Annotated in this window: 59 protein-coding genes and 1 pseudogene; 30 read left to right on the forward strand and 30 right to left on the reverse strand. The window is 51.8% G+C overall.

All coding sequences use genetic code 11. The features are described 5' to 3' along the window. A partial coding sequence (mgtE, locus tag P3X23_RS02165; RefSeq protein ID WP_300872710.1) for a magnesium transporter occupies positions 1–1,173 on the forward strand: 1,173 nt, incomplete at its 5' end. Between the two features lie 3 nt (positions 1,174–1,176). Next, entirely contained in the window at positions 1,177–1,878 is a 702-nt protein-coding gene (locus tag P3X23_RS02170; protein ID WP_367186476.1) for an MgtC/SapB family protein, read from the forward strand. A gap of 6 nt (positions 1,879–1,884) precedes the next feature. Here P3X23_RS02170 and P3X23_RS02175 read toward each other — a convergent pair whose 3' ends face one another. Then, positions 1,885–2,313 carry a hypothetical protein gene (locus P3X23_RS02175; RefSeq protein WP_300872712.1) on the reverse strand — a complete coding sequence of 143 codons (429 nt, stop codon included), beginning with the start codon at positions 2,311–2,313 and terminating at the stop codon, positions 1,885–1,887. Between the two features lie 88 nt (positions 2,314–2,401). Further along, positions 2,402–3,805 carry a 3-isopropylmalate dehydratase large subunit gene (gene leuC / locus P3X23_RS02180; RefSeq protein ID WP_300872713.1) on the reverse strand — a complete coding sequence of 468 codons (1,404 nt, stop codon included), beginning with the start codon at positions 3,803–3,805 and terminating at the stop codon, positions 2,402–2,404. Positions 3,806–4,075: 270 nt separating this feature from the next. On the opposite strand from leuC, the gene P3X23_RS11895 reads away from it, so the two are divergent. Beyond that, positions 4,076–4,285 (forward strand): transposase, encoded by a 210-nt coding sequence (locus P3X23_RS11895; protein ID WP_367186487.1) that lies wholly within the window; start codon positions 4,076–4,078, stop codon positions 4,283–4,285. A gap of 206 nt (positions 4,286–4,491) precedes the next feature. Here P3X23_RS11895 and der read toward each other — a convergent pair whose 3' ends face one another. The 3 genes and pseudogenes from der to petG all read right to left on the reverse strand — a co-directional run bounded on the left by der (position 4,492) and on the right by petG (position 6,226). Then, on the reverse strand, positions 4,492–5,841 hold the full coding sequence (gene der, locus P3X23_RS02185) for a ribosome biogenesis GTPase Der (RefSeq protein WP_300872715.1): 1,350 nt from the start codon (positions 5,839–5,841) through the stop codon (positions 4,492–4,494). Between the two features lie 106 nt (positions 5,842–5,947). Beyond that, positions 5,948–6,034: pseudogene (locus P3X23_RS11900) on the reverse strand (RNA-guided endonuclease TnpB family protein); the annotation flags it as partial. Between the two features lie 78 nt (positions 6,035–6,112). Beyond that, a complete protein-coding gene (gene petG, locus P3X23_RS02190) occupies positions 6,113–6,226 on the reverse strand; it encodes a cytochrome b6-f complex subunit V (RefSeq protein ID WP_297048780.1) in 114 nt (37 codons plus the stop codon). A 115-nt stretch (positions 6,227–6,341) separates the two neighbouring features. Here petG and P3X23_RS02195 point away from each other — a divergent pair, with 115 nt between their 5' ends. The 3 genes from P3X23_RS02195 to grxD all read left to right on the forward strand — a co-directional run bounded on the left by P3X23_RS02195 (position 6,342) and on the right by grxD (position 10,182). Further along, a complete protein-coding gene (locus P3X23_RS02195) occupies positions 6,342–9,482 on the forward strand; it encodes a PAS domain-containing hybrid sensor histidine kinase/response regulator (protein ID WP_300872718.1) in 3,141 nt (1,046 codons plus the stop codon). Between the two features lie 70 nt (positions 9,483–9,552). Further along, entirely contained in the window at positions 9,553–9,804 is a 252-nt protein-coding gene (locus P3X23_RS02200; RefSeq protein ID WP_300872720.1) for a BolA family protein, read from the forward strand. Between the two features lie 54 nt (positions 9,805–9,858). Then, positions 9,859–10,182: a Grx4 family monothiol glutaredoxin gene (grxD, locus tag P3X23_RS02205; RefSeq protein ID WP_181496364.1), complete on the forward strand. Its 324-nt coding sequence runs from the start codon at positions 9,859–9,861 to the stop codon at positions 10,180–10,182. A gap of 95 nt (positions 10,183–10,277) precedes the next feature. On the opposite strand, the gene P3X23_RS02210 is transcribed toward grxD, so the two are convergent. Then, complete coding sequence (locus P3X23_RS02210) at positions 10,278–10,715, reverse strand: Hsp20/alpha crystallin family protein (protein ID WP_300872722.1); 438 nt, start codon at positions 10,713–10,715, stop codon at positions 10,278–10,280. Between the two features lie 230 nt (positions 10,716–10,945). Beyond that, the gene (locus tag P3X23_RS02215) at positions 10,946–11,620 is read right to left on the reverse strand and encodes an MBL fold metallo-hydrolase (RefSeq protein WP_300872724.1); all 675 of its coding nucleotides are present in this window, start codon (positions 11,618–11,620) and stop codon (positions 10,946–10,948) included. On the opposite strand from P3X23_RS02215, the gene P3X23_RS02220 reads away from it, so the two are divergent. Then, positions 11,619–13,082, forward strand: coding sequence for a site-2 protease family protein (locus tag P3X23_RS02220; protein WP_300872726.1), 1,464 nt, complete (start codon positions 11,619–11,621; stop codon positions 13,080–13,082). The genes P3X23_RS02215 and P3X23_RS02220 overlap by 2 nt on opposite strands. Here P3X23_RS02220 and P3X23_RS02225 read toward each other — a convergent pair. Then, positions 13,056–13,460, reverse strand: coding sequence for a hypothetical protein (locus P3X23_RS02225; protein WP_300872728.1), 405 nt, complete (start codon positions 13,458–13,460; stop codon positions 13,056–13,058). The genes P3X23_RS02220 and P3X23_RS02225 overlap by 27 nt on opposite strands. 154 nt (positions 13,461–13,614) lie before the next feature. Here P3X23_RS02225 and P3X23_RS02230 point away from each other — a divergent pair, with 154 nt between their 5' ends. Genes P3X23_RS02230 through P3X23_RS02250 form a run of 5 tightly spaced genes read left to right on the forward strand, consistent with a single transcriptional unit; the run spans position 13,615 to position 17,188 of the window. Beyond that, positions 13,615–14,577: a DUF362 domain-containing protein gene (locus P3X23_RS02230; protein ID WP_300872730.1), complete on the forward strand. Its 963-nt coding sequence runs from the start codon at positions 13,615–13,617 to the stop codon at positions 14,575–14,577. Between the two features lie 58 nt (positions 14,578–14,635). Then, a complete protein-coding gene (lpdA, locus tag P3X23_RS02235; protein ID WP_300872732.1) occupies positions 14,636–16,072 on the forward strand; it encodes a dihydrolipoyl dehydrogenase in 1,437 nt (478 codons plus the stop codon). 40 nt (positions 16,073–16,112) lie between these two features. Next, positions 16,113–16,466, forward strand: a complete 354-nt coding sequence (locus tag P3X23_RS02240) for an iron-sulfur cluster assembly accessory protein (protein ID WP_300872734.1) — start codon at positions 16,113–16,115, stop codon at positions 16,464–16,466. 12 nt (positions 16,467–16,478) lie between these two features. Continuing rightward, positions 16,479–16,916 (forward strand): tetratricopeptide repeat protein, encoded by a 438-nt coding sequence (locus P3X23_RS02245; protein WP_300872736.1) that lies wholly within the window; start codon positions 16,479–16,481, stop codon positions 16,914–16,916. A 2-nt stretch (positions 16,917–16,918) separates the two neighbouring features. Beyond that, on the forward strand, positions 16,919–17,188 hold the full coding sequence (locus tag P3X23_RS02250) for a hypothetical protein (RefSeq protein WP_300872738.1): 270 nt from the start codon (positions 16,919–16,921) through the stop codon (positions 17,186–17,188). Between the two features lie 3 nt (positions 17,189–17,191). On the opposite strand, the gene P3X23_RS02255 is transcribed toward P3X23_RS02250, so the two are convergent. From P3X23_RS02255 to P3X23_RS02270, 4 genes are all read right to left on the reverse strand, one after another. Next, on the reverse strand, positions 17,192–17,452 hold the full coding sequence (locus tag P3X23_RS02255) for a YkvA family protein (RefSeq protein WP_300872740.1): 261 nt from the start codon (positions 17,450–17,452) through the stop codon (positions 17,192–17,194). A gap of 75 nt (positions 17,453–17,527) precedes the next feature. Beyond that, positions 17,528–18,046, reverse strand: coding sequence for a DNA recombination-mediator protein A (locus P3X23_RS02260; RefSeq protein ID WP_300872742.1), 519 nt, complete (start codon positions 18,044–18,046; stop codon positions 17,528–17,530). Positions 18,047–18,256: 210 nt separating this feature from the next. Next, complete coding sequence (gene cpdA / locus P3X23_RS02265) at positions 18,257–19,042, reverse strand: 3',5'-cyclic-AMP phosphodiesterase (RefSeq protein ID WP_300872744.1); 786 nt, start codon at positions 19,040–19,042, stop codon at positions 18,257–18,259. A gap of 43 nt (positions 19,043–19,085) precedes the next feature. Next, positions 19,086–20,072, reverse strand: a complete 987-nt coding sequence (locus P3X23_RS02270) for a DMT family transporter (RefSeq protein ID WP_300872746.1) — start codon at positions 20,070–20,072, stop codon at positions 19,086–19,088. Between the two features lie 161 nt (positions 20,073–20,233). Here P3X23_RS02270 and P3X23_RS02275 point away from each other — a divergent pair, with 161 nt between their 5' ends. The 4 genes from P3X23_RS02275 to P3X23_RS02290 are packed head-to-tail and all read left to right on the forward strand — an operon-like array spanning position 20,234 to position 25,166. Beyond that, the gene (locus tag P3X23_RS02275) at positions 20,234–22,129 is read left to right on the forward strand and encodes a hypothetical protein (RefSeq protein ID WP_300872748.1); all 1,896 of its coding nucleotides are present in this window, start codon (positions 20,234–20,236) and stop codon (positions 22,127–22,129) included. 60 nt (positions 22,130–22,189) lie between these two features. Continuing rightward, a complete protein-coding gene (locus P3X23_RS02280) occupies positions 22,190–23,998 on the forward strand; it encodes a proline--tRNA ligase (protein WP_300872750.1) in 1,809 nt (602 codons plus the stop codon). After that, a complete protein-coding gene (locus P3X23_RS02285) occupies positions 23,995–24,624 on the forward strand; it encodes a methyltransferase domain-containing protein (RefSeq protein WP_300872751.1) in 630 nt (209 codons plus the stop codon). The genes P3X23_RS02280 and P3X23_RS02285 overlap by 4 nt, the downstream gene beginning before the upstream one ends. Beyond that, positions 24,621–25,166 carry a hypothetical protein gene (locus P3X23_RS02290; protein WP_300872753.1) on the forward strand — a complete coding sequence of 182 codons (546 nt, stop codon included), beginning with the start codon at positions 24,621–24,623 and terminating at the stop codon, positions 25,164–25,166. The genes P3X23_RS02285 and P3X23_RS02290 overlap by 4 nt, the downstream gene beginning before the upstream one ends. Before the next feature lie 399 nt (positions 25,167–25,565). Here the strand turns inward: P3X23_RS02290 and murA are convergent, their stop codons facing one another. Beyond that, positions 25,566–26,885 carry a UDP-N-acetylglucosamine 1-carboxyvinyltransferase gene (gene murA, locus P3X23_RS02295; protein ID WP_300872755.1) on the reverse strand — a complete coding sequence of 440 codons (1,320 nt, stop codon included), beginning with the start codon at positions 26,883–26,885 and terminating at the stop codon, positions 25,566–25,568. A gap of 95 nt (positions 26,886–26,980) precedes the next feature. Between murA and P3X23_RS02300 the strand changes: the two genes are divergently transcribed. The 4 genes from P3X23_RS02300 (at position 26,981) to aroB (ending at position 32,641) form a co-directional block, all read left to right on the forward strand. Continuing rightward, positions 26,981–27,412 (forward strand): hypothetical protein, encoded by a 432-nt coding sequence (locus P3X23_RS02300; RefSeq protein ID WP_300872757.1) that lies wholly within the window; start codon positions 26,981–26,983, stop codon positions 27,410–27,412. A 163-nt stretch (positions 27,413–27,575) separates the two neighbouring features. Beyond that, positions 27,576–30,176, forward strand: a complete 2,601-nt coding sequence (locus tag P3X23_RS02305) for a glycogen/starch/alpha-glucan phosphorylase (protein WP_300872759.1) — start codon at positions 27,576–27,578, stop codon at positions 30,174–30,176. 56 nt (positions 30,177–30,232) lie between these two features. Continuing rightward, a complete protein-coding gene (locus tag P3X23_RS02310; RefSeq protein ID WP_300872761.1) occupies positions 30,233–31,498 on the forward strand; it encodes an AmpG family muropeptide MFS transporter in 1,266 nt (421 codons plus the stop codon). Between the two features lie 36 nt (positions 31,499–31,534). Beyond that, a complete protein-coding gene (aroB, locus tag P3X23_RS02315; RefSeq protein ID WP_300872763.1) occupies positions 31,535–32,641 on the forward strand; it encodes a 3-dehydroquinate synthase in 1,107 nt (368 codons plus the stop codon). Here aroB and P3X23_RS02320 read toward each other — a convergent pair. Beyond that, positions 32,638–32,871: a hypothetical protein gene (locus P3X23_RS02320; RefSeq protein WP_300872765.1), complete on the reverse strand. Its 234-nt coding sequence runs from the start codon at positions 32,869–32,871 to the stop codon at positions 32,638–32,640. The two genes, aroB and P3X23_RS02320, sit on opposite strands and share 4 nt — an antisense overlap. Before the next feature lie 259 nt (positions 32,872–33,130). On the opposite strand from P3X23_RS02320, the gene P3X23_RS02325 reads away from it, so the two are divergent. Then, complete coding sequence (locus P3X23_RS02325; protein ID WP_300872767.1) at positions 33,131–33,565, forward strand: hypothetical protein; 435 nt, start codon at positions 33,131–33,133, stop codon at positions 33,563–33,565. Here P3X23_RS02325 and nusB read toward each other — a convergent pair. From nusB to P3X23_RS02370, 9 genes are all read right to left on the reverse strand, one after another. Continuing rightward, positions 33,544–34,182, reverse strand: a complete 639-nt coding sequence (nusB, locus tag P3X23_RS02330) for a transcription antitermination factor NusB (RefSeq protein WP_300872769.1) — start codon at positions 34,180–34,182, stop codon at positions 33,544–33,546. The genes P3X23_RS02325 and nusB overlap by 22 nt on opposite strands. Positions 34,183–34,206: 24 nt before the next feature. Further along, on the reverse strand, positions 34,207–34,866 hold the full coding sequence (locus P3X23_RS02335) for a DUF502 domain-containing protein (RefSeq protein ID WP_300872771.1): 660 nt from the start codon (positions 34,864–34,866) through the stop codon (positions 34,207–34,209). Between the two features lie 33 nt (positions 34,867–34,899). Further along, complete coding sequence (locus tag P3X23_RS02340; RefSeq protein ID WP_300872773.1) at positions 34,900–36,009, reverse strand: tetratricopeptide repeat protein; 1,110 nt, start codon at positions 36,007–36,009, stop codon at positions 34,900–34,902. 31 nt (positions 36,010–36,040) lie between these two features. Beyond that, positions 36,041–37,162, reverse strand: a complete 1,122-nt coding sequence (gene dnaJ, locus P3X23_RS02345) for a molecular chaperone DnaJ (RefSeq protein WP_300872775.1) — start codon at positions 37,160–37,162, stop codon at positions 36,041–36,043. 17 nt (positions 37,163–37,179) lie between these two features. After that, positions 37,180–39,135 carry a molecular chaperone DnaK gene (dnaK, locus tag P3X23_RS02350; protein WP_300872777.1) on the reverse strand — a complete coding sequence of 652 codons (1,956 nt, stop codon included), beginning with the start codon at positions 39,133–39,135 and terminating at the stop codon, positions 37,180–37,182. A 168-nt stretch (positions 39,136–39,303) separates the two neighbouring features. Further along, positions 39,304–39,843, reverse strand: coding sequence for a DUF2854 domain-containing protein (locus P3X23_RS02355; protein ID WP_300872779.1), 540 nt, complete (start codon positions 39,841–39,843; stop codon positions 39,304–39,306). 13 nt (positions 39,844–39,856) lie between these two features. After that, entirely contained in the window at positions 39,857–40,348 is a 492-nt protein-coding gene (locus tag P3X23_RS02360) for a YajQ family cyclic di-GMP-binding protein (protein ID WP_300872781.1), read from the reverse strand. Positions 40,349–40,350: 2 nt separating this feature from the next. After that, positions 40,351–41,637 carry an ABC transporter substrate-binding protein gene (locus tag P3X23_RS02365; RefSeq protein WP_300872783.1) on the reverse strand — a complete coding sequence of 429 codons (1,287 nt, stop codon included), beginning with the start codon at positions 41,635–41,637 and terminating at the stop codon, positions 40,351–40,353. A 164-nt stretch (positions 41,638–41,801) separates the two neighbouring features. Beyond that, complete coding sequence (locus P3X23_RS02370; RefSeq protein WP_300872785.1) at positions 41,802–42,140, reverse strand: hypothetical protein; 339 nt, start codon at positions 42,138–42,140, stop codon at positions 41,802–41,804. 300 nt (positions 42,141–42,440) lie between these two features. Here P3X23_RS02370 and petB point away from each other — a divergent pair, with 300 nt between their 5' ends. Continuing rightward, positions 42,441–43,088 (forward strand): cytochrome b6, encoded by a 648-nt coding sequence (gene petB / locus P3X23_RS02375; RefSeq protein WP_300872787.1) that lies wholly within the window; start codon positions 42,441–42,443, stop codon positions 43,086–43,088. 105 nt (positions 43,089–43,193) lie between these two features. Beyond that, positions 43,194–43,679, forward strand: a complete 486-nt coding sequence (petD, locus tag P3X23_RS02380) for a cytochrome b6-f complex subunit IV (protein WP_300872789.1) — start codon at positions 43,194–43,196, stop codon at positions 43,677–43,679. Positions 43,680–43,736: 57 nt separating this feature from the next. On the opposite strand, the gene P3X23_RS02385 is transcribed toward petD, so the two are convergent. Continuing rightward, entirely contained in the window at positions 43,737–44,267 is a 531-nt protein-coding gene (locus P3X23_RS02385) for an NYN domain-containing protein (protein ID WP_300872791.1), read from the reverse strand. 382 nt (positions 44,268–44,649) lie between these two features. Next, positions 44,650–45,129 carry a hypothetical protein gene (locus tag P3X23_RS02390; RefSeq protein ID WP_300872793.1) on the reverse strand — a complete coding sequence of 160 codons (480 nt, stop codon included), beginning with the start codon at positions 45,127–45,129 and terminating at the stop codon, positions 44,650–44,652. A 185-nt stretch (positions 45,130–45,314) separates the two neighbouring features. Between P3X23_RS02390 and P3X23_RS02395 the strand changes: the two genes are divergently transcribed. The 6 genes from P3X23_RS02395 (at position 45,315) to P3X23_RS02420 (ending at position 50,246) form a co-directional block, all read left to right on the forward strand. After that, positions 45,315–46,766: an ATP-dependent DNA helicase RecQ gene (locus P3X23_RS02395; protein ID WP_300872795.1), complete on the forward strand. Its 1,452-nt coding sequence runs from the start codon at positions 45,315–45,317 to the stop codon at positions 46,764–46,766. Positions 46,767–46,871: 105 nt separating this feature from the next. Further along, on the forward strand, positions 46,872–47,570 hold the full coding sequence (locus P3X23_RS02400; protein WP_300872797.1) for an FxLYD domain-containing protein: 699 nt from the start codon (positions 46,872–46,874) through the stop codon (positions 47,568–47,570). Positions 47,571–47,603: 33 nt separating this feature from the next. Further along, positions 47,604–48,389 carry an HAD family hydrolase gene (locus P3X23_RS02405; protein ID WP_300872799.1) on the forward strand — a complete coding sequence of 262 codons (786 nt, stop codon included), beginning with the start codon at positions 47,604–47,606 and terminating at the stop codon, positions 48,387–48,389. A 62-nt stretch (positions 48,390–48,451) separates the two neighbouring features. Further along, on the forward strand, positions 48,452–48,733 hold the full coding sequence (locus P3X23_RS02410) for a hypothetical protein (protein WP_300872801.1): 282 nt from the start codon (positions 48,452–48,454) through the stop codon (positions 48,731–48,733). Positions 48,734–48,882: 149 nt separating this feature from the next. Further along, on the forward strand, positions 48,883–49,449 hold the full coding sequence (locus P3X23_RS02415; RefSeq protein WP_300872803.1) for a DUF2808 domain-containing protein: 567 nt from the start codon (positions 48,883–48,885) through the stop codon (positions 49,447–49,449). Between the two features lie 110 nt (positions 49,450–49,559). Further along, positions 49,560–50,246, forward strand: coding sequence for a 1-acyl-sn-glycerol-3-phosphate acyltransferase (locus P3X23_RS02420; protein WP_300872805.1), 687 nt, complete (start codon positions 49,560–49,562; stop codon positions 50,244–50,246). A 4-nt stretch (positions 50,247–50,250) separates the two neighbouring features. Here the strand turns inward: P3X23_RS02420 and P3X23_RS02425 are convergent, their stop codons facing one another. After that, complete coding sequence (locus P3X23_RS02425) at positions 50,251–51,639, reverse strand: 1-acyl-sn-glycerol-3-phosphate acyltransferase (protein ID WP_300872807.1); 1,389 nt, start codon at positions 51,637–51,639, stop codon at positions 50,251–50,253. A gap of 25 nt (positions 51,640–51,664) precedes the next feature. Further along, positions 51,665–52,564: an Hsp33 family molecular chaperone HslO gene (hslO, locus tag P3X23_RS02430; RefSeq protein WP_300872809.1), complete on the reverse strand. Its 900-nt coding sequence runs from the start codon at positions 52,562–52,564 to the stop codon at positions 51,665–51,667. Positions 52,565–52,718: 154 nt separating this feature from the next. Between hslO and mazG the strand changes: the two genes are divergently transcribed. Next, positions 52,719–53,813, forward strand: a complete 1,095-nt coding sequence (gene mazG / locus P3X23_RS02435; protein WP_367186480.1) for a nucleoside triphosphate pyrophosphohydrolase — start codon at positions 52,719–52,721, stop codon at positions 53,811–53,813. Here the strand turns inward: mazG and P3X23_RS02440 are convergent. Genes P3X23_RS02440 through trxA form a run of 3 tightly spaced genes read right to left on the reverse strand, consistent with a single transcriptional unit; the run spans position 53,810 to position 56,121 of the window. Beyond that, positions 53,810–55,555, reverse strand: coding sequence for an ABC transporter substrate-binding protein (locus tag P3X23_RS02440; protein ID WP_300872811.1), 1,746 nt, complete (start codon positions 55,553–55,555; stop codon positions 53,810–53,812). The genes mazG and P3X23_RS02440 overlap by 4 nt on opposite strands. Beyond that, entirely contained in the window at positions 55,555–55,776 is a 222-nt protein-coding gene (gene thiS / locus P3X23_RS02445; RefSeq protein ID WP_300872813.1) for a sulfur carrier protein ThiS, read from the reverse strand. The genes P3X23_RS02440 and thiS overlap by 1 nt, the downstream gene beginning before the upstream one ends. A gap of 21 nt (positions 55,777–55,797) precedes the next feature. Then, positions 55,798–56,121, reverse strand: a complete 324-nt coding sequence (gene trxA / locus P3X23_RS02450; protein ID WP_300872815.1) for a thioredoxin — start codon at positions 56,119–56,121, stop codon at positions 55,798–55,800. Between the last annotated feature and the right edge of the window lie 132 nt (positions 56,122–56,253).

The raw sequence follows: 56,253 nt of genomic DNA on the forward strand, positions 1-56,253 counted from the left end.
ACCCTGACTGAAGGGATGACCGATCCAGAGATTCTCCATTTTCTAGAAGCTCTTGAAGCAGATCAACGGGTGCGCCTCTTCGAGGAGTTGCCCGCCAAGGTCACCAAACGCCTGCTGAGTCAGTTGAGTCCACAATCCCGCGATGCAGTGAACTTATTGTTGGGCTACCCTGAGGGCACGATTGGTCGGCGGATGAATTTGCGCTATTTGGCGCTGCGGCAACAGTTGACCGTGGGGGAGGCGATCGCCAGTATTCGCGAAAGCTCCCTAGATACCGATGACCTAAGCATTATTTTCGTGATTGATGAACAGCGCTTTTATCGCGGCTTTGTCCAGCCAATTCAGTTGATGAAAGCAAATCCCGACCAACCGCTTCAAGATTTGGTTCAAGGACAGGAACTGGCGATTGCTGTTACCGCGCCGGAACTCGCCGCAGCCAAACTCCTCAAGGAATACGATGTCCCGGCTATTCCTGTGGTGGATCAGGAGGGGCGACTGGTGGGCGATATCACCTTTGATGACGTGATTGACCTGATCGAAGAAGAAGCCACAGGCACAATTCTGGCGCAAGCGGGCGTGGGTAACTTGCTCAACCGTGATCAGGTTTGGAGTGAGCGCCTAGTGCGCGGCCCTATTCGCTACGCGGTGCAACTGCGGATTATCTGCCTGATCATTACCCTCATTGGCGGCATGATTGTTGGCGGCGTCATTCAGTACTTTGAGGAAGTTCTCGAAGCCGTGGTTGCCGTGGCCATTTTTATTCCTGTGGTCATGGACATGGGAGGCAATGTCGGTACCCAATCCACAACCGTCTTTGCCCGTGGCCTTGCCTGGCAGCACATTGATATTCGTCACTATGGAGGTTATCTCTTTCGCGAGTTTCGCATTGGTGCCATCATGGGTCTCATCTTGGGAACCGCTGGCGGCTTGATTGCCCTTGTTTGGCAGGGACTACCCAACGGAATTCCTCAACTGGGGTTGGCTGTCGGACTTTCCCTTTTTGTGGTGATCACTTTTGCTGCGGTTCTCGGCGCTCTGCTCCCTTGGATCTTGCTGAAGCTGGGCTTTGATCACGGTCCGGCGGCAGCTCCTTTTATCACAACCATTCAGGACTTTACAGGGCTGTTGCTCTACTTCTATCTGGTAAGTGCTTTCCTAGGGCTGTCGTTTTAAGCCATGTCAATGAGTGATTTTATTGTGCGTTTGGTGGCGGCTTTTTGTCTTGGGGCAGCCCTTGGATTGGAGCGACAATGGCGGCAACGCATGGCAGGTCTGCGCACGAATACCCTAGTGGCAACGGGAGCAGCACTATTTGTCATGCTTTCAGCTTTGACACCGGGGGAAGCAAGTCCAACGCGGATTGCCGCCCAAATTGTCTCTGGCATCGGGTTTCTGGGCGGGGGCGTGATTCTGCGGGAAGGCCTCTCAGTGCGGGGCTTGAATACAGCAGCTACTCTTTGGTGTGCGGCGGCAGTGGGGGCACTGTGTGGATCGGGATTACTCTATCAGGCAACCTTAGGAACAGTGGCAGTTCTCATGGCCAATCTGCTCTTGCGTCCCCTCGGCTATCGCATCAATCAGCAGCCCCTCAAGGGCACTGAAGTAGAGTTGTGCTATCGCTGTGATATTGTCTGTCGTGCTGAGGCAGAGGCTCATTTGCGGGCACTGCTGTTGCAGTCATTAGCGGGGAGTCGGCTGAAGTTGAGATCGCTCCTCAGCGAGGATATTGAGGAAACGCCAGATCGCGTCCACATTGAAGCGGAACTCCTCAGTCAAGAGCGCAATGATGATTTTATAGAAGGGTTAGTGAGCCGCTTGAGTCTAGAGCCAAGTGTTCTATCAGCCCGCTGGCGAATTACGGAACAGGAGTACGGTTGATCTTATCTAGCGATAGAGCCGCATGTTTAGACGAGCGGTCATGCCCGCCTGAGGACAGCGCAGACGGGGGGTATAGGTACCGCGAATCCTCCAGATTGAAATATAGCGATTGCCACGAACTCGCTGAATGCTGACATCGCCACTACAACCAAAATTGCCGGCGCGATCGCGATCGGTAAACCATCCCCGTATCCAGCCGTTACCAACGGACGTTACAGTAATTGCCCCCTCATAAACTCGGCCATTCACTTCTGTGGTGTAGGGCAAAACATCTCCTGGCAAGTGACTATATTGATAATCATAAATTTCTGTCATACCGCTGTCGGAGATGAGGGTTTCTGCCGCTACTGGCAAAACAGGGGCCAGGCTCAGCAGCACTGTGCCTATCAACCGCTGGAGAATGGTCATGGCTTTACCGCCTCCATTACCAGTCAACCTTCTTTTTCCATTATTGGCTCGTGCAGCTTTGAGGCTAAAGATTTTTCACAAACGCAGCAAAATGTTGACAGCTCTTAAGGAACTTTCAAAGAAACGCGCGTACATCTGTGACTTCGCCGGCGATCGCTGCCGCTGCCACCATGGCCGGACTCATGAGCAGCGTGCGTCCCGCCGCTGATCCTTGGCGACCTTTGAAGTTTCGATTCGAGGAGGAGGCGCTGAGCTGACGTCCTTGCAGTTTATCGGGATTCATGGCAAGGCACATTGAACAGCCCGGATTACGCCATTCAAAGCCGGCAGCTTGAAAGATAGCATCGAGACCCTCCGCTTCCGCTTGGGCTTTGACCCGTTCTGAACCAGGAACCACGAAGGCTTTGACACCGGGCTTAACTTTGCGCCCTTCGACAACTTTGGCAGCCTGCCGCAGATCACTGATGCGGCCATTGGTGCAACTGCCGATAAAGCAGACATCCACCTTTGTGCCCTGAATCGGCTGCCCTGGTTGCAAATCCATATAGGCATACGCTTCCGCAGCGATCGCCCGTTCTGCCTCCGGCAAACTCTCTAGGGTGGGCAATGTCTCATCAATGGCAACGCTTTGGCCGGGGGTAATGCCCCAGGTCACTCTCGGCGCAATGTCGGTCGCTGTAAAGGTAACTACATCGTCGTATTCTGCATCCGCATCACTGGCTAGCGATCGCCACCAGGCCACCGCCTGATCCCAGTTTTTGCCTTGGGGCGCAAAAGGCCGACCTCGCAAGTAGGCAAATGTGGTCTCATCGGGGTTGACATAACCACAGCGGGCTCCCCCCTCAATGGCCATATTGCAGACTGTCATCCGCTCTTCCATGGATATCTGGGCAAAAGTACTGCCAGCAAACTCATAGGCATAGCCGACACCGCCCTTGACGCCAAGGTGGCGAATAATGTGCAAGATCACATCCTTGGCATAGACCCCGGCGGCAAGGGAGCCATTGACTTCCACTTTGCGGACTTTTAGCTTATTGAGGGCAAGGGTTTGCGTGGCCAAAACATCCCGTACTTGACTAGTGCCGATTCCGAAGGCGATCGCCCCAAAGGCACCATGGGTTGAAGTGTGACTATCGCCGCAGGCAATGGTCATTCCCGGTTGGGTTAAGCCCTGCTCAGGGGCAATCACATGGACAATGCCCTGACGACCGGAGCCAATCCCAAGGAAAGGAATATTGTGCGCACGGCAATTTGCCTCAAGGGCTTGCAACATCTCTTCGGCAAGGGCATCTTGGAGAGGACGCGCCACCGTATCTGTAGGAACAATGTGATCCACTGTGGCCACTGTTCGTTGTGGATACAATACAGGCAATCCCCGCTCGCGCAGCATGGCAAAGGCTTGGGGACTGGTGACTTCATGGATCAAGTGCAGGCCAATAAATAGTTGAGTTTGCCCTGAAGGCAATGTAGCTACTGTATGCTGTTCCCAAACCTTATCGAAAAGTGTGCCGCGACTCATAGACTCGTCAAAAAATCTAGCCTATTAATTATAGGCAAAAAAAAGAGTTCAGTACAGTGGCCACACCAGACGCAAAGCCGCTTTTAGTTGCATTATAGCCCTGTTGCAGCTTGGCCTAGGATTTTTAATCTTTATAAAAAGTGCTTTAATCGCTATGATTAAGTCCAAAGGGATTGAACGATAGCTTGAGAGACTAGAAAAAAGGAAAAATACAATATTTCTTCCCTTAAAAAGCAAAAAACGTGAGTATAGCGTGACATCTTTGAATCTATCCTCAAAGATTTTAGCCCTTGCAACTATCCTGTACTGTATCAACAGCGGGGAGCGATTGAGAATGTATGGAAATTTCTGAAAATGCACTTATGGTTAGACCAGCCGATTGCAAAGAGTATGAATGGCGTAGTCAACAAGATATACACGGTATTGATTGCAAGAGCAAGTGTATATTCCTGCATCTTTTGGTGGGAAGCTGTTAGATAAACTACGATATTTAACAGTTCTACTACAACTCACCTAGGAGCCGACCTAGATTTTCCGGTGTATTACTTTCTCCATCGAATTATCAGAGTCATATCAGGAATTTACCGCCTTCCCGGGGATGAGCTAAAAAAATTACAAAATTGTTTACGGTAATCAACGATCCGCTGTTCTAAAGGACTCTTATAATCATCATCACTTTGACAGAGTTAGCGGACAACTAATTCGGTAGCTTCACGAGGTTTCTTACTACGCCAAAGAAGGCGAATCGGGGTACCTCGAAATCCCAGTTGTTGCCGAATTTGCCCTTCAATGTAGCGGCGGTAATTGTCCTTGAAGAGCTTGGCATCATTGACGAAAATAACAAATGTTGGCGGTTGGGTTGCCACTTGGGTGGCGTAGTAGATTTTGCCTTGGCGGCCTTGGCGGGTCGCGGGGGGCGTATGCCAGCGTAGGGCTTCTTGAATCACTTCATTCACTAGTGCTGTACTGACCCGGCGACGATGTTGTTCCACTGCCGCATCCACTGCTGCAAAAATTTTGTCAAGGCGTTGACCTGTATGGGCACTAACAAAGAGGGCATCTGCCCAGTCAAGGAAATTTAGTCGTTGATACAGGCGATCGCGATAACTATTGATGGTATAGGTATCTTTTTCGGGAACCGCATCCCACTTGTTCATGATCAACACACAGGCACGTCCCTGATCGACAATGTGTCCCGCCAAGCGTTGATCCTGTTCGGTAATTTCTTCAAGGGCATCTAAAACCAACAGCACGACATCGGAGCGGTGAATGGCCTTAAAAGCACGATGAACGCTAAACATCTCAGGCCCATAGGCCACATGGCCTCGCTTGCGAATACCAGCGGTGTCAATGAAGCGATACTGGGTGCCGTTGTGTTCAATGATGGTATCAATGGTGTCGCGGGTTGTCCCTGAAATGGGGCTGACAATGGCGCGATCGCTGCCAATCAAAGCATTGAGCAAACTAGACTTACCCACATTGGGACGCCCAGCAATGGCCACCTGAATTTCTGGTGTTTCAGGGAGCGTTTCCACCGCCGGCAAGTAGGTAATCAACTGATCCAGCAGCTCCCCCGTCCCGCTGCCGTGGATACTGGAAATCGGGTAGGGTTCTCCCAGCCCCAAGGACCAAAACTCTGCCGCCTGTACCTGACCCATTTGGCGCGACTCGCATTTATTCACCGCCACTAAAACCGGTACGGCAAGCTGTCGCAACCACGCTGCAATGTCATAGTCAAGAGCTGTAGGGCCTGCTTGACCATCCACCACCAAAATCGCTGCCGTTGCTTCCTGAAGGGCAAGTTCTGCCTGCTGGCGAATCAAGGGCAAGAAGTCACTGTCATCATCAAACACTAAGCCCCCGGTATCCACGACCAAAAATTCCCGATCTTGCCAAAAGGCCGGTCGGTAGGTGCGATCGCGAGTAACACCGGGTTCATCGTGGACAATGGCATCCCGTTCCCCAGCAAGACGATTTACTAGCGTTGACTTGCCCACATTGGGGCGACCAACCACAGCAACAATGGGTAATGCCATAGGAGTGACGTTCGCAAAAATAAGGTTTTACTGACATCCTCCCCGGCTTTCAGGCCGGAAATTCCTACGGTGCTCAGGCGCGGTATTGAGTTGCCCCTGAGTTGCTTCAGCGGGTTCCTGCTGCTAGCGGCATTACCACGCCGCTCACTTCACAGGCGTTCCGGGCATGCCCCGTCCTTAACACATTGATTGCGCACCCGCAAAGCGCAGTTTCGGCGTAGCCAAACCAAAACCTAAGGACGGCGGCGCTTGCTGCGCACAGGATCAAGAACTAGAGTTCAAATTGGCTGCTCCGCTTGTACTGCTGGTAAGCCGCAAAGAAAAGACCCGCCAAGGTCACCGGAATCAAGCCAAGGACAATGCCACACAACAAAGGTTCAATCATGGTCTGACTCTACACATGAACTCCATTCCTCACGATACACTATTTGCTGAGGTCTGTATTGGTTCCTTGCCCTGTTGAATAGTCCTTCTTTCCCCCGCAAATAGCCAACAACGCTATGATCAAGCCACCGTTGCAGTACTTCTTGAAACTCTTTGTTCCAGCAACGGCAGTTCTAGTTGCAATTCTTGCTCCTATTTACCTCGCCCAGCGCCAAGGTATTCTCAGCGATCTACAATTGCGGGAAGAAAGCAAAGTCGAGCGAGGCAGCCTTATCCTTAGCAATCATTATGAAGTAGTTGCTGAGGAAATCCTCAGTATCACGAAACTACATAGTTTTGATGAGCTAAGCAGTAACACTTCTGATTCAGAACAATTACAGGCAATCCGGCAAAATGTCGGTGACTGGATGCTTTGGAAACGCAGTTACGATCGTGTTTATTTTCTCTCCCCTAGTGGTACTCTAAAGCTGAGCCTCGCCCTTAGTCACAACTTGGGCACAGTTTTGTCAGGAACATCTCCTGATCCAATTGTCAGCCAAACCTACTGGCCGGTCATTCGTCAGTTACGGGATCCCGAAATCTTTATCTCTCCTCTAGATATTGAGCTGCATCCTTCACAGCCAACCTTTTTAGTCGCAACCCCTATTCTCTACATTGCAACACCGGTTTACGGCCGTAAGCGGGAGCTCATCGGTTTTTTGATTGTACGCTACCGAGCAGAGCGTCTCTTCCAAAACCTAATCAATGGCTGCCAAGGGGTTTATGGCAGTTGCTTTTTAGTGAATGCGCAAGGGTATTGGTTGTTAGGAGACCGTATTAACCATGAATGGGGCTTTCGCTATTCAGATCGGCAGCATTTTACAGTACAGAATCAGTATCCTGAATTATGGGAGCAGATGCAGTCCCACGCAAGTCGTAGCTTTTATCATGCCCATGGTCTCTTTGCTTTTCGATTAGCTCTGCCCTTTAGAGCACATTATATCTCTGCGGATCTAACTAACGGAACACCCATCTATCAAAACGAGTATCGTCTCTGGGTTCTTTCTTTGATCCCACCTAACGTTGTTCAACGACAGTTAGACCCTCTAAACCTACAATTTGTTTTTCTATTCTTGGTTTTCTGGGCAGCCAGTGGGATAGGAGTTGCAATTATTACAGCGGATCATTGCCGTAAGCAGAAGCTCAATCAACTCCTTAAAGCGAGCGACGTAAGGTTTCGCAGTGTCAGCGAAATGGCGCCCGTCGGCATTTTTACAGCAGATATTAATGGACGTAGCACTTTTCTCAATCAAACACTACTTAACCTGCTAGAGATCAAAACACAAGCGGAGGCAGAAGCCCACTGGATAGAACGACTCCACCCGGAGGATCGCGATCGCTTCATTGCCGCTTGGGAGCGCTGTAAAAAAGACCACCAGCCCGTCAATGAACGCTTCCGCTTGTCTTACCCCGATGGCAGAGTGCGCTGGATTAATGCCCGCGTCATTCCCATCATCGAGGACGGCAAGGTAATAACCTTTGTGGGTACATGGGAAGACATCTCGCAAATGATGCAGCAACAAGAACTCTTAGAGGAAGCCCGAAAAGCTGCCGAAGAGGCTAGCCGCGCCAAGAGTGAGTTTTTGGCAACGATGAGCCACGAAATCCGCACACCCATGAACGCCATTATTGGCTTGACGGGATTATTGCTCGACACCCCTCTCAATCCTCAGCAGCGGGAGTTTCTTAACACCATTCGCCTCAGTGGGGATGCGCTACTCACAATCATCAACGATATTCTTGACTTTTCTAAAATTGAGTCCGGCAAGCTGGAACTAGAGGCCTACCCCTTTAATTTACACAACTGCGTTGAAGATGTTTTTGACCTTATGGCCCCCCGTGCGGTTGAACGACAGATTGAGCTCCTCGCTCATATTGATGCGGAGACTCCTGCCCATGTCATAGGGGATATGGGACGGCTACGGCAAGTCCTAGTCAATCTTATTGGCAACAGCATCAAGTTTACCCAAAGCGGCGAAGTCATTCTCCATCTCAAGGGTCGCCCTATCCATCAATACGAGTTTTTGCCCAACTACTATGAGTTTCTCTTTGCCATTCAGGATACGGGGGTGGGTATCACGCCAGAGGGAATGAAGCGACTCTTCAAACCTTTTAGCCAAGTGGATGCCTCAATTACCCGCCACTACGGGGGAACGGGTCTGGGATTGGCGATTTGCCAGCGGCTGGTGGAGTGCATGAATGGCCGCATTTGGGTCGAAAGTAAAACTCAGAATACCCCTTTGATAGTTGGTGGCAATCCACCGCCACACTATGAATCGATTCCGATCAAGGAGACGGGTTCAGTCTTTTATTTCACGGTGCGGCTGCTCCTGAATCCCAATGCTCAGAAGTGCGCCATGGAGCAAGAATCTTGCTTGAAAGATCGTTCAGTGCTGATTGTGGATGATAATGCCACCAATCGCCAAATTCTGGCATTGCAAACGAAGGGATGGCAAATGAAATCCCTAATTGCTGAGAATGGCCAGCAGGCATTGACACTACTCAAAACACAATCGCCTCCAGATGTGGCCATTTTAGATCTGCAAATGCCGGAAATGGACGGCTTGACACTGGCCAAGGAAATTCACAAGATCCATCCAGAAATTCCCCTGATTTTGCTCACCTCCTTGGGCAATTCCCTTGGGGCAGATCAATCACCGTTGTTTCATGCCCTCATTAGTAAGCCAGTGAAGCAATCCAACCTCTACAATGTCCTCAAGGATCTTTTTAGCCATAGGCCGCAGCCCGTTGAAGCTAAAACCAGCAAGAGCAAAACCGTGTCCATTGATAGTCTAAAGCAGGATTTGCCGCCCTTACGTATTCTTGTTGCTGAGGATAACAAGGTGAATCAAATGGTGGCATTACGCATTTTGGAAAAATTAGGCTATCGTGGTGATATTGCCGCCAATGGGTTAGAGGTGCTAGATGCTGTGCAGCGGCAACCCTACGATGTGATTTTGATGGATATGCAAATGCCAGAAATGGATGGGTTGACGGCCACGCGAGAGGTGATTGACCTGTTTCAACGGCTGAACCAACCCCGCCCACGCATTATTGCGATGACAGCCAATGCCATGGAGAGCGATCGCCAGCTGTGTCGCAATGCCGGTATGGATGACTATGTAAGCAAGCCCATTAACCTTGAAGACTTGGTGCGCGCCCTCCGCCGGTGTCAACCCCTCCAGACTTCGACAACTGAACATTTGGAGAACATTTAGACATTTAGCGATAGACTAAAGGAGATAGATTCACTGGTTCTTGATTCCAGTCATTAATAAATGATTATCTATGGTTACCCCTGAACAACTGACCACCTTAATTCAATCCAGCTTGCCTGATGCTTTTGTTCAAGTGCAGGATTTGACCGGGGGTGGGGATCATTACGAAGCTGTAGTGGTTTCTGCCGCCTTTGAGGGTAAGCCACTGGTGCAGCAGCACCAATTGGTCTATGGCAGCCTCAAGGAGCTGATGGCCAGCAATGAACTCCATGCCCTTGCCCTCAAGACCTATACCCCGCAACAATGGGCACAACTTCAATAGCCGACAATTCAATCCATTGCTTTTAATTGTTCAATCTCAGAAGGAGAACCAACAATGACACCCGAACTCCACGCCAAAATTGATCACCTTGTCAAGAGCAACAAGATCATTGTCTTTATGAAGGGTAGTAAGCTGATGCCCCAATGTGGGTTTTCTAACAACGCAGTGCAAATTTTGAACGCCCTCGGTGTTCCCTATGAAACGGTGGATGTCCTTGAGGATTTTGAAATTCGCCAAGGAATTAAGGAGTATTCCAACTGGCCAACGATTCCCCAAGTGTTCATCAATGGGGAGTTTATCGGTGGTTCAGATATTCTCATTGAACTATACCAAAGTGGCGAATTGCAGCAACTGGTGGAAGTGGCTTTAGCTTCATAGTTTTCTTTGACATTTACACTCAAAAATAAATCCCCCATTGCTGGGGGATCTTTACCGGTTTGATAACCTTGATGTTCGGCCTCGACAGCGGCGGACTAGCCAAGGTTCACCTTGACAACGCGGTTTTTCTCTTCTTCTGCTTTCGGCAGGGTCAGGTGCAGGATGCCATCTTTGTATTCGGCTTTGACGTCGGTGTTTTGAATCCGCACTGGCAGAGGAATGACCCGTTGGAATTTACCGTAGCGGAATTCGGTGCGTTTGATACCGTTGCTTTCGCTTTTACTTTCAGATTTGCGTTCGCCACTGACAGAGACCGCATCCGCCGTGACTTGAATATCTAAGTCTTTGGCATCCATGCCGGGCAGTTCAATTTTTAGAAGTAAAGCATCGGGAGTTTCTTCTAGTTCCGCTGCCGGCAGGAAGCTAAGATCACTGCGGCGTTCGGTCAAGGGAATCAATTCATCAAATAGACGGTTCATTTGGCGTTGTATCGCATCGATTTCGCGGAACGGTTCCCAACGAACGAGTGCCATACGCTTATCCTCCTGTGTTCTTTAAGGTTTTAGATTGCCCATGGGATGGTTTACAGAGAGAACAACTCCAACAACTAACCTTGTTTTTTTTCCTTGGTATTCCTTGGGCTTGTTCCCTCTGCCCACCTTTACTATAGAGGATGCAAGTCTTGATACAAGTGAGGCTTAACGATCTCTCTAAGTTCCTTTTTCCGAACCTGTATTACCCTCATGGAAAAATTAAGAAAACATTAAACCTTGTTAACCAAAAGGTTATCAACAGAGAGTTCCTGCAAAACGGCTTGGGCATTGGCGATCGCTAGGCTCCCCCGCAGAAAACCAATATTCGCTCCCGGACACAAATAACTCAAGGACTTCTGCCGACAGAAGGCTTTTAAGGCTTCAACGCTGCGCAGTTGCAGAGGCCAGTGGAAGGTGGTGGCCGTTTTAATCGGTGCCAGTTCTCCCGTAGGCGTGGGTAGCAAATGGCGGCCGGTAAAGAGAACGCCCCCTTGAGGATACCAATAGACACAGGCACTGCCGGGGGAATGGCCGGGTGTCCAGAGAATTTCGAGGGTTTCACCGATGGCTAGATGGTGGTTAAACGAGGTTACCGTCACTTGGGGCAAAAGATAGGCCTCCTGAGCATGGATGATTACTTCACAGTTAAAGGTGCGTTGAATCTCCCTGACACGGGCGATCGCCCCCCGATGGGTCAGGATGAGGCGCTTAAGGCCACCCTGTTCCCTGAGCCAGGCTTGACTGCTATCGGTCCAAGGGGGGGAATCAATAAGGGTATTGCCATCATTTTCTACAATGAGATAAGCAGTGCCTCCCAGCGTCTCGCGGTTTGGTGGAAACCCATAGACCATGGGCAATACAAGGCGGGGCGGTTTCTGTTGTTGAGCCACAGGTATCGAAATCATGACATGGATTTCCCTTATTGTATTGGGTTTGATCTTAGTCTTTATTGTCCGCCAGAGTGCTGCCCGTGTCAGTCAAACTCCTTGGTGGCTCCTGTGGCTGGTGCTGATGCTGCCAGCATTTTTTATTGGGGGTTGGCTGCTGCTGCTAGGGAATACCCCTGTGCCGTCAGGATGGTTGATCTTTGTTTTTGTGACCAGTTCTGTGCTGTACCTTGTGCTTTTGCGCCGAGGCCAGCCCCCCCTACCCGCGGCACCACCGACAGCGCCGCCTTTGACACCCCCACTGACGGAAAATGGCAAGCTCCTCAGTCAGGATGAAGAAACGCAATTGCAGAGCTGTTTCCCTTGGGGCATGTATTACTTGCAACAAATTGAGTATCGTCCGCAGGCAGTGATCTGCCGAGGGCAAATGCGCGGTGATGCCAGCCAAGTCTATGAAACAGTGGAGCGCAATATTGCCCAACGGTTTGGCGATCGCTTTTTGGTCATGTTTCAAGTGGGTCTAAGTAATAAGCCCTTTTTTGCCTTGATTCCCCGCGATCGCCTGCCCCAGCCCCAACAGCTTTTTCGTCCCGCCCTGAGCCTTGGCCTACTTGCTTTCACATTTCTCACCACCACTGTTGCCGGGTTGGCACTTGCTGCACCTGACCTGACGGCGAAAGAATTGCGGCTCAATCCAAGTTTGCTCTGGCAGGGGTTGCCTTACAGCGTCAGCCTGCTCTTGATTTTGGGCATCCATGAACTAGGACACTTTGCTACGGCTTGGTATTACGGTGTCAAGGCAACGCTGCCCTACTTTATTCCTCTACCTTTTGCGATGGGCACACTAGGTGCCTTTATCCAAATGCGATCGCCCGTTCCCCATCGCCGCGCCCTTTTTGACATCAGTATTGCAGGTCCAATTGCTGGGTTGCTGGTCACCCTACCGATTTTGGTTTGGGGGTTACAACAGTCTGAGGTGGTGCAACTGCCCGCCAATGCTGCAGAGCAGGCCCTCAATCCTCAGGTGTTTAGCCCACGCATTTCGATTCTGTTTGCCCTCATTGCCAAAGCAATTTTTGGCGCTGCCCTCAAGGATGACAGTGCGCTGCACCTCCATCCAATGGCAGTGGCTGGGGTGCTGGGCTTGGTGGTAACAGCTTTGAACCTCATGCCAGTGGGGCAGTTGGATGGGGGTCACATTGTTCATGCCATGTATGGCCATCGGCTGGGGGCGATCATTGGCCAAGTGAGCCGTTTACTCGTGCTGATTCTCTCGTTTACTCAACCATGGCTTTTTGTCTGGGCACTGATTTTATTCTTTATGCCCGCCTTTGATGAACCTGCCCTCAATGATGTCAGTGAATTGGATAACTGGCGCGATGCCCTCGGCTTGATGGCACTGGTGTTGCTGCTGCTGATTGTTTTTCCGGTGCCGGCGCCCCTGGCAGCTCTGCTACTGCCGACATACCCAATGCCATAGAGGATGACGTTTCCCCTGTTGACGAATGCGCAGCACTTGTTTTTCTAGACGTTGTTGCCACTGGCGAGGTCTGCCCCAGAAAATGTTGCGGGTCTGCCAGTAAAGAACACTCAGGGTCATGCCAATACACAGGGCTAGGCCAATTGCCGGTAGCCGATTGAAGAGAATGCCATAGCGCAACGCTGCCCACGTAAAATGCTCTCGCATGAGGCTGATTTCATAGCGAAAGCCCCAGAGACTCACGGTGCCCACAGTCAACCAAAGAAAGAGCACCACACTCCAGCGCATAAGAACGGTAAGGCGATGCAGGCGGTCCACCTGCTGTCGAAATTCTGATTCAAGGCCTTGGGGCATTCGCAATCGCTTGTTAGCAGACATCTCCCTATCTCTATCGTATGTTTACTGTATCTTTTTGCAGCTTTTTCATCATCTAATGTTAGTTTCAGGGGGCATTAGACGGGGGTTAAAAAAGCTTGGATTTTATCTTTGTGGCACACTGTGGAGAAAAGATGCCAATGGAGAGAAGCCTCCTATGCCAAGCGTAAGTTTACTGCGGGCAACATCCTACGACCCTGACCATCTTAGGGCGTCCCTTGAACAACTCTTAGCCCCCTTAGGGGGAATGGCGGCGATGGTTAAACCGGGCGATCGCGTGCTGCTCAAGCCAAATTTACTCACGGGCGCACGGCCAAAACACGAATGTGTTACCCGTCCAGAGCTGGTCTATTGTGTGGCCAAGATGGTGCAGGCAGTTGGTGGACAACCCTTCCTAGGGGATGGGCCTGCCTTTGGCTCCGCCTTGGGGGTCGCCCGCAACAATGGTTATTTGCCTTTTATTCAGGAATTGAATCTACCGGTCATTGAGTTCCATGGCGATCGCTACCCCACCGATAACCCTGAGTTTGCCCATCTGCGCCTTAGCAAGGAGGCCATGGCTGCCGATGTGGTCATTAACCTGCCCAAGGTGAAATCCCACGTGCAACTGACGTTGACCCTTGGGGTGAAAAATCTCTTTGGCTGTGTCCCCGGCAAAATGAAGGCCTGGTGGCACATGGAAGCCGGTAAGGATGCCGATCGCTTTGGCCGCATGCTTGTGGAAACCGCACGGGCGATCGCCCCAGACTTAACCATTGTAGATGGCATTATCGGCCATGAAGGCAATGGCCCCAGTGGCGGGACACCGCGGCCCCTCAATGTTTTGGGGGCCAGTCAGGATGTTTTTGCCCTTGATCGCGCCCTTGTGGCCATTCTCAACGTGGCTCCTGAGCGTATTCCCACCCAACGCGCCGCCACAGCCCTTGGCTACAACTACGACCTCAGTGAAATTGACTTTCCCCTGGCACAGCCCCATGAATTAGCCATTCGGGATTGGCAACTGCCTCAGCAAATGATGCCCATTGACTTTGGCGCCCCCCGCGTCCTCAAATCCACCTTCAAGCATCTCTATATTCGCTGGATCAAAGAACCCCTAACTGCCTATAGCCAAAAGGCCTAAGTTCTCACTGGGAACAGCCTTTGATAAGCTAAGGGAATACTGTTGGGGAGAAGCGGCCTTGAGCTTTGACTATGATTTGGTGATTATTGGTGCGGGTGTGGGGGGGCATGGGGCTGCCCTACATGCCGTTAGTGTGGGTCTAAAAACGGCCATTGTCGAAGCCGCAGAAATGGGCGGCACCTGTGTCAATCGCGGCTGTATTCCTTCCAAGGCGCTCCTTGCGGCAGCTGGGCGCGTGCGGGAACTGCGCCAAGCCAGCCATTGGCAAGCCCTTGGGATTCAACTGGGGCAAGTGAATGTAGATCGGGCTGGCGTTGCTGCCCATGCCGCCAATCTGGTGCAGAAAATCCGCAGTGATCTCACCAATAGTCTTAAGCGTCTTGGCGTGGATACGCTCATTGGCCGTGGTAGAGTGGCCGGTTCCCAAAAGGTAAGTATTGCCACGGCTACGGGCGAAAAAACCGTAACAGCCAAAGACATTATCATTGCCACTGGCTCAGTGCCCTGGGTACCCCCCGGCATTGAGGTGGATGGCAAAACCGTTTATACCAGTGACGATGCCATTAAGTTGGATTGGTTGCCCCAGTGGGTGGCCATTATTGGCAGTGGCTATATTGGTCTAGAATTCGCCGATATTTACACCGCCCTTGGCAGTGAAGTGACCATGATTGAAGCACTGGATCAACTGATGCCCACGTTTGATCCAGATATTGCCAAGCAGGCGCAGCGCGTGTTGATTGCCCCTCGCGACATTGAAACCTACAGTGGTACCCTAGCCAAGCGCGTCATTCCCGGCAGTCCGGTGGTCATTGAGTTGGCGGATGCAAAAACAAAAGAACTGGTGGATGTTCTAGAGGTGGATGCCTGCCTTGTCGCCACCGGTCGCATTCCTGCCACCCAAGACCTGGGTTTAGAGAGTGTGGGCGTGAGTACCGACAAGCGCGGCTTTATTCCCGTGGATGAGTATCTGGCGGTAACTAAAGAGGGTGAACCCGTTCCCCATTTGTGGGCTATTGGCGATGCCACGGGGAAAATGATGCTGGCACATGCCGCTTCAGCGCAAGGAATTGCTGTTGTTGAAACTATTGTCGGGCGGCCTCACCAAGTGGATTATCGCAGTATTCCTGCAGCGGCCTTTACTCATCCTGAGATAAGCTTCGTCGGCTTGACGGAACCCCAAGCCCGTGAGCTTGGAGAAAAAGAAGGTTTTGAGGTACAGGTGGTGCGCACCTACTTCAAGGGCAACTCCAAAGCACTGGCGGAAACAGAAACCGATGGCCTAGCCAAGGTGATTTTCCGCGCCGATACGGGTGAGCTACTGGGGGCACATATTTTTGGCCTCCACGCTTCGGATTTAATTCAAGAGGCGGCCAATGCTATTCGCGATCGCCAGAGCGTGAGCCACTTGGCCTTTAATGTTCACACCCATCCCACTCTCTCTGAGGTGCTCGATGAAGCCTTTAAGCGTGCCCATGAGATGGTGAGCCACCGCTGAACTTGCTACGATAAAGTTTAAAGTCTTTCAGGAGTGGGTAATGACACAGGCCACACAACCCGCCAAGGGAATTATGATGACTGAGGCTGCCCTCAAGCACGTGCTCGAACTCCGCAATCAGCACGGCAAAGACCTGTGTTTGCGGGTAGGGGTCAAAGGGGGCGGCTGTTCGGGGATGTCCTACACGATGGACTTTGAAGACCCCGCCAACATCCGTCCTGAGGATCAAGTCTTTGACTATGATGGCTTCAAGGTGGTCTCAGATCCCAAGAGTATGCTCTACATCTATGGCTTGGTTCTCGACTACAGCAATGCCCTCATTGGCGGCGGCTTTAAGTTTATCAATCCCAATGCCACCCAAACCTGTGGCTGTGGTACGTCGTTTTCTGCTTAAGGAGACTTGCCATTGACCACCTCTCAGACAATTAGTGAAGTCGAACGTCAATTTGAGGCAGCGATCGCCCGTTACAAGGAGGGGGCACCTGCCTCAGAACTTATTCCCACTTTTAAAGAAATTTGCCAGCGTGCCCAAAAAAGCAGTTCTGCTTGGACGTGCCTAGCATGGCTCTACCTCCTTGATGACAAACCCCAATCTGCGCTGAAGGCCGCCCAAAAAGCGGTTAAACTCAACCCTGAGGATCCCCAAGCCCGCATTAACCTTGCCGTGGCGATGCTCGAAACAGGGCAAAAGGGTGTGCGCCCCCATATTGAACTGGCACAAACGGTTATTGCTGCCGTTGCTGAATTGCGTCAAGAGGTCATAGATAACTTTGCCGATGGCCTGCAACGCAAACCTGATTGGGAGAGCCTTGCCCGTGTTAAACAGTGGGTACTGGGAGAATAGCCATGGCACGGGTGCAGGAAGTGCTCAATTGGCTTTTGGTAGCGGATACTTTCTTTGTCCTTGCCAGTTTTGGCTGGTTTGTGATTGCGCTTGTTGGGCGCTCTTTTGCCCTGCCGTTGGGGTTCGATCTCTGGCTGAGTCTCTGGCAGCCCCTTTTTATGCCGGCCATTGGCATCTTAATGGTAGCCGCACTAATTAGCGGCGCCCTTAACTATGTACAAAACCGCTGGCTGTTGCGTTCCGTTGGCAGTGACTTGCGATCGCGGGACTAATTGCTAAACGTGCTCTGCTTCTGCATCTACAGTGGGGGTAACATGGGGCGATCGCTTTTGTTTCACCCGCTCCACCAGCAATTGCGTTAGCTCACTGGCCAGGATTACGATGACAGTTACATCATCCAACTGGCCGACGATCGGCAGCATATCCGGTGAAATATCCAAGGGACTAAGCAAATAAATCAAACTGGCGGCAATAATTAACCAGCGATATTTAGGATGCCGCAGGACATTTCGATACCAGTGGTAAAAGCCGCCCATGGCGTGTCAACCTTGAACCCTGTCCCTATTTTGGCATAGGGATTTAATCGCCCTAGGTGAGGAAAACCGCCCCGGCTAATCAAAGTAAAAGAGTGTAACCACCTTATGCTGTTCTTCTGCCAGTTGACAGGTTTGCAGCAGTGTGTGGCTATCGTGGAAGGCAAAACAAATTAATTGCTGGCAGCGGGAAATAATTTCCTGATTACAGAGGGAGCTGGCCTCTGCAAGGGGCAGGTGATCGTTTTCTGGTTTTTCCACTAAGTGCATCACCTTGTCCAGTTGTTGCCGGGATTCCCGAGGTTGGCGCTCTAGACTCTGGGGCAAGATCACCGTCAGCAAATTGGGGTTTGCCCGCATTGCTCCCCGAATCGCCGCCGCATTGGTGCCAACGGCACCTGACGTCATCAAGCGGTTACCCGCCAGCACGAGGGCATAGCTCATCATTTCAATAAGGTGCTGATGGGTGATCGGGACGTGACGCGAGCCAAGGAGCGCAATCCGCTTAGGACCAGAGTCTTGGATTGTCGCTAATTCTTGCAAAAATTCATCAATTTGGGGGGAATCAATGCCCGGAAGATTAGTCGCCTGCGTCAAGAGAGTGTCTCATGTGCTACGGAACGACGATATTTTAACATTTTGCCCTTCAATGCTAGTAGATCAGGATACCACCCCCACCCTCATCATCCCTAAGCTATACAGCACAAAACCAATGCCCGAGAACAGGAACGCTTACAGAGGCTCTACCGGCTGTTGTTCATGACACAGCCTTCATGAGCGCTATCTTTAAGTTAAATTGAATTAGTATCAATACCCTTTGGCGCTAAAGTCCAATGTCAGGGGAATCTCTACCCGCTCAATATGGGTGCGAAATGTGCCATCGGCGCATAACCATAGATGGCGAAAACCCGGGCCAATGGGTTCAAGGGAAAATTCAGGGGCGCGAGGCAAAAACTGGATACAGGTGGAAGGGCAACCTAGATACGTTACCCCTTGCCGCTCTGTGGCAAATTCTTGATGGATGTGACCAAAGAGAACAAGTTTCACCTGCGGATGGCGATCGAGAACGGCAAAAAGATGCTCAGGGTTCTGTAGGCGGCTACTGTCGAGCCAAGGGGCACCGGTCTTAAAGGGGGGATGGTGCAGGGCAATGAATGTGGGGCGATCGCCGGTGCGACTCAAGGTCTCCTCTAGCCAACTTAAAATCTCAGGACTCAATTCACCATGAACTTTACCATCCGCTTGGGAGCTGAGGAGCAGGCCTTGCCAAGTGCCAAGGGTGATCTGGCGATCGCCCCTCAGCGGCAGACGTTCAAGCGCCGGCAGCATTGCCCTTGGTTCATCATGATTGCCGGGAATCCAATATACAGGACAGGTGAAGTCCCCAAAGGCAGTGGCCAAACGGTCGTAGGTGGTGGCAACGGGTTCTTGGGCCAAATCTCCCGTCAGTAGGAGGGCATTGGGAAACTGAGGGCGAATTGCATCTAAAACAGCAGCTAGGGATTGAGCTGTGGGCAGACCAAGGAGTCTGCCTTCCTCTGTGGCAAATAAATGCAGATCGGATAACTGGATCAAGTGAATGGGTTGATTCATAAACTTGCTGGGGGCTGGTAACGCTGCGGCTTGCAGACTCAGGCTATTTCATCTGATCAACCACCTTAACGCTGACAGAAGTTGCCGATTCACGCAAGCGAGTGGGTAAGGGGAGTTTGAGAGCTTGGCGCTGATTGATCATGTAAATGCTAATGAGAGTCAACCCCACCCCCACCAACTGAATTTGACTGAGGGTTTCGCCCAAAATCCAATGGCCAAAGGTGAGGGCAAAGACTGGTGTGAGAAACGTCAGGGCACTGAGACTGGTGAGGTTTCCCTTGGCAGCAAAATAGAAAAAGACACCGTAGGACAGTGCACTGCCAAAGAGGGTCGCATAGCCAAGGTTGAGGACATCGGCCCAATGTAGGGTTGCCCAGGGGGCGGGAGTATTGAGACTCGGCCAGAGCAATAGGGGTAGCCCCCCCAAGACCATGTGCCAGCCTGTAGCGACAACGGGATCCGCATAGCGTGTCAAGGGACGCATGAGAATTGTCCCCACTGCCATTGAGAGGGCAGCCAAGAGCATCCACAGTTCACCCCGCTGCCACCACTGTCCCCAAGGAATACCTTGCCATGCGCTCGGTTCATGGAGCAAAGTCAACAGATCATCGCCTAGACCAATGCCACTAATGCCCACTAAGCCAAGAAATAGCCCCAGCCAACCCCAACCACCAACTTGCTCTTGATACAGCCAGCGAGACAGCAATGCCACCGCCAAGGGTTGGGAGTCAATCATTACAGAGCCAAGCCCTGCCCCAGTGTTCGCTAAGCCTGTGGCCAGAAACCCCTGAAATAAGAAACCATCCACAAGAGCAAAAAGACTAATCCATCCCCAGGCCCGCAAACTATTGGGTTGGGGTTTACCGAGGGCGATCGCCACTGCTAAAACCAGAAGGCCTGCGGGCACAAGGCGTACACCGGCAATCCACAGCGGCGAGGTGTGGGGCATCACCTCTTTCATAGCCACCATGGCAGTTCCCCAAAAGAAAAAGGGAGAGATTAAAATTAAGCGTTGCCAGAGTGCGGTCACAGGCGTTGCAAAATCAGGAGAAATGTTAAGGATTATTGCGATTCATATCCTTAAATTATAATCCTGCCGTGGAAAACGGCAACTTGAGAAGGGAATTGCCAAGTTGATTTGCTATAACAAGTTCTAACGACTTCCCTAGCATCCGAGGGAAATGATAGGCAGTGGGTGAGGAGCCGCAGCAGGACATGAAAGTACTAGAGGTTTGGCAACGGTGGTTCCGGCGGGTTCCTAAGTCAGCGGAGCTAGCGATCGCCCCTATGGAGACAACGACCACTGAATCTCTGCCCGCCCGTTGGCAAACCTACTGCCAACGACTTATGGCATATGAGGGGTGGCCTTGGCTCATCCCCTTTTTAATCTCCGGAGCAACCCTGATGACCGCCACTGCTTGGCTATTGGTTTTACCCCCCTTGCCCGATTGTCGTCACCCCAGCCTGATTATGAGCGAGGGCGATCGCCTCTACTGCGCCGATCAAGCAGCCCTCCACGGCAACTTACCCTCTCTAGCTCAAGCAATTGAAACGGTCAGTCAATGGCCAGAAGATCACCCCCTCTTTCCCCAAGCTAAGCGGCGTGTGGATGAGTGGTCAGCCGCCCTATTGGTGATTGCCCATCAACAGTTAAGCCAAGGCAATATTGACCTAGCCACCTTGCTTTTGCAAAAAATCCCCACCACCGCAGCGGCCTACTCCCAAGCCCAAGAGCTGCTGACTGCAACAAATGTGGGAGAAGGGGGGAACTTACTGACCACGGCTGAGGCGGCGCTGCGCCAGCAGGATTGGGGATTGGCATTGCTGCAAGTGAAATTAATGAATCAATTGGCCACCGACTACTGGCGCGAACAGGCACAAAAGCTCTCGGTGCGCATCTCCCAAGAACAGGATGCGTGGGTACAACTGGTGCAGGCACGGGATTTGGCGGCTTGGTTAACGGCCAATGAACTAGCAGAGGCGGTGATGCTGGCTCTAAAAATTCCCCCACAGGCGGTTGTCTATTCCCAGGCCCAGGCGGATATTCGCCGTTGGATTCCCAAAGTGTTTACCTATGCAGAGGAACGCTTGGCGACAGGCGATCGCGAGGGCGCTTTAGCCCTGATTGAGAAAATTGCCCCAGCTCTTGATGTTTCCTACCACGATCGCCCAATTGTCATCTTGGGTCAGGCCAAAGCTCTTGCAGCCAAGGGCACAGTTTTGAGCTACTGGGAGGCGATTGCTCGGGTGCAGCAAATTCCCAGCACCGATCCACTTTATGAATCGGCTCAAGCTTACCTCAAAAGATGGCAGCAACAGTTACGTAACCGGCAGCATCTTCAGTGGGCCTCGTGGCTTGCTAGTTCCCGTCTGCGCTGGGGGTATGCATTGGCCATTGCTCAAGCTCGGCAGGTGTCCCTTGGTCAGCCGGAACGGGCTCAAGCCCAGGGTTTAATTGCTCTTTGGCAGCGGGATCTGCGCACAATTGATGAGCAGCCCCTGCTCCATGCGGCGATCGCCCTCGCAGAACAGAAACAATACCAAGCTGCTTTGGGAGTTCTCCGATTGTTCCCCGCCAATGCTGTGCTCGCTACCGCAGTGGCCAACTATCGCAACGAGTGGCAAGAGAAACTCGAAGAAATTGAGGATCGTCCCATTTTGGATCGAGCCATTCGTTTGGCCCAGGAAGGCAAACTTGAGGAAGCCATCCAAACCGCTGAGCAAATTCGTCGCGATCGCGCCCTCTACCGTGCAGCCTTGAACAAAATTTGGCAATGGGATTACGAATTGAGCCTGCGTCAACGGCAGCAAGCGATTCCCACAATTCCCTGGTGGGAAAGCCCCCCCAGTGTCCCTAAACGTACCTCTGAACAAGCAGCCGAGCCAGAATCATCTGCCCCGGCAACACCGACGCCAGAGGCCACCATCCCTGCAGCCGCACCGGAAGCCTCTCCTAGATCTACACCAACACCTGAGACCGCGGTTGCTCCTGCCAGTCCTTCACCTACACCGGAAGGTCCTGCTGCTCCTACGCCGATACCTGTTCAACCCCCACTAGCGGAATCCGAACCAATGGCTACCCCCTAGCGATCGCTGGTCATCGTAAATCGTAAAATAGAGGCTCTGTGCAGTATCGGTAGCCCAGCTATGCGCCTCTCGCAAATGCTCTTTGTTACGCTTCGCGATGATCCAGCGGAAGCAGAAATTCCCAGTCACAAATTATTGCTGCGGGCGGGATATATTCGACGGATTGCCAGTGGCATCTATAGCTACCTGCCCCTGATGTGGCGAGTGCTGCAAAAAGTCAGTGCTATTGTCCGCGAAGAAATGAATCGCAGTGGCGCCCTGGAATGTTTGCTGCCGCAATTGCAACCCGCTGAGCTCTGGCAAGAGTCCGGGCGCTGGGATACCTATACCAAGGCTGAGGGGATTATGTTTTCCTTGACGGATCGTAGCCAGCGACAGTTAGGACTAGGCCCTACCCATGAAGAGGTCATCACCACTCTTGCCAAGGACTTAATTCGCTCCTATCGGCAGTTGCCCGTTCACCTATACCAAATCCAAACAAAATTCCGCGATGAGATTCGACCGCGATTTGGGCTGATGCGGGGACGGGAATTCATTATGAAGGATGGCTACTCCTTCCATGCTGATGTGGCCAGCCTCAAGGAGACCTATCAGCTCATGTACAAAACCTACAGCCGGATTCTCCACCGCTGTGGCCTGACGTTTCGCGCCGTAGAGGCAGATTCGGGTGCAATTGGTGGCTCAGCATCCCATGAGTTTATGGTGCTGGCGGCTACCGGCGAAGATGAAGTCCTCTATACGGCTGACGGTCAATACGCTGCCAATGCGGAAAAGGCGGTGTCACTGCCCCCAGATCCCCTGCCTACAACTTACAAAAAGGTGGCAACGCTGGAGACTCCCAATGCGGCAACAATTGATGCCCTCGTTGAACAGTTACAGTGCCATCCCAGCCAAATTGTAAAAAATGTGCTCTATCGTGCGGTGTTTGATAACGGACGGATTGGTCTAGTGTTGGTGAGTATTCGCGGCGATCAAGAGGTGAACAGCGTCAAGTTGTCCAACACTCTCACTTCCCTTGCGCCCAACTACGGGGCAAAAAAATTGCTGGATCTGCGGATGGCGGATGCCAATACGGCTCAAGAGTGGGCAGCAACCCCCATTCCCTTTGGTTACATTGGCCCTGATCTAGAGGATGCCGTTATTAAAGCCGATCCCCAGATTATTCCCCAGTGGATTCGCATTGCCGACTGTACCGTGACGGCGTTGCAGCGATTTATTACAGGAGCCAATTGCGATCAACAGCATCGGGTGGGGGTGAACTGGGGCAAATCCTGTCCCCTGCCGGCAATTGTGGCGGATGTGCGCAAAGCCCAAGCCGGCGATCGCGCCTGTCACGATCCCAATCAGTACCTAGAAAGTGCTCGAGGTATTGAAATTGGCCATATTTTCCAATTGGGCACCAAGTATTCTCAGGCAATGAAGGCCACCTACACCAATGAACAGGGGGAAGAGGTGCCGCTGGTGATGGGCTGCTATGGCATTGGTGTTTCCCGCTTGGCACAGGCGGCGGTGGAGCAGCACCACGACGCCCAAGGGATTATTTGGCCACTGGCGATCGCCCCCTATCAAGTGATCATTGTCGTGCCCAACATTGAGGACAGCCAGCAACTGCAAGTGGCCACTGACCTCTATGAGCAACTGCAGGCGGTAGGGATTGAGGTTCTCCTTGACGATCGCAATGAACGGGCAGGGGTGAAATTCAAAGATGCTGATTTGATTGGCATTCCCTACCGACTGGTAACTGGGCGGGCGATCACCCATGGCGAAGTGGAACTGGTGATTCGCGCAACAGGTGCCAAATCTACCCTCCCCTTGACCGAGGTGGTTCGTTATCTTGAGAAGGAGATCACTCAGCAGTTAGCCCAATGATTCTGAATCCCCAACAGCGCACGAAATTAGATAGCCGTAGCGACGATCTCTTTTATGCGGTGCCCCGCTTTGTGACCCATGTGGATGACTTCTTTCTGGCGCGCCTGACGGATCTTTACCGCCAATACTTGCAGCCGCAAATGCGGATCTTGGATCTCATGAGTAGTTGGGTCTCCCATCTACCCCCAGAGTTATCCTTTGGGGAGGTGGTGGGTCATGGTATGAATGCGGCGGAGTTAGCCCGTAACCCGCGGCTAGATCGTTACTTTGTCCAAGACTTAAACAAAGAGCTGGCTTTGCCCCTAGAGGATGCCAGTTTTGATGCCGTACTCATGGCAGTGTCTGTACAGTATCTACAGTATCCAGAGGCCATATTCACAGAAATTGCCCGTATCCTGCAGCCCCAAGGCATCGTTATTGTCAGCTTCTCGAATCGGATGTTTTTTGAAAAGGCAATTCAGGCTTGGCGAGACGCTACAGAGAGCGATCGCCTACAGTTAGTGCAAACCTACATTAACAGTATTCCCGCCCTCAAGGTGATTAAAACGCATCTACCTCGTCGCTGGTCTTGGCTGGCCTTTACCGATCCTTTTTATGCTGTCGTTGGTCAAAAGCAATCAGCGTGAGGGTCAGAGGTGGAGTCTATGAGCAGTTTCGCGGTGCCCTGCTAGGACTCCTATGGGGTCTAGCTAAGGAGGATGCGAATTTAGCACAGACACTGCCGCAACAATGGCTGCTCCGTGACCAGGGGGATTGGTGCGTACAGCTTCCACAACTGCTCGCCTCATGGGATCAACCCCTAGTTTCAGTGGCCAAAGAGTTGCAAGACATCCAAACCCTGCTGCATGAATACCTAGACGCGGCTTGGGCACCTGAGCCTTTATCTGTCCCCGCCGCCAGAGGGGACATTCTCCGCTATGCCTTGGCGATCGCCCCTTGGGATCTAGAATTAGCTCATCAAATTGTCAGCCAGCAACAAGCGAACGCTGGTCTTTTCTTGAGCTGTCTTTTTGGTGCCTATTGGGGAGCATTGGCCTTACCCCTCGGCGCATGGAAACATTGGACGCCCACAGTGGCTGAAGTTCTCGAGAATGTGATGGCCCAATGGACAGGAGGCATCGGCAACGAAATCCCGCTTGCTCCCAAGGCCGGAGTGACATACTCCTGATCCTCACGCTGTGGGTAGAGGGCGGGCTTTTCCAGTCTTTCGACCTTTGCATTTTATAGTGAGCCGATGCCCTAGGCTCACTTTTTTGACCCCAACATATTGCCGCAAAGTGTTCATTTTTTGGATTAAGCGTACACGCTTCATCCTAAAAACTGCTGAGCTGACAGAGGTCAACGGTGAGGCCGACCATATCCACCTCCTGTTTTGGTGCTGCCCAAGTTCATTCACAACCTGAAGTCTGGCTCTAGTTGCAGGCTGCGGCTGAACAAGTGCCATGGCAAGTCGGTGTTTTGGAATGAGTCCTCGCCAGTGGTGGCGCGGTCACCATACCCGTCTTGAAGCGGTACATTGAGCAGCAAGATTCCCCTTCGGGGGAGCGCGGGATGTCCCGCCGATGAGCTAAAAGACTAGAGAGGTGGCTGCACTTGGTACATAGCGTTCTAGCCGTGCGCCCAAACCCTGCAACTTGGCTTCCATTTGCCAATACCCCCGATCCAAATGCTGCAAGCCATAGACGTGGGTTTCTCCGTGAGCCGCTAGTCCGGCAACCACCAAAGCTGCTGTGGCGCGTAAATCGGTACCCGTTACGGGGGCACTGGAAAGATGGGGTACCCCTCGAATCGCGGCGTGATTGCCCTTGACACGAATATCAGCACCCATGCGATTCAGCTCAGCCACATGGCCAAAGCGATTTTCAAACACCGTTTCGCTGACCAAACTATTTCCTTCGCTGATGGCCAGCAACGTCATCATTAGAGCTTGCATATCCGTGGGAAAGCCAGGGTAGGGGAGCGTTTCAATATCGGTGGCACGGTAGCGTTGGGCAGGGATAAAGCGCACACGGGTGGGATCGGGAAATTCAACCGTTGCTCCCATTTCCTCGAGTTTAGCAATAACGGGAGTCAGATGACTGGGAATCACGGGGGCAAGGGTAATTGCCGAGCGAGTGACAGCGGCTGCCAAAAGAAATGTACCGGCCTCAATGCGATCGGGAATAATTTCATATTCAGTGCCGTGGAGGCGATCGACCCCCACAATTGTGATTGAATTGGTACCTGCGCCATAGATTTTTGCCCCCATTGCGATACAAAAGTTCGCCAAATCCACCACTTCGGGTTCTTGGGCGGCATTTTCAATTGTGGTTTCCCCCTCGGCAAGGGTGGCTGCCATCATCAGGGTCTCCGTTGCGCCGACACTCGGATAGTCCAAATAAATCCGTGTTCCCTTGAGTTTGGTGGCACTGGCGGTAACAACACCGTGATCAATCGTAACTTCGGCACCCATTGCTTGCAGACCACGCACGTGCAGCTCTACCGGGCGGGCACCAATGGCGCACCCCCCCGGCAGGGGGACACGGGCAACACCCAACCGTGCCACCAGAGGGCCAATGGCAAAGAAACTCGCCCGCAGTTGGCTAACGAGGCGATAGGGGGGATCATTGGTATTTAAGTCCGTAGCATCAATAGCAATCGTTTCAGTCCCGAGGCGTTGTACCTTCACCCCCAATGCTTGTAAAATTTCTCCCAAGCGGCGAATATCAGCTAAATCAGGCACTGCACGCAGAATGGTTGTATCGGCTGCTAAGAGTGCCCCTGCCATCAACACAAGTGCTGAATTCTTGGCTCCACTAATCCTCACCTCACCCGATAACCGATAGCCCCCCTGAATCTTGAGGTGTGCCTGCTCTGTGGTCAGCGGTGTTGCGGTCGAGGTTAGCATTTTTCACTCTCACAGCCAAAAGAATTCCAAGCGATTATAGCCGATCAGTGCGAATTTTATGCAAAGATGAATCCTATAAATAACTTAGCTATTGGATGGAACATCAGAATCTCAGCGACTTACTGCGGCAAGAGGTCGCCAAACAAAGTCAAACCGCTAGCAAGCGGAGTCGTCAGCAGCCCACTAAAGCAGAACTCGAGCAAGAAGTGGCGACCCTCAAAGCAGCGTTGGTAGCCGCAGAAGCTGAGAAAACTGCTCAGAATACCCAGATAGAGCAATTGCAACAGGAAGTGCAAACGTGGCGCGATCGCGCCCAAGCTTTTGACACAGCCCTTCAGGAACTCCAGGCTCGCCATCAGGCGCTAGAAGCCAAATTTGCAGAAGCCAAACAAGTTATTCGTCAACTGAGTGCAGCTCAGCCCTACCGTTTTGAGGACGTGGGATTTAAGCCCCTTGTCAATGAAATTCCCACCCCCAATCCCAACGCTTCTCACCTTGGGGATGCGGAAATTGGTTGGTTTGATTAGGGGTTGTCCAACAGCTGAGGGCATACTTTAAGAAGATGAAAAAAATGTAAAGGCAGATAAATCAATTATTAAAATTCCCGCAGGGGTAATCTAATGTACATTTCATGAATCTGTATTAGCCTTAAGTTAAGTTACTTCCGATTCCTTCAGAGTCACAGGTTGCATGAATAATTCCGCCACTCCTAAGGGTCATCCTGTTAATTCAGTTTCCCACCCTAGCCCTGCCGCCAACGACGAACCCTGCGATTTGTATATCGAGAGCGATCGCACAGGGATGACAGTACAAACCCTGAAGCGCGCTTTTGTCGATAACCTCCACTACATCCAAGGCAAGGATGCCATGTTTGCTACGCCCTACGATTACTTCATGGCTCTTGCCTACACCGTGCGCGATCGCCTGCTGCATCGGCGGATTAAAACCGCCCAAACCTATTTTGAGCAGGATGCCAAGGTTGTCTATTACCTATCGGCGGAGTTTCTCATTGGTCGCTTACTCTTAAATAACCTGATTAACGTCGGCCTTTACGAGCAAACTAAACAGGCGATGGCTGACTTTGGCCTTGACCTCAACGAACTGATGGAGCGCGAACCGGAGCCGGGGCTAGGCAATGGCGGTTTGGGACGCTTGGCCGCCTGTTTCCTCGACTCTCTAGCTACTCTTGAAATTCCCGCTGTCGGCTACGGCATTCGCTACGAGTTTGGCATTTTCAAGCAAATTATCACCAATGGCTGGCAGCACGAAGTGCCCGACAACTGGCTGCGCTTTGGTAACCCCTGGGAGATTGCCCGTCCTGATTACAACGTCGAGGTTAAGTTTGGCGGCCACACCGAAGCTTACACCGATGCTCAAGGGCACTACCGCGTGCGCTGGGTTTCTAGCACCACAGTGTTTGGAACCCCCTACGATACACCCATTCCTGGCTATGGCAAAAACACCGTCAACACGCTTCGCCTCTGGAGTGCCCGCGCCGCCCAAGACTTTAACCTTCAGGTCTTCAACGCGGGTGACTACACCCAAGCAGTCTCTGAAAAAACCTTCAGTGAGAACATTTCAAAGGTTCTCTACCCCAATGACAACACCCCCCAAGGGAAAGAACTGCGGCTGCGGCAACAGTATTTCTTTGTCTCTTGTTCCCTACAGGACATCATCCGTCTTTACCTGCGGCGGCACACTAGCTTTGAGGCTTTTCCTGACAAGGTGGCAATTCAGCTCAACGATACGCATCCGGCGATTGGCGTAGCTGAGCTAATGCGACTGCTGGTGGATGAGTACCAACTGGGTTGGGAAAAGGCCTGGGATATTACTCAGCGCACCTTTGCCTATACCAACCACACCCTCCTAGCAGAAGCCCTCGAGCGCTGGTCTGTGGAACTTTTTGGTCAACTGCTGCCGCGCCACCTTGAAATTATTTACGAGATTAACTACCGCTTCCTGAATGAGATTCGCCTGCGCTACCCTGGCAACATTGCCCGCTTGGCACGCATGTCTTTGATTGAGGAAGGGCATCCCAAACAGGTGCGCATGGCGCACTTGGCCTGTGTCGGCAGCCATACGGTCAATGGCGTGGCAGAACTGCACACAGAGTTAATCAAGCAGGAGCTAATGCGGGACTTCTATGAAATGTACCCAAACAAGTTCCAAAACAAAACCAATGGCATTACCCCCCGCCGTTGGCTATTGATGAGCAATCCGCGCTTGGCCAGCTTGATTACCGAAACGCTGCAGAGCGATCGCTGGATTACCCACTTAGAAGATCTACGGGGTCTAGAACCCTACGCTACCGATCCCGCCTTTCAAGCCAAGTGGCAGCAAATCAAACAAGCCAATAAAGAGCGCTTGGCGGAGTATATCTGGCGCAACAATCAAATCGAAGTAGATCCCTATTCCCTCTTTGACATTCAAGTTAAGCGCATCCACGAGTATAAGCGGCAGCATTTAGCGGTGCTCCACATCATTACGCTCTACGAGCAAATCAAAGCCAATCCCCACATGGACATTCAGCCGCGCACGTTTATTTTTGGCGGCAAGGCAGCCCCTGGCTATTTCATGGCCAAAATGATCATCAAACTGATTAATTCCGTGGGCGATATGATCAACCACGACAGTGATGTAAATGGCCGTCTCAAGGTGGTATTCCTGAGCAACTACTCTGTTTCGCTTGGAGAGATGGTCTATCCCGCTGCCGATCTTTCGGAGCAGATCTCCACCGCTGGGAAAGAGGCCTCCGGCACCGGCAATATGAAGTTTGCCCTCAACGGGGCACTGACCATTGGCACACTGGATGGCGCGAATGTGGAAATTCGCCAAGAAGTGGGGGCAGAGAACTTCTTTCTCTTTGGTCTGACAGCTCAAGAGGTGATGAGCCTCAAAGCCGAGGGCTACAATCCCCGCGAGTACTACAACAGCAACCCAATGCTGAAAAAGGTAATTGATACGCTCATTTCTGATTACTTCAATCCACGGGAGCCGGGCTTGTTTGAACCGATTGTCAATTCCCTTCTCAACGAGGATCAATACATGCTGCTGGCGGACTATCAGTCCTATGTGGATTGCCAACAGCGGGTCGCCCAAGCCTTTCGCGACAAGACCCACTGGACTCAGATGTCCATCCTCAATGTGGCACGCATGGGCAAATTCTCCAGCGATCGCACAATTGCCGAGTACTGCAGAGACATCTGGCACGTCAAACCCGTTCCCGTTTCCCTGGATGCCTGTCGGCCTGCCTTTCGCCCCAGTCGCATGAGTCAAGCCAGTGGTCTTTAGGTGGCTGCCCTTTTTGCTCTACACTAGGGCAAGTCTCAAGCAGTGGAACAGAATGAATGGCGGGAATCGGCACAGCCCTACAGGTTTTTCAAAGTCGCAAAATGGCGGCACTGCTCTTGTTGGGCTTTTCGTCGGGATTGCCGCTGTTTCTCACCAGTCGAACACTGCAGGCTTGGATGACGGTTGAGGGCATTGATTTAACTGCCATTGGCCTATTTAGCCTAGTGGGGTTGCCCTACTCGCTGAAGTTTCTCTGGTCACCGTTGCTGGATCGCTATGCGATCCCCTTTTTAGGACGGCGGCGGGGCTGGTTACTGCTGATTCAAGTGCTCCTTTTGGGAGCGATCGCCCTAATGGCGGTGCAGGATCCGAGTAGAAGCCTACGGCTGTTGGCGGTCAATGCCTTGGCCATTGCCTTTTTGAGTGCTAGTCAAGATATTGCCGTGGATGCCTACCGTACCGATGTCCTAGACCCCCTTGAAATGGGGGCGGGTGCAGGGATTTACGTCCTTGGCTATCGCATTGCGCTGTTGGTTACAGGTTCCCTAGCCCTAATCCTAGCCGATCAACTGCCCTGGCCGCTGGTTTACGTCCTCATGGCATTGCTGATGTTGGTGGGTCTGCTCGCCACGCTGTGGGCGCCGGAACCGGCCGTGCATCCCCCTGTCCCTCACTCTTTGACTGAAGCGGTCATTCAACCCTTCCTTGATTTTTTCCAGCGTTACGGTTGGGGAACTGGACTGGTGATTTTACTCTTTATCTGTCTCTACCGCTTAGGAGATGCCCTCACAGGTAATATGATGACCCCCTTTCTGTTGCAGCAGGGCTTTAGCCAAACCCAAATTGGAGCAGTACAGGGAGGGGTGGGGTTGGTTGCCACAATTGTTGGCGCCCTTGCTGGGGGGGCGGCCATCAGCCAAATAGGGATTCACCGCGCCCTCTGGATCATGGGGGGGCTACAAGCCTCCAGCAATGTCTCCTATTTTGTTTTGGCCAATGCCGGTGCCAATCCCACGGTGATGGTGGCGGCCATTAGTATTGATAATTTCTGTGCGGGGCTGGCGATCGCTGCTTTGACCGCCCTTTTAATGAGCCTCTGCAATCCGCAATTTAGTGCAACCCAGTATGCCCTCCTCTCCAGTCTTTTTGCCTTTAGTCGGGATGTCTTAGCAGCCCCTGCGGGGAAAGCCGTAGAGATTATGGGCTGGTCGCTCTTTTTTCTCTTTACAATCGCGGCTGCCTTACCTGCACTGCTACTGCTGCCGTTTTTTGCCCCTTGGCGAGCGAAGCCAGCCTTTCCTCGTCCTGGTAGTGATGCTTAAGAAGACCTAGAGAAAATACTTTCAGAAAACTCAAATATGACAACCCTCATTCCTGTTCCCCTTGGTGAGTACTCCTATAGCATTGCCATTGGCGCGAATACACGGCAGCAATTACCTACTCTGTTGGCCGAACATACGCTCTTGACCCCCGATGCTCCTGCCCTCATCGTTTCCAATCCGCAAATTTGGCGGCACTACGGCGCGGATGTACAGAATGCCCTCGTCAAAAGCGGCTGGCAGGTCACACCCTGCATCCTACCGGCGGGGGAACGCTACAAAACCCTAAGAAGTGTGGAAAAGATTTACGATGCTGCTCTAGGTCAGCGGCTAGAGCGGAATTCTACCCTCTTTGCCCTTGGCGGTGGCGTCATTGGGGATATGACCGGCTTTGCAGCAGCAACATGGCTACGCGGCATTGCCGTAGTGCAGATTCCCACCAGTCTCTTGGCGATGGTGGATGCCGCCATTGGCGGGAAAACAGGGGTAAACCATCCCCAAGGCAAAAATCTCATCGGTGCCTTTCATCAACCCCGTCTTGTGGCCATTGATCCCGAGGTCTTAGCAACCCTCCCCACCAGAGAATTCCGTGCCGGCATGGCAGAGGTGATTAAGTACGGTGTGATTTGGGATGCAACGCTTTTTAATTTGTTAAGTCAATTGCCGCGCCTAGATCGCATGAGTGCCCTACCGTCTGAGTCGTTGATTCAAATCCTTCAACGTTCTTGCCAAGCCAAGGTAGATGTGGTGAGTAAGGATGAGCGCGAAGCTGGCCTGCGTGCCATCTTAAATTACGGGCATACAATTGGCCATGCCCTTGAGAGTATGGGCAACTATCGTCTCTTAAATCACGGTGAGGCAGTTGCTATTGGCATGATTGCTGCCGGGGAACTGGCTGTGGCTTTGGGGTATTGGTCAGTCGAAGATGCCGCCGCCCAACGGGCGTTGATTCTCAAAGCAAAACTGCCAACAACAATCCCCCCTCACTTTGATATAGAGGGACTGTTAGCACGTCTAAAGCATGACAAGAAGGTACAGGCGCAAAAGGTACGCTTTGTTCTCCCCACCGCGATCGGCCATGGGGAAATTGTAGATCACGTCCCAACAGAATTGATTCGCGAGATACTCCAGCGCCTGCAAGCTTAGCTAGGGGGGGTGCTATCTAATAAACATTTTTTGCTGGCTTTTAATTCTTTCCAAAGATTTTTAATTTGCTTGTAGGCTTCTTGGGGGGAGAGCTTACCACTGTTTTCAAGACCAGAAATGTAGCTCACTCGCGTGGCAAATTCCTGCAAGTTGGCATCAAATAAAAAGTTTTCGGGTGTAAACTCACCGTGGTAACGGCTGTGGGGATGTAAAAATTCGTATTTATTCATTGCTTACCTATCCTTTTCCCTCAGAAATTAACCTGTTCTTAACTTATTTTAACTGATTTTCCCTAGGCTCCCGTAGCTGCTGTAACAAAATCGTGATCTTGCTGGTTAAGAAACGGGGGTTTGTTAACAACTATTGACAAAAGATTAAGCATTATTAAGTTTGATTGATCAAATAAGGGAGACTTATCACACTACATAAGGGAAGTGTGATCCCTAGGGATCGCCGGATATAGATGCTGTTATTTAGGAATGCGGATACATGGTGCACGGACTTTCCTTGGCTCCCCGTTATCGCTTAGATGATGTTGATCCTTGGCTTTTGGGGATTGATCCCAGCCGTCATTATTGGCTGCAAATTAACGGGAATCCCCAGCAGCGGGTGGCTCTTCCAGGAGTCTGTGTCCAGAGTATCTCCGAACTGCGGGAGATCATGGAGGCGGTGCGATCGCTCCTACCGGGGCAGCAGTTGCAAATTCAGCGGGCGGCCACCTGTTTAGAAATTCACTGTGTGGCTGAAAATTTACTGGCGATCGCCCACCCTGTTGAGGGTGCCCCTGTTTGGCATCTCTTTGATCGGGAAACTCTCGAAAGTTTAGTGATGAGTGCCCATCCTAACTGGCAATGTCGGTCTGAGGATGTGGAGTTAGGGCGACAGCAACTATGGCAGTCGTTTCAATTACCCGTGGCCGCCTGAGCCGTGTCGAGGGCTTCACTGATTCGCCGCAGCACACCATTAATAAATCGGTGGCTGCCTTCATCGCTGTAGCGTTTAGCCAGTTCAATGGCCTCATTAATCGCCACTTGCTTGGCTACATCAAGATAGCGCATCTCTGCTACGGCAATTTCAATAATCGTGCGATCCAACTGCGTGAGTCGTTCCAATTGCCAATCTACCATTGAGCGGTTCACCAAATCCTCAATCTCGGCCCGATACCGCTGCAAACAGCGCAGGAGGGCGATCGCGTAGGCTTGGACTTCGTCTTGGTGGGCAAAGTACAGAATCTCGGGCAGATCAAGGGCAGTGCCTATTTTATTCAAACCCTTTTCCGCCCGCTGGAGGGCGTCTTGGAGCACCACTTGTGCCTTTTCGAGGTGGGGCAACTGAAACTCACTGTGGCGAAGCAGTCGCTGACTGTCACTTAATTCGGTGGCAGCCTGTTCGAGGGTATCGCGCACATCACTCGCCAGTGTACGTACCGCCATCAGGATTAAGCTGCGGCAGTCACTTTCATCGAGCAGTTTCGGTTGGCGTAACACCTGAGCCGCACTGAGCAAAGCCAATTCACGGGCAACACGACGAGCAGTTATCATGGGTCAATCCTCAAGAAAGAGTTCTTAGTGCACTGGTGGCAGGGCTGAGGTTGGAACCGATCCCGGTGTAACAATTCCTCCGGAAATAATCAGCTTAAAGGCATCCTCGATTGAAATATCCAAATCTCGCACATCCCGCTCACTGGCAATCCCATACCAACCCGTTGTCGGGTTAGGGGATGAGGGGATAAATAGACTCAGCATTGGTTCCGAGAACACCGTTTGCAATGAACCATTCATCGTACCAGTAACAAAGGCCACTACCCACAGACCTGGACGGGGGTATTCCACCAACACCACACGGCGAAAGCGATTGCGCGAGTCCCGCAGAATTGTCTCTAGGAGTTGCTGTAGCACCTTATAGATGCTGCCTGCCAAGGGAATGCGCTTGAGAAGACTCTCACCTGTGTTCAACAGCCATTGCCCAAAGATATTGCGCGCCATCAAGCCAATCAGCAAGATACCCGTTAGGGGCACAATAATCCCCACGCCCACATTGAGCAGATCCACCAACAGCGGGTGCCATGTTTTGAAAGGGTTTACTTGCTTAGGAATGCGGGTAAGGAGATCCAACACCCAACTGGAGACAGAAATCGATAGCCAAATCGTCGTTGCCAGGGGAATCACCACCAGTAGACCGGCAATGAGATCATTCTTAATGGCTTGTTGAAGGCGGTACAACACAGATACTCGTACGAGCAGACTTCTGTTTCTAGCTTAACGGTTGCTGCCACTGCGGGCACGATGAAAGGCTAAACTGCTGTAAAGCATGAAGGCAGCATCCCAAAGACTGTCTTCGCGGCGAAAAAGGTTGATGTGGGAGGGAATTTTGCTCAAGAGTTCCGTAAAGTCCAAGGCAGTTTCGGCAAAGCTGGTGAAGTCTTGCCACACGGGGCGATCGCCACAGTGCTGCTGCCAGAGACTCGATAACTGCCGCCACTTGACCCATGAGGTATTCTGATCCAACTCTAGATTGCTTTGGGCTACCTCCACCACTTGATTCAGGGGAATTCCTTGGTGAAACTGGTAGCCGCCGCGATAAAAGCGCAGGATTTGATTTTGGCTCAGTAAATGAAGATCACAGCACTGGGCATGATCCTGAATTTGTTCTTTGTAGGTCACTTGCCCTTGGCGATCGCGATCGAACACCTGCTCAAAAATTGGCAGCAAGCCCTCTACCCGCTGGCTCACCTGTGACCAAGCAAACGTTAGCTCCACTAGCTCTGGCGATAACGAGCTAGTACACACCACCCGCGGCTGTGGTGTCAAAGCCGTAAAATAACGTACCTGCAAGACAGGCGTTGCCGTCAATGCCTCAAAGGGGACACAAAAGAGGGTAAACCCCTGCTGTTTCAGTTCTTCGCAATAGACAGTGAGTTCTGCAAAATTTCCTGTGCGGATCAAACGCCAGCCCCGCGATGGAATCAACAATCGCGCTGTGTAGGGATCTATCTTAAACAGGGTGGCCAACAGTCGGGCAAGAATTGTCCGCTGCTCAGGAGCAACCACCCCCTCCAAGACAAGAACTCCCTGCTGCTCCACTCCCACCACGGTATGGGTTTCTAGAATGGCCTGTTGTCGCTGCTGTTGGCGAATTTGCTCAATTTTTTCCAAGCCGCGCCGTGCCATTTGCGTCAGTTTGGAGCCACAGTTAAGCCGCAGTAATTGGCGAAAGTTTGACTCAGCCGCCTCTAGGCGCTCTGTCTTAAGATGGAGTTGACCTCGGCACAGGAGCACTCGGGGGTCTTCGGGAGGCAAAGTCGCCAACAGTTTCTCTGCCTGTTGGAAATTTCCTTGATCCAGTGCTGTTAAGACCTCAGTCAGCATGGCTGGCACCCCCAATGCTTTACAACACTCCCTAACCACCAAATAAGCTGCCGAGGAAGCCTTCTAAACCGCCTTTGCCCATGCGCTCACCACGAATTTTCGCCAATTTCTCTAGCAGTTCGCGTTCCTCATGGGTAATGTGGGTGGGAATTTCCACATCAACGGTAATCAAGTGATCGCCCCGCGCCACAGGATTACCCACACGGGGCACACCTCGCCCTTCTAGGACTAACACTGTACCCGGTTGAGTGCCTGCGGGAATCTTTAGCTCTGCCTCTCCATCCACCGTGCTCACCCGAATTCGACAGCCAAGAATCGCTTGCAGGTAGCTAATTTTAATCCGCGATCGGATGTTGTTGCCTTCGCGCTGAAACTCCGGATCGGGTTCAACAAAAAGATAGACGTAGAGATCTCCAGGAGGACCTCCCCGCAAACCGGCGTCCCCTTCTCCCGAGACGCGTAGTCGTGTACCGTTGTCCACCCCGGCAGGAATCGTGATCTTCAGCTTTTTACTGACTTGGATGTGGCCTTGACCGCCACAGGACTCACAGCGATCTTCAATCACGACGCCAGAACCACCACAGGTGGGACAGGTGGTTAGTTGGGTAAAACTACCAAAGGGGGTTCGTGCCGATCGCCGCACTTGGCCGATGCCGCCACAGGTGCTACAAATCACAGGTCGTGTGCCGGGCTTCGCCCCAGTCCCTTGACAGGTCTTGCAGGTTTCCAAATGGGTAATGCGAATTTCTTTTTCACCGCCAAAGACCGCTTCGCGAAACTCCAGTTTTAGGTCATAGCGGAGATCTTCACCTCGGGTTGGTCCTTGCTGTCGCCGAGTACTCGTGGTAAATCCGCCAAAGAAGGTTTCAAAAATATCGGCGAAGCCACCCATATCGCCAATACCAAAATCACTAAAGCCAGTAGCTCCCACACCACTGACTCCGGCTTCGCCAAAGCGATCGTAGTTGGCCCGCGCTTGGGGATCGGAGAGCACCTCATAGGCACGGTTGATTTCCTTGAATTTTTCTTCAGCGCCCGGTTCTTTGTTGACATCGGGGTGATACTTGCGAGCCAAGCGCCGATAGGCTCGTTTCAATTCCTCAGCATCCGCAGACCGTGAGACACCCAAGATCTCATAGAAATCACGAGCCATAGCTACCGTTACCTAAATTAATCAACCGCTTCATAGTCTGAAACAACTGTTTCTTCATTATCGCTGATGATTGTGGCGTCACTATCTAAAACTTGAGTCGCTTGGGAACTGATTGTGGCTGCCCCCACTGTTGGGCCGGAGGCCATCATTGAACCACCTGCGGTTTGTTGATAAACTAAGTTCCCCAACATCCCTAAGGCCTGCTGTAGGGCTTCCATCCGCTGGCGAATTTCATCGGGAGTAATGTTGTCATCCACCATCGCTGCCTGCATCCTCTGAACGACCGGCTCAATGTGTGCCCGCAGATCGGGAGTTAAGGTAACGCTGTTGTTTTTGATCATTGATTCATAGCTGTATAGCAAAGCATCGGCTTGGTTGCGCAGTTCGGCAATTTCTTTTTTGATTTGATCTGCTTGGGCATAGATCATGGCTTCTTGGCGCATGCGCTCAATTTCCATGCTGCTGAGGCCACCGCGATTGGTAATACGCACGCTTTGCTGCCGACCAGTGGCGCGATCAACGGCAGACACACTCAAGATACCGTTGGCGTCAATATCAAATGTAACATCAATTTGCGGTACTCCTCGGGGGGCAGGGGCAATGCCTGTGAGTTCAAAGCAGGCCAGTTGTTTATTGTCTTTGGCGATGGGACGCTCCCCTTGATAGACGGCAATTTCAACCACGGTTTGGCCATCAGTGGCAGTGGAAAAAGTCTGGGTTTTGCTGGTGGGGAGGGTGGTGTTGCGTTCAATAATTTTTGTAAAGACACCGCCAAGGGTTTCGAGACCCAAGGAAAGGGGCGTAACGTCTAAAAGTAGCAGATCCTTAACAGTTGTTTCCTTGCTTAAAATACCGCCTTGAATTGCAGCACCAATGGCGACTGCTTCATCGGGATTGACAGAACGATCGGGATTTTTGCCACAGAATTGCTTCACCAACTCTTGAATGGCGGGGATACGGGTGGAACCACCCACAAGCAATACCCGATCAATGTCCTGAACCGTGAGACCTGCATCCGCGATCGCCTGCTGCATGGGTTCGAGGGTGGCCTGCACTAAATGGGCAGAAAGTTCCTCAAACCTACTGCGGGTGAGTTCCATTTCAAGGTGCTTTGGCCCTGTTTCATCGGCAGTAATAAAGGGCAAATTAATGGAGGTGCTCAGGGTGCCCGATAGCTCTACTTTAGCTTTTTCGGCAGCTTCACGCAGGCGTTGCAGTGCCATTTTGTCCTTGGAAAGATCAATTCCCTCTTGCTCCTTAAAACAGGCCAAGAGCCAATCGAGAATACACTCATCAAAGTTATCGCCCCCTAGGTGGTTATTGCCTGCTGTGGCGCGCACCTCAAAAACCCCATCGCCCAGTTGGAGAATGGAGACATCAAATGTGCCACCGCCCAAGTCAAAGACAAGAATCGTTTGATCCTGATCCTGCTTATCAATGCCGTAGGCTAAGGAGGCAGCGGTTGGCTCGTTAATAATGCGTAACACCTCAAGGCCGGCGATCGCCCCTGCATCTTTGGTGGCTTGGCGCTGGGCATCACTAAAATAGGCAGGTACCGTAATCACCGCTTGGGTGACGGGTTCCCCCAAATAGGCTTCAGCATCCTGTTTGAGCTTTTGTAGGATCATGGCGGAAATTTCTTGGGGGGTATAGGTGCGATCGCGAATTTGCACATCCACCATGCCATCACGACCCGGCACACAGGTATAGGACACACGGGCGCGTTCTTGCGCTGTTTCCTCCCAGCGGCGACCAATAAACCGCTTGATACTAAAAATGGTGTTTTCGGCATTGGTAACAGCTTGCCGTTTGGCCAATTGACCCACTAACCGTTCACCCGATTTGCCGAAGGCAACAATACTGGGGGTAGTGCGTCCACCCTCGGCACTGGGAATCACGACGGGATTGCCCCCTTCTAAGACGGCCACACAACTGTTAGTGGTTCCAAGGTCGATGCCGATGACTTTACCCATAGCCCTAATCGCTCATGTCAAAGATGCGTTTTTAAGAGCAGACTGGCCGTAAAAAGCCTGACTCTTTGGTTAGAATGCCGCAACAACGATGCTATCGTAACATCTGGTTTCAGAGGAAAAACTGTTCACCAATCATCTTAATTGACTGGAACAGGGTTGACCACAACCTTACTCACGAATGAGCGCCACCGCCACGCGGTCATTTCCCTGATCCATCACGGCCACACGAATATTGGGGCCAAAGAATGTCCGCATCTTTGCTTGCTTGGCTTGCCACACCTCAAGGGGAACTGCTGGTGAGTCAAACTCTAGAACTAATGTATAAGCACCATCCGTTAAGGTCTCGGCGATCGCCACTAAGACAGGACGCTCGGTATCCGAGGGACTCAAGCCTAAACTGGCCAAGGTGCTATCCAGATGTGCTGCTTGACCATAGCGATAGCGGCTGACATCCTTGCGGATTTGAGTTTGAACGGGTGTGGCTTGGGCACGGCCGGCGATCGCCTCCGCAGTTGGCGCTTCACGATAGGGTACCGGCTTAAGTTCTGCCGCCTTTAAGGCCAATCCTCCCAGGAGCAGGGGCACGCCGTAGAAAAATCCGGCCAGATTCAACGTGGCATTGCCTGTTGCATAGGCCACCACCCCCACCACGGTCAGCAGTGAACCGACCATTAGCCCCAATGTTCCTAGGGATACAGACCCCCACATGACCCTTCACCCCTTAGCGGTAATTTGTAAATTGTAACGGCACGGGGTAATCCTCCGTTTTCAGGCGTTGGATCACAGCTTGCAGATCATCCTTGGACTTGGCACTGACGCGCACCACATCCCCTTGGATGGCGGCCTGTACCTTCTTAAATTCATTGCGGATGAGTTTGCTAATTTCCTTGGCCAATTCTGAATTGATACCGCGCCGCAATTTAATCAGTTGTTTGACCCGTTGACCGCCTGCTGCCTCCACAGGTCCATAGTCAAAAATTTTCAGAGATAACTGCCGCTTTGCCGCCTTTTGTTGCAAAATGGTGTGCACTGAATTGAGGGTAAATTCACTCTCAGTGTGAATCGTCAGTCCTTCCTTGGTCAATTCAAGGGTGGTTTGGGTATCCTTGAGGTCATAGCGGGTTTTGATCTCTCGCTCCGTTTGATCCACTGCATTGACCAGCTCCTGCCAGTCGAAATCACTCACAATATCAAAAGAAAACGTGCTTGCCATGTTTAGGATTTTTGGGGATTCACTTGACCAATGATCCTTAATTTACCGTCATCGGTAACCTGCCAAATATCATAGACCCCAACAACGTCACCATTTTCATCTATATCCACGTTACCACTGGCCCCTTGGTAGTTGATTTCTTTCCCTTCTCGCAGTAGGGCTAGGGCTGTACATACATCGTCCACCTCTTCACCAGGAGGATTGGCCACGTCGCGCACTTTGCTGCGAATCCCTTCCCCAGTATTCTGCCCTGCGGCCTGTGCAGCTAGAACCAATAGAGCGGCTGCGTCCCAAGCCTGAGCGCCAAAGGCAGGGAGATCACCGCCTTTTTGAGTGCGCCACAGTTCCTGAAGGCGGCTCAGAGCGTTGCCATTGGCACCGGGGACTGTTCCCTTAGCGCCAGCAATAATGTATTTGCCATCGGCGGTACGCCCCACCTGCTCTGGAAAACTTTCGGACTTCACACCATCGGTGAGGAGAATGGCCACGTTCTGGGTGAGACCTTGCTCAAAGGCGGACTTTAGCAGGAGACTGCCTGTTTCGGGATAGACAATGGCCACCACTGCATCGGGTTTACCGCCAAAGGCCGCTGCGGCTTCGGTTGTAAAGGTCGTTGCCCGCTCATCATAACGGGTGGGGCGATCCTCATTAATGACTGTCCCGCCCAAGGCTTTGAAGGCACGGGTAAATTCCTGCTCAAAGCTACGGCCATAGTCGTTGTTGATCACCACAGTGGCCACCCGTTGATATCCTTGTTCTTTGGCCAGTTGGGCAAGGGCTTGGGCTTGGTAGTTATCGGGAGGAGCAGTGCGCGCCCAATAGCCGTCAAAGTCCCCTTTCTTGGCACGTTCTGTCAATAGGGTACTGGTACTGCCAGGGGAAATGAGCATCACCCGACCACGGGTGGCAATATCGGCGGCAGCATTGGAGACACTACTGCCAAAGGAGCCAACGACCCCTGCGACGCGGTCTATCTCAACTAACTTGGTCATGGCTTCAGCGCCAGCAGCAGGATTCGATTGATCGTCGGCAGCAATGAGGGTGACAGGCTGGCCATTGACACCGCCACAGGCATTTACTGTTTCCACCAGCAGGGGCACCACTTCCGCAATGGGGGTTCCCACAGAGGCCAAGTCACCAGTTGAGGGCAATAGTGAGCCAATGCGCAGTCCTTCACTGGTTGGGGCAGTGGTGGTAGTGTCTGCCTCACAGGCACCAATGCTCCAGAGGAGAAGTAACCCTGCAAAAATTTTTGCAACTGCCCATCCACCCGATGACGGTCGACCCATAGTAATCTACCCTCACAATTTGCCAGAGAATGCTACTGCAACTAAGGACATCTTGCAATGCCCAAAGACGATACCTTGGACAAAAAAAGGGACATAGATGCGTCACTCCGGCATCAACAGCCCCTTTGCATTCAATCCTCTGGATCCTCTGGGGATGAATTTTCCTAGGTAGAGGGACGCACTTGCCGCGCCATATTCAAGAATGCAGCCATATTGGCTCCCGGACGACGACGGGCAAAACGGGTGTAGGGAACACTGGGGGTAACAGGGGTCGCCGTGGGTTCTGCTGCAGCTGTAACAATGGGCGTGGGCGCTGCGGCAACGGGCTGAGGGGGTTGAGGAGCAGGTTCCGCCGCTTTAGTAGGGGTTGTCGGTGTAGCAGGGGCAGCCTTGTCTTCATCTAATTCAATGTAGAATTCGCCCTTTTTGCCCAGGCCAAAGAGTTTCGCGATCGCCCCAAACAGGCCGAAAATAGCACCAAAGAGTTTCTTCAACAGATTCATCTAAAAGCCTCCCAAGCGGTCGTTGTCAGTAAGGTAATGTGAGGATTACAGCCCCAAGTGGCAATCCTGAGGCTGTTGAGACTTTATTATCGAACGGTGGGGGGCACCAATCAACCGCAGACTGTGCAGCCCTTGTCTATAAGTATGGGATACCTCAAGGGGAGGTCAACCTCTGCGTTTTCAAGTTTTCAGGGAGTACCTCCATGGGAAAAGGACTGTAACTAAATATGGAAAGTCTGAGAGCGCTTATGTTACATTTTTCAAAGTAAAGCAGCGGTTTCGCAGGACTAATCATTACCTATGAGCAAAGTTTACGACTGGTTTGAGGAACGCCTCGAAATTCAGGCGATCGCCGATGACATTACCAGCAAATATGTTCCACCCCATGTAAACATTTTTTACTGTCTGGGTGGTATCACTCTCACCTGTTTTTTAATCCAATTTGCCACGGGTTTTGCCATGACATTTTACTACAAACCCACCGTGGCTGAAGCCTTTGCCTCTGTGCAGTACATCATGAATGAGGTCAACTTTGGCTGGCTGATTCGCTCTATCCACAAGTGGTCCGCCAGCATGATGGTGCTGATGATGATTCTGCACGTCTTTCGGGTCTATCTCACGGGTGGCTTCAAGAAACCCCGCGAACTCACTTGGGTGACGGGTGTGGTTTTGGCGGTGATTACCGTCAGCTTTGGTGTCACGGGCTACTCCCTGCCTTGGGATCAAGTGGGTTATTGGGCGGTCAAAATTGTTTCCGGTATCCCTGCGGCGATTCCCGTGGTGGGTGATCAACTGGTGGAACTCATGCGTGGTGGTGAAAGTGTTGGCCAAGCAACCCTCACTCGCTTCTATAGCTTGCACACCTTTGTGCTGCCTTGGTCAATTGCCGTCTTTATGCTGATGCACTTCCTGATGATTCGTAAACAGGGCATTTCGGGTCCCCTGTAAGCTCAGCATCAAGAAATGTAACAGAGCCTGCTATTTTCAGTGGTGCCACTTGTTATGCTCCAAATAATCTCCCCCTTGCTGAACCTCTAGGAGAACGATTGACTTATGGCAAAAGTTTTGAAAAAGCCTGATTTAACGAATCCAGTGCTACGGGCAAAACTGAAAAAAGGCATGGGTCACAACTACTATGGCGAACCCGCCTGGCCCAATGACCTACTCTATATCTTCCCCGTGGTAATTATGGGCACGATCGCCCTTGTGATTGGTCTGGCGGTGATGGATCCTGCCATGGTCGGTGAACCAGCGGATCCCTTTGCTACCCCTTTGGAAATTTTGCCAGAGTGGTACCTCTATCCCACCTTCCAGATTTTCCGGGTAGTGCCCAACAAACTACTGGGCGTCCTCATGAATGCCTCAATTCCCTTGGGCTTGATGCTAATTCCTTTCATTGAAAATGTCAACAAGTTTCAAAATCCCTTCCGTCGTCCTGTAGCCATGACGGTCTTCCTCTTTGGCACATTGGTGACGCTGTGGCTGGGGATTGGTGCGACTTTTCCCTTGGATAAGTCCCTGACCCTCGGCCTGTTCTAGATCTAAAGAGGAAATACCTCATTTGCTTGCGCATCTAGCGATCGCTGGGTGCGCTTTTTAATTGGTGTTTTGCAGGTCAATTTTTTCAATAAAGGGGCGAATCTCATTGAGATCAATGTAGCGATCGGTGGCATTGCGCAGTTCACGGGCAATCATTCCTTCGGTGGAAACAACCGTGATGTGGGTGTTCTTGGAGCGCAACAGCTCGATCGCCCGCTCAAAATCCCCATCGCCACTAAAAAGAACGACGCGATCGTACTGGCCAACCGTGTTAAACATATCAATTACGATTTCAATATCTAAATTGGCTTTTTGATAATACTTGCCAAGGGTTTCATCGTAATATTCTTTCAACAATTTCGTGCGCACAGTATAACCAAGGTTGATCAAGGCATCGCGAAACGAGCGTTGATCTTGGTTATCCTTAAGACCGGTGTACCAAAAGGCATTGACCAATACAATGTTGGGATCGCGGGTGAAGAATTCGAGAACACGACGGGGATCGAAAAACCAGCCATTTTTTTGCTGGGCATAGAACATATTATTCCCATCGATGAAAATTGAGAGTCGTTCTTGATGGGGAAGCATAATAGGGAGAGCCTATAGATGACTTGTGTAATGGGACAACAATGAATAGCGGTTTGAATTGTCTGCTGGTTGTATAGATTCTATAGAGCAAAGTTTATAGTCATTCAAGGCAGTAAAGAAGTAGCCACTGCAAAGGCCATAAAGATAGAAAGAGGTCAAAGATAACAGGCACAGCAATTGCAAATCATAAGCAAAATAATGCTGACCTAATGGTTCAATGGGAACACTTTTAAGAAAAGAAAAAATTTGTTAACTCATTATTTAATCACTGCAATCTATTTTAATAGAACTCCATAGCAGGTGCTAGAGTTTTGCGGCGATTGGCCGTTCAAGCCTTAAAAAGGGGGCGCTGCCCCCAACTGCTAACTTTATCTCACAAATTTCAATACAGGGCACGTACTGGTGGAGCTGGCATGACTGTAGGGGGGGGTGGAGGAGTGGGGGTCAACAAGGGCTGCTGTGGCGGTGGTAGGGGCGACTCCACCATCAAATTGCAGGGAAAGGGCGTGCCATACATCGAGGTGCAGAAGGGACTATCGAGATCGCGGGTGCGGATGGGGGGTTGATTACTTTGCTGATACCACGCATCGGTGGAAAGATAGTTGATTCGCCGCGCCCGATGAATGATGTCATTATTGCGATAGGTGGGCGCACCGAACACAAAGGAAGCATCGCCAGCAATCGACTCATCCTGCCAGTACCTTTGACTGCCATCAATGCGTTCAAAAGCTTGGGGCAAGGTAGGCTGAGTTATAGGCAATTGTTGGGGGTCAATGGGTTGGCGGCGGTTTTGGGCAGTTGCCGGAGCAACCACTGCTGCTAACATTACCACGCATACCAGCGGCACAAATTTCATGCCCATAGGTCGATCTCCATAAGCGTTTTACACTTCGGCAACAGTGACAGGTCTAAAAGCCCCTAGGCATCATAGAGTGTCTTGCTTAAAATTATTCTAAATTGACTCCTCTTGCTATCCTCAAAAGACTGTGCCGCTTTTTGGGCAACAGTTGAAATTTGCAAAAATTGGTTCCCAGCTTGAGCCAGTGAATGTCCGATACTCATTTAGCGGCCATACAGGCTGCAATGCGTCAATACTGGGGCTATTCTGAGTTGCGATCGCCCCAAGCTGAGGTGATGACAGCACTCTTGCAACGGCGGGATGCCTTAATTGTCCTCCCCACCGGAGCGGGCAAAAGTCTCTGTTTTCAGTTACCAGCACTACTTCAAGGGGGATTGACGCTGGTGATCTCGCCGCTGCTTGCCCTTATGGAAAATCAAGTGGGTGAATTGCGGCAACGGGGTCTTGCCGCCGCAGCCTACCATAGTGAACTGCCCAGCAGTCAACGACGTCAGATTCTTTCACATCTTAGGGACTACCGTCTGCTCTATCTCTCTCCAGAGTCGCTATTTTCTAGCCTCCTTTGGCAACACCTCTGTTCGCCGCAGGTGTGCCTCAATGGCCTGATTGTGGATGAAGCCCATTGCCTTGTACAGTGGGGCGATCGCTTTCGACCCGTTTATCGTCGCTTAGGAACGGTGCGACCTGCCCTCCGTCAATTTAAACCCCACCACCCACGGCTGGCGATCGCTGCCTTTACGGCCACTGCCGATCCCAATGCCCAACGCATCCTCATTGAGGTTTTAGGCCTAGAGCAGCCTGTGCAGATCATTCACAGCCCCTATCGTGCCAACCTCTATTTAAGCGTACGTCCTGTGTGGAGTCGGGGGTATCGCCGCCATTGCCTCCGGCAATTTCTCAAGCAGCAAGGGAAAACCTCAGGATTAATCTATGCCCGTACCCGCCGCGACTGTGAAACCCTAGCCAGTTGGCTACAGGAGCAGGGGTACCGCACCACCGCTTACCATGGTGGACTGCCAGCAGCACAGCGACGCCAAATTGAGACGGATTGGCTGCAGGACAAACTCCCCTTTGTGGTCTGTACCAATGCCTTTGGCATGGGTGTCAATAAACCCAATGTGCGTTGGATCTGCCACTATCAACCGCCCCTGCAACTTAGTGAATACCTTCAAGAGGTAGGACGCGCTGGGCGAGATGGTCAATCGGCACGGGCACTCGCTTTGGTCAGCGATCGCTGGGGCTTGGACCGCGAAGATCAACAGCGTTGGCAGTTTTTTCAGCGCCACAGTGAAGAGACCTACAATCGCGCCATGGCACTTCAGACGCATTTACCCCTCAATGGCAATCTTCAGCAGCTGCGACAACGCTTTCCTGAGGTGGAACTGACCTTGGCATTACTGCATCAACAGGGCGTACTGCACTGGCAAGACCCCTTCCACTATAGTCGCCAACCCTTAGTATCAGTTCCACCTGTACCCCAAAATACCCAAGAGTCTCTAATGCAGCAGTTTCTCTATCACCGCGAATGCCGCTGGCAGTTTCTCCTCCAAGCCTTTGGTTTTCCTACTGAGACAGCCGAATGGCGGTGTGGCCATTGTGATCGCTGTGAGCCGCTGACCAAGGCCTGTCAACCACCGTGAATCCATAGATTTGCTTCATAGAACTTTGTGTACACTGGCACATAGGGCGGTACCGCTACCGTTCCCCAAAGGCGATTCTATTGCTCCACAATGGGGGTTGCGGACATGGGGCTACTACAAGTTGAGCAAATTCGCGAAATACTTCAGGATGTGCTTTCAGAACACGCCGTTGTTGTTCAAGTCAATCAGTTTCGCAACCAATTAAACATTGTTTTGAACAAACCCCCCGGCACTGTTGCCCATTATTCTGCCTTAGTGAATCTTCTCAAGTCTCGCTTGGGACAGTTTCACCTAGATGACATTGCCCGCATTAAAATTATTGGCCGCATTCAAGGTTCGCCTAAACCTGATTGGGAAGAGGTCATTGATCTGCGCCCCCCTAACCCAGCCCTAGCTGCCCCTGTATATGCTTCCTCGGCTCCTTGGGTGGTGGCGATCGCCGCTGGAGTTGTGAGTTTACTGGTGATCTTTAGCTACCATCTTGGTCGGTGGCAGCAACAACAACGGATGCAGCAGTTGATTGGGGGTAGCCTTGCTCAACAGGGCGTAACCATGGCGGACTTCAAGTGGCATATTGAGGGTGGGGCACCGTTTATTGTTGGTGTTCTCAAAAACTACAGTGAAGAGCAGTTTCGCATGATTCAGGCAGATTTTGAACTTTTGGATAAAGGGGGGCAGCGGGTCGGAGCCGTCTCGGTACAGGTCTATGGCCTTGGCCCTGAGGAAACATGGCATTTCCGTGAACCAGTCACCAATGATCAAGCAGCGCGAGCACGACTGGTAAAATTACAGTCATTCCGTTAATTTTTCCCGAAGAGGGATTGATTACAACTCTCTATGGCTCAACTTAAAGCCCTAATTTTTGATGTGGATGGTACCCTAGCCGATACGGAGCGGGATGGCCATCGCGTTGCCTTCAATAAAGCCTTTGCGGCGGCGGGTCTGGATTGGGAGTGGGATGTTCCCCTCTATGGCCAACTACTGGCGGTGGCTGGGGGCAAAGAGCGGATGAAATATTACCTTGATCGTTTTCGCCCCGATTGGCCTCGTCCCCAAAATTTGGATGCCCTGATTGCCGATTTGCACAAGGCCAAGACCCGCTACTATACAGAATTATTGGCGCAAGGAGCTATTCCTCTGCGACCGGGGGTGAAACGATTGCTGACCGAAGCCCGTGAAGTAGGCTTACGTTTGGCGATCGCTACCACGACCACCCCTGCCAATGTCACAGCACTGCTTGAAAATGCCCTTGCTGCTGATGGTGTCAGCTGGTTTGAGATGATTGCTGCCGGGGATGTCGTGCCAGCCAAGAAACCCGCCCCCGATATTTACTTCTACACCCTTGAAAAAATGCGCCTCTCGCCTCAGGAGTGTCTTGCCTTTGAGGATTCGGCCAATGGGATTCAGGCGGCTACCGCCAGTCGTCTGGTAACCATTGTCACGATCACCGACTATACCAAGGAGCATGATTTTCGCGATGCAGCACTTGTCTTGGACTGCCTAGGGGAACCCGAGTACCCCTTTCAAGTAATTCGCGGGGAAGTGGGCTGGGCAACCTATGTGGATGTGCCCCTATTGCGATCGCTGCACCAACAGTGGACAAGCATGTTCACTCACCGATAATATTCTGACCACAGCGTTTTACAGTGAATATACAAACCTAGCCTAAGTAATTAAAGAACGCAATGTACACAATTGATCTAACTCTACGTCACGTCCCTATGCCCGTCAGCATTGAGCGCAAGGAAAGTGCGGCAGCAACGGCAGTCTATCAGCAAATTCAGCAGGCCATGGCCACTGGCACCCCGACTGTCCTCGAACTGACGTGCGATCGCCAAGTGGGCAAGAAGTTAACGGTGCTTACCTCAGAAATTGTGGCGGTGCAAATGGCCGATAAGGATGCCCCCTCCAATGTCACCAGTCGGGGTGGGTTCTTTGCTCAACTCGTGCAGCAGTCCAACAATTAAGGGTAAACTCTCAATAAAGTTTAATTTTTCTTTGCAATGGTGCATTTTTGCCGTTAGGATACTAAGCAGACTAATCCGTAGGGGAACGTTTAGCGAGTCCTCCCCGTCTGAAGGTTAGGCAACTGTGGTGTGTCGTAATAGGGTTATCTATGGTGAAACGTTTCCTGTCGGCTCTTATGGTCTTGGGGTGTAGCCTTGGTCTTGTGACCCCTGCCCTTGTGCGTGCCCAATCAAATCAAGGGTTTACGTTTACCTGGGGGAACGATTCTAGTGGGCGACAGGAGTTACAATACCACCTGGACTATGGGACGCCTGGTTTTATGGGCGATCGCTACTGGCTACGCCTTGGTCAGCAAAAAGTGGCCATCAACCGCATCAACATCACCTACCCTGACTACTTCAACGGCATTATTGATCCAAAGGGGATTGAAGTCCGTGTTGGTGGGAGCAACGGAAATAGATTCTTCGAGTTTCGCCGCGAGCTTGGCAAAAAAATTGAACTGGCACAAGTCTCCCTTGATCGCGATAATCGTGTGATTGACATTGTCCCTGCTGAGGTGATTCCTGCAGGAACGCCTGTGCAAGTAGTTCTTAACAATGTGTACAACCCCAAGGATGGGGGAATGTACTTCTTCAATGCCCGCATTGGCTCCCCTGGTGACATTCCCTTGATGCGCTACGTTGGCACTTGGATCCTCAGTATTGCCAACCGATAATCCCAACTCCATTTGCCAATGGGTTAACTGGTTAACCATCCCTAGCAGGACGGGGGCGATCGCCCTAGGCTAGGGTTTATGTGTGATTGCCAGCTCACTCTTCACGCCTGATGCGACATTCTGCTAAATCCCCGTTGCCCCACATTTCACCGCTTCTTACCCCATTGATGTACCGTTTGCTGGGGGATATTGTTCTCCAGCAGTATTTTCGTTACCTTGAGGTACACGGCCAAGAGCAGGTGCCCAAAAGTGGTCCAGTGATCTTGGCACCGACCCATCGTTCCCGTTGGGATGCCCTCATTATTCCCTACGTTACTGGGCGGCGGGTGAGTGGCCGCGATTTGTACTATATGGTTTCCCATGATGAGATGCTGGGACTGCAAGGCTGGGTCATTGGTCACTGTGGTGGCTTTGCGGTAAATACCCAAGCCCCTGCAGTGAGTGCGCTGCGCACGGGCGTTGAACTTTTGCGACGAGGGCAAGCTCTAGTGGTGTTTCCTGAGGGAAATATTTTTCGCGATCGCCAGATTCATCCCCTAAAGCCAGGTTTGGCGCGTTTAGCCCTTCAGGCTGCCCGGCGCTGTGAAGAAGCGATCCAGATTGTGCCGATTTTACTCGATTATGCTCAGCCCTATCCCCAGTGGGGAAGTGATGTCAAGGTGATCATTGGTGCTCCCTTGAGTACGGGCAATTACGATCTCATCTGTCCGAAAAGCGCTGCTCAACAACTGATTGGTGATCTTTTTGGGGCACTGCAGCAGCTTCAAGAGGGGCGATCGCTCCTGTGTTTGACTTAGACCTTCAACTGGACTCCGCCTCAGAATCTGTGGGGACAATCAGCGCTTCAAATTGCTGGCGAATCTGATTAGTGACTTCCTTTACGGCTTGTCGTGCCCCTTGGCGATCGCGACGATACAAAGACCAGTAGCTCTCCAAATTGAGGGGTTCGCCAACGCTGACACGCACCTGCCGCAGTCCCACCAAGCGATTGACATTCGGGGTTTTTCCCTCTAGCCAATCAAAGGTGCGCCAGAGAATTAGAGCAATATCCGCAAAACGGTTAATTGTGAATTTCTCACGGACATAGTTACCGGTAATTGAGGTAAAACGCTCCGCAAGACGCATATGGCGTAATCGCACATTGGCTTCCTGGGCCAACCAATTGGCTAAACAGCGTTCTACGGAGGACAGTTGTGCCAAATCACTGCGAAACATCCGTTCCCAAGCTGCCTGCTCAATCCGCCGACAGCGGCTGACAAAGTCTTCACTGGGTTTAAGACCAAAATAGGACTCCGCCACCAACAGAGCACTATTGAGCAGTCGCTGAATTCGTGCCGCTAATTCTGCATTGGCAGAATCAAAGGGCGGCAGTTCCGGAAACGCTTGGCGATAGGAGGTGGCATAAAAGGTCTCTAAGCGATCTAAAAGGTACATCGCCAAGTTCAGGAGGCGACAGTAGAGCTCCTGCGGTTGGGCACTGGGAGAATTGGTAGGGCAACCAAGGCGGTTCTCCAGTTGTGCCATCAGCATTGCCATGCGCTCCCACGAAGGCTGAATGAGGGTGTATTGAAGGCCAATCGGCAGAATGACCACAGGGAGCGATCGCCCGGCCTTGGCCAAATCTTCCAGACACCAAAACCCCAATTGCGCCACTCCCGGCTCTAAGGGGGCCACTAGTTCGTTGTGTTCATTCGTTGCCCCCTCTGGAGCTGCCGCTAGGGGAAATTGTCCCTCCAGCAGTAATTCTCGTGCCGATCGCAGGGCTTGGCTGTCGAGCTTACCGCGCATGATTGAAATGCCCCCTAGCCGTGAAAAGAGCCAGCCAATCTGCTTCCCTGCCCAGAGGGGAATCCCGCGATCGTAAAGAAAATAACCAGTTGTGGGGGGGCGCAGCCGAAGACCCAACCGCCGTGCTGTTTGTGGCAGTAGATGCCACATCAAGTAGCCCATCACCAAAGGATCATCTGTACAGGGATGCCGAAAGGCAATGAGGAGTCGTACCTTGCCTAGCTGAAACTGCTCATAATAGTGGGCAAGGGTTTCCACATTTACCCCTTCAACCCGCTTCAGACCCAAGCCATAGCGGATATAAAAGGGCAGGAGTTGCGCCACTGTCCACCAAACAGGATAGCTAAATCGTTGAGGTAGAAACTGCAAAGGGGGTTGGGCAGTCGCAACCACACTGGACATGACGCAAACTCCTCAGATGCAACGGCTAGACTGAGGCAGTGGCCAACTCCGCAATCAACTGCTCCAACATCGGCTGATCCGCCCAATAGACAGTATTACAGAACTGACAGGTGGCTTCTGCCTTCGCCTCTGTGGCTAGGATATCCTTTAATTCTGCCACCCCTAGGAGCTTGAGTGCCGCTAGCATCCGTTCTTGGGAACAGCCACAGTGGAACCGCACCATTTGCCGCTGGGGAAGAATTTGCAGATCCATATCCCCCAGCAGTTCCTGAAAGATGTCCGGCAGGGTTCGCCCTGCCTGGAGCAGCGGTGTAAAGCCCTTGAGATTGGCCACCCGTTCTTCAAGAGTCGCAATGAGGTGTTCATCATTGGCAGCTTTAGGCAGCACCTGCAACATGAGCCCTCCGGCGGCAGTCACTCCAGCCTCTTCCACAAAAACACCCAACATCAGAGCTGAGGGGGTTTGCTCTGAGGTAGCAAGGTAGTAGGTGACATCTTCTGCAACTTCTCCAGAGACCAGTTCCACGGTGCTGGAGTAGGGATAGCCGTAGCCCAGATCATGGATGACGTAGAGATAGCCTTGGTGGCCAACCGCCGCCCCCACATCGAGTTTGCCCTTAGCATTGGGGGGAAGTTCAACACTGGGATACTGTACATAGCCGCGAACCGTGCCATCGGCGCCGGCATCAGCAAAAACCGTTCCTAAAGGACCATTGCCTTGAATGCGCACATTGACGCGTGCTTGGGGCTGTTTGAAACTAGAGGCGAGAATTAAGCCAGCGGCCATTGTCCGTCCCAACGCAGCCGTGGCAACGTAGGAGAGTTGGTGGCGTTTGCGGGCTTCTTCAGTTAGTTGAGTGGTAATCACACCCACGGCACGGATACCCTCGGCCGCAGCCGTCGCTCGCAACAGAAAATCTGCCATGATTAACCTAAAGAAACGTTTCGTTACACTTAGTTTAAATCTTTCCTCTAAAGGCGGCGGATTGCAGACAAAGCAGGGAAGCCCCTAGCATTCACGTCAGAAAATTGGCGATGATAAGCAAACAACCCTAATCCAGCGTCTAGTGATTTCTCCTATGGCTATGCCCCTAACTGTTTTGTCAGCGGCAACTGTCTTGGCAGAGGCAACAGACTTACCTCAGGGCGGCTTGATTACAGCAATTCCGACGCTGGCGATCGCCCATCGCTTGGTACAACACCTCCGCCACCACTGGCCTTTGGAGACACCCTTGACACTCATTGACGCAGAACACCACAGTACGAGCCTGACCCTTGGGGAATTGGCAGAACTGACGGAGGCAACCTGCCCGCTACAGCTCTATGTGCCACCCCCTATGCCAGAAGCCCTGGTGCAATTTCAGCGCTTAATTGATGTAGTGCGCGAACTGCGCCATCCTGAGCGAGGCTGTCCCTGGGATTTACAGCAAACGGCCACTACCCTCATTCCCTACGTTCTGGAGGAAGCCTACGAAGTGGTACATGCGCTGCAAGAGGGGAAAGCCGGAGCGATCGCTGAAGAGTTGGGGGATCTGCTGCTGCAAGTGGTTCTCCAGAGTCAACTGGCCCAGGAAGCCGATCAGTTTACCCTTGCCCAGGTCATTCAAGGAATTACCGATAAACTCATCCGCCGTCATCCCCATGTATTTGGCGACGTCAACCTGAGCACCCCTCAAGAGGTGCGCGCCCAATGGGAACAGATCAAAGCCGCTGAAAAAGGCAGCGAGGAACCTGTCCCGCTCAGTCAAAAGCTGCAACGCTATGCCCGTACCCTGCCACCCCTAATGGCGGGTATGAAAATTGGTGAGCGAGCCAGTCGTGCTGGTTTAGATTGGCCAACCATTAGTGGTGCATGGGAGAAATTTTATGAGGAGCTAGCGGAGTTTCAAGAAGCACTCCTGCAGGGAAATGCAGAGCAACAAACTGCGGAACTGGGGGATTTACTCTTTAGTGTGATTAACCTTGCCCGCTGGTGCCAACTGGATCCTGTCAATGCCCTACAGCAGACCTACCAACGCTTTATTCAGCGCTTGGAGTGCATTGAAGCGGCCATTGATCGCCCCCTTGAAACCTACACCCTAGAGGAACTCGAAGCCCTCTGGCAACAGGCCAAAGTACAGTTGGCCACAGAAAACAAGCCGACTGAACTTCCAACGGAGTCTGAAGAAGTCTAATCTGCTGCCATTTGCACTTTAAGTTCATCGAGGTTCCACAGGGCACCCCCCAGCGCCGTAGGATTGGCCCCCACCACATGATTGCGAAAGGCGGTTAGGGAGAGGGGATTGACCAAGTAGATAAAGGGGAGATATTCCTGAGCAAGTTGTTGCGCTTCGGCGTAGATTTGCTTGCGCCGTTCTAAGTCCAACTCTTGAGCCCCTTGGATGTAAAGATCACTAATTCGCTGCTCCCAGTCAGCAACAACCCGACCCGTAAGCGGCGGTTGATTCGGTGACGGTTGCTGATTGAACGTATGCAACAGGCCATCCACCCGCCAGATATTGGCACCGCTGTTGGGTTCATTGCCACCGCCTGTAAAACCAAGAATATGGGCTTCCCATTCTAGGGAGTTGGAGAGGCGATCCACAAGCGTGCCAAAGGCCAAAAACTGCAAATCCACCTGCATGCCGATCGCCCCTAAGTCCTGCTGAATTTGCGTCGCAATCGCCTCACGGATTTTGTTGCCCGCATTAGTTATCAGGGAAAAACGGACACGATTCCCTTGAGCGTCAAAGAGGCGTCCTTGATTGTCGTAGCGGAAACCTGCCTCTTGCAGTAATGCCTTAGCTTTGGCTACGTCGTAACTGTAGGTGGGCAGCCCCTGCTCTGGGGAGAAGTAAAAGGGGCTTTGGACTGGAATAGTGGAATGTTGGGGAGCCCCTAGACCTTGGTAGATATTGTTGATCATCCGCTGGCGATCGAGGGCATAGGCCACTGCCCGACGAAACCGCACATCGTTAAACCACTCGGACTTTAGCGGATCCACTAGGGGCTTGCCATTGCGGCGACCGCGATTCAGATTGAAGCACAAAAAAAGGGTGTTGGCACTCGGACCACTGTTGTAGATCCTAAACTGGCCCCGCTTCTCTTCTTGCTTTAGCAGGGAAAACATCTCAGGGGTGACGGCAAATAAATCCAAACCCCCTGAGCGAAATTGCAGCATGGCGGTGTCGGTGGATTCAACAATTTGCCAAATAAAGCGTTCAAGGTGGGGCAGGGGCGATCGCCAGTAGAAAGGATTGCGCCGAAAAATCAGCCGCTGGCTATTCACATAGCGATCCATAACAAAAGGACCGTTGCCGACAATTTGCCGAGGGTCTGTGTCTGTGCCCCACATTGACAAAAACTTTAACCGTCCTTGGCTATCCCGCTGCTGCACAGCTTCTCGCAAAACATGAGCAGGCAAAATGGGCAATCCAGTATTGCGTAGAAACGGTGCAAAGGGTTCTGGTAGCTTAAATGTTACTTGGCGATCGCCTTGAGCAGTAACTTCAGGCAGCAGCCCTTTCTGGCCAATGCGGAGAATATCACGACTACTCGTGGGAATTTCTGGATTGAAATAAATCTGGTTGTAGGTGAAGACCACGTCTTCACTGGTGAGGGGCGCCCCGTCTGACCACTTTAGATTTGGCTTGAGTTGAAAGATAATTTCGCGGGTTTCTGGCTTAACTTCCCAAGACTCAGCTAGGGCAGGCTCCAGTTCACCCGTGAGGCCATTTTCTTGAACTAGCCCTGTGTAGAGGTAACCAAAGACATTGGGAGATTCCTGACTCAGGGCATAGTTAAAGGTTTTCGGGTCTGAGGTGACAGCGGTAACCAACTGGTTACTGCGCGGCCTCATCAGGCCAGCACAGTTTCCAAGGCTGAGGATGCAGAACAAAACCAGCAGCGCAATCAGCGGCCATCGCCACCAGCGCATTAGCCACCACCGACAATGGTTACAATTTCCAAGCGATCGCCCGCCTGCACAGAGGTAGTTTCCCAGAACTGCCGATGTAAAATTTCACCATTGTATTCAATGGCAACAAGGCGGGGATGGATGTTGAGGAGATCACAAAGTTCAGGAATTGTGAGCGATCGCCTCAAGGTGTGAGGAGTGCCATTGACATAGATGACGATCGCTGACTCAACAGGAACCATAGCAGCAGTGGCAAATTCACCCTAGAGAAACTGCTGAAGCGTGGCTTCAATTTTTGTTTTTGGCACGGCACCCACTAAAATATCCACCTTTTGGCCACCCTTGAAAATCATCAGTGTCGGGATGCTGCGAATGCCGAAGTCGGTCGCCACCTTGGAGTTTTCGTCGGTGTTGACCTTGACGACCTTAACTCTGCCTTGATATTCATTGGCGATCTCATCCACAACGGGCGCCACCATGCGGCACGGCCCACACCAGGGTGCCCAGAAATCCACCAATACAGGAATATCACTATTTAATACTTCTTCTTCAAAGGTGGCATCGGTAACAGACAATGCACTCGACATAAGCCAAAATTCCTATAACGAATCAGCGGCCCTAGAAATATACTCTAGCAATCTTTCGCCCCTTTGGAAGCGACGAATTGTTTTTTAATTGGTTCAGGCTCAAGGCTTCCCGCCTTGCCCGAGATGACTGTA

It is taken from the genome of Thermosynechococcus sp. Uc, assembly GCF_029335995.1.
Taxonomy (GTDB): domain Bacteria; phylum Cyanobacteriota; class Cyanobacteriia; order Thermosynechococcales; family Thermosynechococcaceae; genus Thermosynechococcus.

Coding starts and splice junctions, on each gene's coding strand:
- P3X23_RS02170 (WP_367186476.1), top strand. CDS start 1,177: ATGTCAATGAGTGATTTTATTGTGCGTTTGGTGGCGGCTTTTTGTCTT.
- leuC (WP_300872713.1), bottom strand. CDS start 3,805: ATGAGTCGCGGCACACTTTTCGATAAGGTTTGGGAACAGCATACAGTA.
- der (WP_300872715.1), bottom strand. CDS start 5,841: ATGGCATTACCCATTGTTGCTGTGGTTGGTCGCCCCAATGTGGGCAAG.
- petG (WP_297048780.1), bottom strand. CDS start 6,226: ATGATTGAACCTTTGTTGTGTGGCATTGTCCTTGGCTTGATTCCGGTG.
- P3X23_RS02195 (WP_300872718.1), top strand. CDS start 6,342: ATGATCAAGCCACCGTTGCAGTACTTCTTGAAACTCTTTGTTCCAGCA.
- P3X23_RS02200 (WP_300872720.1), top strand. CDS start 9,553: ATGGTTACCCCTGAACAACTGACCACCTTAATTCAATCCAGCTTGCCT.
- grxD (WP_181496364.1), top strand. CDS start 9,859: ATGACACCCGAACTCCACGCCAAAATTGATCACCTTGTCAAGAGCAAC.
- P3X23_RS02210 (WP_300872722.1), bottom strand. CDS start 10,715: ATGGCACTCGTTCGTTGGGAACCGTTCCGCGAAATCGATGCGATACAA.
- P3X23_RS02220 (WP_300872726.1), top strand. CDS start 11,619: ATGACATGGATTTCCCTTATTGTATTGGGTTTGATCTTAGTCTTTATT.
- P3X23_RS02215 (WP_300872724.1), bottom strand. CDS start 11,620: ATGATTTCGATACCTGTGGCTCAACAACAGAAACCGCCCCGCCTTGTA.
- P3X23_RS02225 (WP_300872728.1), bottom strand. CDS start 13,460: ATGTCTGCTAACAAGCGATTGCGAATGCCCCAAGGCCTTGAATCAGAA.
- P3X23_RS02230 (WP_300872730.1), top strand. CDS start 13,615: ATGCCAAGCGTAAGTTTACTGCGGGCAACATCCTACGACCCTGACCAT.
- P3X23_RS02240 (WP_300872734.1), top strand. CDS start 16,113: ATGACACAGGCCACACAACCCGCCAAGGGAATTATGATGACTGAGGCT.
- P3X23_RS02250 (WP_300872738.1), top strand. CDS start 16,919: ATGGCACGGGTGCAGGAAGTGCTCAATTGGCTTTTGGTAGCGGATACT.
- P3X23_RS02255 (WP_300872740.1), bottom strand. CDS start 17,452: ATGGGCGGCTTTTACCACTGGTATCGAAATGTCCTGCGGCATCCTAAA.
- cpdA (WP_300872744.1), bottom strand. CDS start 19,042: ATGAATCAACCCATTCACTTGATCCAGTTATCCGATCTGCATTTATTT.
- P3X23_RS02280 (WP_300872750.1), top strand. CDS start 22,190: ATGCGCCTCTCGCAAATGCTCTTTGTTACGCTTCGCGATGATCCAGCG.
- P3X23_RS02285 (WP_300872751.1), top strand. CDS start 23,995: ATGATTCTGAATCCCCAACAGCGCACGAAATTAGATAGCCGTAGCGAC.
- murA (WP_300872755.1), bottom strand. CDS start 26,885: ATGCTAACCTCGACCGCAACACCGCTGACCACAGAGCAGGCACACCTC.
- P3X23_RS02300 (WP_300872757.1), top strand. CDS start 26,981: ATGGAACATCAGAATCTCAGCGACTTACTGCGGCAAGAGGTCGCCAAA.
- P3X23_RS02305 (WP_300872759.1), top strand. CDS start 27,576: ATGAATAATTCCGCCACTCCTAAGGGTCATCCTGTTAATTCAGTTTCC.
- P3X23_RS02310 (WP_300872761.1), top strand. CDS start 30,233: ATGGCGGGAATCGGCACAGCCCTACAGGTTTTTCAAAGTCGCAAAATG.
- aroB (WP_300872763.1), top strand. CDS start 31,535: ATGACAACCCTCATTCCTGTTCCCCTTGGTGAGTACTCCTATAGCATT.
- P3X23_RS02320 (WP_300872765.1), bottom strand. CDS start 32,871: ATGAATAAATACGAATTTTTACATCCCCACAGCCGTTACCACGGTGAG.
- P3X23_RS02325 (WP_300872767.1), top strand. CDS start 33,131: ATGGTGCACGGACTTTCCTTGGCTCCCCGTTATCGCTTAGATGATGTT.
- nusB (WP_300872769.1), bottom strand. CDS start 34,182: ATGATAACTGCTCGTCGTGTTGCCCGTGAATTGGCTTTGCTCAGTGCG.
- P3X23_RS02340 (WP_300872773.1), bottom strand. CDS start 36,009: ATGCTGACTGAGGTCTTAACAGCACTGGATCAAGGAAATTTCCAACAG.
- dnaJ (WP_300872775.1), bottom strand. CDS start 37,162: ATGGCTCGTGATTTCTATGAGATCTTGGGTGTCTCACGGTCTGCGGAT.
- dnaK (WP_300872777.1), bottom strand. CDS start 39,135: ATGGGTAAAGTCATCGGCATCGACCTTGGAACCACTAACAGTTGTGTG.
- P3X23_RS02355 (WP_300872779.1), bottom strand. CDS start 39,843: ATGTGGGGGTCTGTATCCCTAGGAACATTGGGGCTAATGGTCGGTTCA.
- P3X23_RS02360 (WP_300872781.1), bottom strand. CDS start 40,348: ATGGCAAGCACGTTTTCTTTTGATATTGTGAGTGATTTCGACTGGCAG.
- P3X23_RS02365 (WP_300872783.1), bottom strand. CDS start 41,637: ATGGGTCGACCGTCATCGGGTGGATGGGCAGTTGCAAAAATTTTTGCA.
- P3X23_RS02370 (WP_300872785.1), bottom strand. CDS start 42,140: ATGAATCTGTTGAAGAAACTCTTTGGTGCTATTTTCGGCCTGTTTGGG.
- petB (WP_300872787.1), top strand. CDS start 42,441: ATGAGCAAAGTTTACGACTGGTTTGAGGAACGCCTCGAAATTCAGGCG.
- petD (WP_300872789.1), top strand. CDS start 43,194: ATGGCAAAAGTTTTGAAAAAGCCTGATTTAACGAATCCAGTGCTACGG.
- P3X23_RS02385 (WP_300872791.1), bottom strand. CDS start 44,267: ATGCTTCCCCATCAAGAACGACTCTCAATTTTCATCGATGGGAATAAT.
- P3X23_RS02390 (WP_300872793.1), bottom strand. CDS start 45,129: ATGGGCATGAAATTTGTGCCGCTGGTATGCGTGGTAATGTTAGCAGCA.
- P3X23_RS02395 (WP_300872795.1), top strand. CDS start 45,315: ATGTCCGATACTCATTTAGCGGCCATACAGGCTGCAATGCGTCAATAC.
- P3X23_RS02400 (WP_300872797.1), top strand. CDS start 46,872: ATGGGGCTACTACAAGTTGAGCAAATTCGCGAAATACTTCAGGATGTG.
- P3X23_RS02405 (WP_300872799.1), top strand. CDS start 47,604: ATGGCTCAACTTAAAGCCCTAATTTTTGATGTGGATGGTACCCTAGCC.
- P3X23_RS02410 (WP_300872801.1), top strand. CDS start 48,452: ATGTACACAATTGATCTAACTCTACGTCACGTCCCTATGCCCGTCAGC.
- P3X23_RS02415 (WP_300872803.1), top strand. CDS start 48,883: ATGGTGAAACGTTTCCTGTCGGCTCTTATGGTCTTGGGGTGTAGCCTT.
- P3X23_RS02420 (WP_300872805.1), top strand. CDS start 49,560: ATGCGACATTCTGCTAAATCCCCGTTGCCCCACATTTCACCGCTTCTT.
- P3X23_RS02425 (WP_300872807.1), bottom strand. CDS start 51,639: ATGTCCAGTGTGGTTGCGACTGCCCAACCCCCTTTGCAGTTTCTACCT.
- hslO (WP_300872809.1), bottom strand. CDS start 52,564: ATGGCAGATTTTCTGTTGCGAGCGACGGCTGCGGCCGAGGGTATCCGT.
- mazG (WP_367186480.1), top strand. CDS start 52,719: ATGGCTATGCCCCTAACTGTTTTGTCAGCGGCAACTGTCTTGGCAGAG.
- P3X23_RS02440 (WP_300872811.1), bottom strand. CDS start 55,555: ATGCGCTGGTGGCGATGGCCGCTGATTGCGCTGCTGGTTTTGTTCTGC.
- thiS (WP_300872813.1), bottom strand. CDS start 55,776: ATGGTTCCTGTTGAGTCAGCGATCGTCATCTATGTCAATGGCACTCCT.
- trxA (WP_300872815.1), bottom strand. CDS start 56,121: ATGTCGAGTGCATTGTCTGTTACCGATGCCACCTTTGAAGAAGAAGTA.